Annotated in this window: 59 protein-coding genes and 1 riboswitch (2 of these 60 cut by a window edge); of the genes, 36 read left to right on the top strand and 23 right to left on the bottom strand. The window is 62.9% G+C overall.

The features are described from left to right. Together FHW75_RS25795 and FHW75_RS25800 are read left to right on the top strand one after the other, a co-directional pair. Nucleotides 1-265, top strand: the 3' end of a protein-coding gene (locus FHW75_RS25795) for a C13 family peptidase (RefSeq protein ID WP_016715386.1). It extends 1,469 nt beyond the left edge of the window; the window shows 265 of its 1,734 coding nt (coding positions 1,470-1,734); its start codon lies beyond the left edge, outside the window; it ends in the stop codon at nt 263-265. A gap of 27 nt (nt 266-292) precedes the next feature. Continuing rightward, the gene (locus FHW75_RS25800) at nt 293-937 is read left to right on the top strand and encodes an oxidoreductase (RefSeq protein WP_016715385.1); all 645 of its coding nucleotides are present in this window, start codon (nt 293-295) and stop codon (nt 935-937) included. A 46-nt stretch (nt 938-983) separates the two neighbouring features. On the opposite strand, the gene FHW75_RS25805 is transcribed toward FHW75_RS25800, so the two are convergent. The 4 genes from FHW75_RS25805 to FHW75_RS25820 all read right to left on the bottom strand — a co-directional run bounded on the left by FHW75_RS25805 (nt 984) and on the right by FHW75_RS25820 (nt 5,283). Then, the gene (locus FHW75_RS25805; RefSeq protein WP_084297499.1) at nt 984-1,271 is read right to left on the bottom strand and encodes a YceK/YidQ family lipoprotein; all 288 of its coding nucleotides are present in this window, start codon (nt 1,269-1,271) and stop codon (nt 984-986) included. Beyond that, the gene (gene ubiX, locus FHW75_RS25810; RefSeq protein ID WP_016715383.1) at nt 1,268-1,897 is read right to left on the bottom strand and encodes a flavin prenyltransferase UbiX; all 630 of its coding nucleotides are present in this window, start codon (nt 1,895-1,897) and stop codon (nt 1,268-1,270) included. The genes FHW75_RS25805 and ubiX overlap by 4 nt, the downstream gene beginning before the upstream one ends. After that, complete coding sequence (gene mpl, locus FHW75_RS25815) at nt 1,894-3,243, bottom strand: UDP-N-acetylmuramate:L-alanyl-gamma-D-glutamyl-meso-diaminopimelate ligase (RefSeq protein ID WP_019097905.1); 1,350 nt, start codon at nt 3,241-3,243, stop codon at nt 1,894-1,896. Before mpl ends, ubiX begins: the two co-directional genes overlap by 4 nt. Before the next feature lie 66 nt (nt 3,244-3,309). Next, complete coding sequence (locus tag FHW75_RS25820) at nt 3,310-5,283, bottom strand: sigma-54-dependent Fis family transcriptional regulator (RefSeq protein WP_084297500.1); 1,974 nt, start codon at nt 5,281-5,283, stop codon at nt 3,310-3,312. Nucleotides 5,284-5,539: 256 nt separating this feature from the next. Between FHW75_RS25820 and FHW75_RS25825 the strand changes: the two genes are divergently transcribed. The 13 genes from FHW75_RS25825 (at nt 5,540) to FHW75_RS25885 (ending at nt 18,699) form a co-directional block, all read left to right on the top strand. After that, on the top strand, nt 5,540-7,060 hold the full coding sequence (locus FHW75_RS25825) for an aldehyde dehydrogenase family protein (RefSeq protein ID WP_016715380.1): 1,521 nt from the start codon (nt 5,540-5,542) through the stop codon (nt 7,058-7,060). A 114-nt stretch (nt 7,061-7,174) separates the two neighbouring features. Continuing rightward, nucleotides 7,175-8,623 carry an ethanolamine permease gene (eat, locus tag FHW75_RS25830; protein WP_016715379.1) on the top strand — a complete coding sequence of 483 codons (1,449 nt, stop codon included), beginning with the start codon at nt 7,175-7,177 and terminating at the stop codon, nt 8,621-8,623. A gap of 46 nt (nt 8,624-8,669) precedes the next feature. Then, complete coding sequence (locus FHW75_RS25835; protein ID WP_016715378.1) at nt 8,670-10,064, top strand: ethanolamine ammonia-lyase subunit EutB; 1,395 nt, start codon at nt 8,670-8,672, stop codon at nt 10,062-10,064. Between the two features lie 8 nt (nt 10,065-10,072). Continuing rightward, a complete protein-coding gene (gene eutC / locus FHW75_RS25840) occupies nt 10,073-10,891 on the top strand; it encodes an ethanolamine ammonia-lyase subunit EutC (protein ID WP_025754627.1) in 819 nt (272 codons plus the stop codon). 108 nt (nt 10,892-10,999) lie between these two features. Next, nucleotides 11,000-11,458, top strand: a complete 459-nt coding sequence (locus FHW75_RS25845; protein ID WP_016715376.1) for a GNAT family N-acetyltransferase — start codon at nt 11,000-11,002, stop codon at nt 11,456-11,458. A gap of 185 nt (nt 11,459-11,643) precedes the next feature. Next, nucleotides 11,644-12,291: a DedA family protein gene (locus FHW75_RS25850; RefSeq protein ID WP_016715375.1), complete on the top strand. Its 648-nt coding sequence runs from the start codon at nt 11,644-11,646 to the stop codon at nt 12,289-12,291. A gap of 9 nt (nt 12,292-12,300) precedes the next feature. After that, nucleotides 12,301-13,116 (top strand): zinc-dependent peptidase, encoded by an 816-nt coding sequence (locus FHW75_RS25855; RefSeq protein ID WP_016715374.1) that lies wholly within the window; start codon nt 12,301-12,303, stop codon nt 13,114-13,116. 93 nt (nt 13,117-13,209) lie between these two features. Next, entirely contained in the window at nt 13,210-13,737 is a 528-nt protein-coding gene (gene ppa, locus FHW75_RS25860) for an inorganic diphosphatase (RefSeq protein ID WP_003255365.1), read from the top strand. 187 nt (nt 13,738-13,924) lie between these two features. Next, the gene (locus tag FHW75_RS25865) at nt 13,925-14,626 is read left to right on the top strand and encodes an XRE family transcriptional regulator (protein ID WP_016715373.1); all 702 of its coding nucleotides are present in this window, start codon (nt 13,925-13,927) and stop codon (nt 14,624-14,626) included. Nucleotides 14,627-15,030: 404 nt separating this feature from the next. Beyond that, a complete protein-coding gene (locus tag FHW75_RS25870) occupies nt 15,031-16,800 on the top strand; it encodes a copper resistance system multicopper oxidase (RefSeq protein ID WP_183675155.1) in 1,770 nt (589 codons plus the stop codon). Continuing rightward, nucleotides 16,797-17,108, top strand: coding sequence for a hypothetical protein (locus FHW75_RS25875; protein WP_033693656.1), 312 nt, complete (start codon nt 16,797-16,799; stop codon nt 17,106-17,108). Before FHW75_RS25870 ends, FHW75_RS25875 begins: the two co-directional genes overlap by 4 nt. Continuing rightward, the gene (locus FHW75_RS25880) at nt 17,098-18,039 is read left to right on the top strand and encodes a copper resistance protein B (RefSeq protein ID WP_025754625.1); all 942 of its coding nucleotides are present in this window, start codon (nt 17,098-17,100) and stop codon (nt 18,037-18,039) included. The genes FHW75_RS25875 and FHW75_RS25880 overlap by 11 nt, the downstream gene beginning before the upstream one ends. Before the next feature lie 9 nt (nt 18,040-18,048). Continuing rightward, a complete protein-coding gene (locus FHW75_RS25885) occupies nt 18,049-18,699 on the top strand; it encodes a cytochrome c (RefSeq protein ID WP_016715369.1) in 651 nt (216 codons plus the stop codon). Between the two features lie 145 nt (nt 18,700-18,844). Here FHW75_RS25885 and FHW75_RS25890 read toward each other — a convergent pair whose 3' ends face one another. Further along, nucleotides 18,845-21,022 (bottom strand): TonB-dependent siderophore receptor, encoded by a 2,178-nt coding sequence (locus FHW75_RS25890; protein ID WP_183675158.1) that lies wholly within the window; start codon nt 21,020-21,022, stop codon nt 18,845-18,847. A gap of 182 nt (nt 21,023-21,204) precedes the next feature. Here FHW75_RS25890 and FHW75_RS25895 point away from each other — a divergent pair, with 182 nt between their 5' ends. From FHW75_RS25895 to FHW75_RS25905, 3 genes are all read left to right on the top strand, one after another. Continuing rightward, complete coding sequence (locus FHW75_RS25895) at nt 21,205-21,897, top strand: response regulator transcription factor (protein ID WP_025754623.1); 693 nt, start codon at nt 21,205-21,207, stop codon at nt 21,895-21,897. Beyond that, nucleotides 21,897-23,243, top strand: a complete 1,347-nt coding sequence (locus tag FHW75_RS25900) for a sensor histidine kinase (protein ID WP_019097898.1) — start codon at nt 21,897-21,899, stop codon at nt 23,241-23,243. Before FHW75_RS25895 ends, FHW75_RS25900 begins: the two co-directional genes overlap by 1 nt. An 82-nt stretch (nt 23,244-23,325) precedes the next feature. Continuing rightward, the gene (locus FHW75_RS25905) at nt 23,326-24,216 is read left to right on the top strand and encodes an alpha/beta hydrolase (RefSeq protein ID WP_025754621.1); all 891 of its coding nucleotides are present in this window, start codon (nt 23,326-23,328) and stop codon (nt 24,214-24,216) included. A gap of 38 nt (nt 24,217-24,254) precedes the next feature. Here the strand turns inward: FHW75_RS25905 and FHW75_RS25910 are convergent, their stop codons facing one another. Continuing rightward, nucleotides 24,255-25,241, bottom strand: a complete 987-nt coding sequence (locus tag FHW75_RS25910) for a zeta toxin family protein (RefSeq protein ID WP_025754620.1) — start codon at nt 25,239-25,241, stop codon at nt 24,255-24,257. Between the two features lie 158 nt (nt 25,242-25,399). After that, a riboswitch (FMN riboswitch) is annotated at nt 25,400-25,541 on the top strand. An 80-nt stretch (nt 25,542-25,621) separates the two neighbouring features. Here FHW75_RS25910 and ribB point away from each other — a divergent pair. From ribB to FHW75_RS25935, 5 genes are all read left to right on the top strand, one after another. After that, complete coding sequence (ribB, locus tag FHW75_RS25915) at nt 25,622-26,272, top strand: 3,4-dihydroxy-2-butanone-4-phosphate synthase (RefSeq protein ID WP_019097895.1); 651 nt, start codon at nt 25,622-25,624, stop codon at nt 26,270-26,272. Nucleotides 26,273-26,407: 135 nt separating this feature from the next. Beyond that, nucleotides 26,408-26,650, top strand: a complete 243-nt coding sequence (locus FHW75_RS25920) for an exodeoxyribonuclease VII small subunit (RefSeq protein ID WP_003255380.1) — start codon at nt 26,408-26,410, stop codon at nt 26,648-26,650. Continuing rightward, nucleotides 26,647-27,534 carry a (2E,6E)-farnesyl diphosphate synthase gene (ispA, locus tag FHW75_RS25925; protein WP_019097894.1) on the top strand — a complete coding sequence of 296 codons (888 nt, stop codon included), beginning with the start codon at nt 26,647-26,649 and terminating at the stop codon, nt 27,532-27,534. Before FHW75_RS25920 ends, ispA begins: the two co-directional genes overlap by 4 nt. A 105-nt stretch (nt 27,535-27,639) precedes the next feature. Next, nucleotides 27,640-29,535, top strand: a complete 1,896-nt coding sequence (gene dxs / locus FHW75_RS25930; RefSeq protein WP_019097893.1) for a 1-deoxy-D-xylulose-5-phosphate synthase — start codon at nt 27,640-27,642, stop codon at nt 29,533-29,535. 104 nt (nt 29,536-29,639) lie between these two features. Next, nucleotides 29,640-31,511 carry a TonB-dependent receptor domain-containing protein gene (locus FHW75_RS25935; RefSeq protein WP_025754618.1) on the top strand — a complete coding sequence of 624 codons (1,872 nt, stop codon included), beginning with the start codon at nt 29,640-29,642 and terminating at the stop codon, nt 31,509-31,511. On the opposite strand, the gene FHW75_RS25940 is transcribed toward FHW75_RS25935, so the two are convergent. From FHW75_RS25940 to nrdR, 12 genes are all read right to left on the bottom strand, one after another. Then, on the bottom strand, nt 31,489-32,301 hold the full coding sequence (locus FHW75_RS25940) for a cobalamin-binding protein (RefSeq protein ID WP_016715359.1): 813 nt from the start codon (nt 32,299-32,301) through the stop codon (nt 31,489-31,491). The genes FHW75_RS25935 and FHW75_RS25940 overlap by 23 nt on opposite strands. Next, nucleotides 32,301-32,720 (bottom strand): hypothetical protein, encoded by a 420-nt coding sequence (locus tag FHW75_RS25945; RefSeq protein ID WP_016715358.1) that lies wholly within the window; start codon nt 32,718-32,720, stop codon nt 32,301-32,303. The genes FHW75_RS25940 and FHW75_RS25945 overlap by 1 nt, the downstream gene beginning before the upstream one ends. Continuing rightward, the gene (ribA, locus tag FHW75_RS25950; protein ID WP_012270291.1) at nt 32,717-33,334 is read right to left on the bottom strand and encodes a GTP cyclohydrolase II; all 618 of its coding nucleotides are present in this window, start codon (nt 33,332-33,334) and stop codon (nt 32,717-32,719) included. The genes FHW75_RS25945 and ribA overlap by 4 nt, the downstream gene beginning before the upstream one ends. Nucleotides 33,335-33,477: 143 nt before the next feature. Then, complete coding sequence (locus FHW75_RS25955; RefSeq protein ID WP_019097890.1) at nt 33,478-34,221, bottom strand: ABC transporter substrate-binding protein; 744 nt, start codon at nt 34,219-34,221, stop codon at nt 33,478-33,480. A 16-nt stretch (nt 34,222-34,237) separates the two neighbouring features. Next, nucleotides 34,238-34,741, bottom strand: coding sequence for a phosphatidylglycerophosphatase A (locus tag FHW75_RS25960; protein ID WP_003255391.1), 504 nt, complete (start codon nt 34,739-34,741; stop codon nt 34,238-34,240). Further along, a complete protein-coding gene (thiL, locus tag FHW75_RS25965) occupies nt 34,738-35,706 on the bottom strand; it encodes a thiamine-phosphate kinase (RefSeq protein WP_016715356.1) in 969 nt (322 codons plus the stop codon). Before thiL ends, FHW75_RS25960 begins: the two co-directional genes overlap by 4 nt. Before the next feature lie 18 nt (nt 35,707-35,724). After that, nucleotides 35,725-36,225 (bottom strand): transcription antitermination factor NusB, encoded by a 501-nt coding sequence (gene nusB, locus FHW75_RS25970; protein WP_003255393.1) that lies wholly within the window; start codon nt 36,223-36,225, stop codon nt 35,725-35,727. Continuing rightward, nucleotides 36,222-36,698: a 6,7-dimethyl-8-ribityllumazine synthase gene (gene ribE, locus FHW75_RS25975; RefSeq protein ID WP_003255395.1), complete on the bottom strand. Its 477-nt coding sequence runs from the start codon at nt 36,696-36,698 to the stop codon at nt 36,222-36,224. The genes nusB and ribE overlap by 4 nt, the downstream gene beginning before the upstream one ends. A gap of 92 nt (nt 36,699-36,790) precedes the next feature. After that, nucleotides 36,791-37,882 carry a bifunctional 3,4-dihydroxy-2-butanone-4-phosphate synthase/GTP cyclohydrolase II gene (gene ribBA / locus FHW75_RS25980; protein WP_016484697.1) on the bottom strand — a complete coding sequence of 364 codons (1,092 nt, stop codon included), beginning with the start codon at nt 37,880-37,882 and terminating at the stop codon, nt 36,791-36,793. 18 nt (nt 37,883-37,900) lie between these two features. After that, complete coding sequence (locus FHW75_RS25985) at nt 37,901-38,566, bottom strand: riboflavin synthase (protein ID WP_003255399.1); 666 nt, start codon at nt 38,564-38,566, stop codon at nt 37,901-37,903. Between the two features lie 42 nt (nt 38,567-38,608). Then, nucleotides 38,609-39,739 carry a bifunctional diaminohydroxyphosphoribosylaminopyrimidine deaminase/5-amino-6-(5-phosphoribosylamino)uracil reductase RibD gene (gene ribD, locus FHW75_RS25990; RefSeq protein WP_025754616.1) on the bottom strand — a complete coding sequence of 377 codons (1,131 nt, stop codon included), beginning with the start codon at nt 39,737-39,739 and terminating at the stop codon, nt 38,609-38,611. Between the two features lie 2 nt (nt 39,740-39,741). Beyond that, nucleotides 39,742-40,206 carry a transcriptional regulator NrdR gene (nrdR, locus tag FHW75_RS25995; protein WP_009685710.1) on the bottom strand — a complete coding sequence of 155 codons (465 nt, stop codon included), beginning with the start codon at nt 40,204-40,206 and terminating at the stop codon, nt 39,742-39,744. Between the two features lie 106 nt (nt 40,207-40,312). Between nrdR and FHW75_RS26000 the strand changes: the two genes are divergently transcribed. Genes FHW75_RS26000 through trxA form a run of 3 tightly spaced genes read left to right on the top strand, consistent with a single transcriptional unit; the run spans nt 40,313 to nt 42,329 of the window. Further along, nucleotides 40,313-40,765, top strand: coding sequence for a YbaY family lipoprotein (locus tag FHW75_RS26000; RefSeq protein WP_019096521.1), 453 nt, complete (start codon nt 40,313-40,315; stop codon nt 40,763-40,765). Then, nucleotides 40,766-41,425: a methyltransferase gene (locus tag FHW75_RS26005; RefSeq protein WP_027609839.1), complete on the top strand. Its 660-nt coding sequence runs from the start codon at nt 40,766-40,768 to the stop codon at nt 41,423-41,425. It begins immediately after the preceding gene. A 31-nt stretch (nt 41,426-41,456) separates the two neighbouring features. Next, nucleotides 41,457-42,329, top strand: a complete 873-nt coding sequence (gene trxA / locus FHW75_RS26010; RefSeq protein WP_183675161.1) for a thioredoxin — start codon at nt 41,457-41,459, stop codon at nt 42,327-42,329. A 42-nt stretch (nt 42,330-42,371) separates the two neighbouring features. On the opposite strand, the gene FHW75_RS26015 is transcribed toward trxA, so the two are convergent. Then, nucleotides 42,372-42,716, bottom strand: a complete 345-nt coding sequence (locus FHW75_RS26015) for a hypothetical protein (RefSeq protein WP_016715350.1) — start codon at nt 42,714-42,716, stop codon at nt 42,372-42,374. Between the two features lie 130 nt (nt 42,717-42,846). Here FHW75_RS26015 and FHW75_RS26020 point away from each other — a divergent pair, with 130 nt between their 5' ends. The 5 genes from FHW75_RS26020 (at nt 42,847) to FHW75_RS26040 (ending at nt 46,767) form a co-directional block, all read left to right on the top strand. Then, a complete protein-coding gene (locus tag FHW75_RS26020; protein WP_019096674.1) occupies nt 42,847-43,422 on the top strand; it encodes a DUF2796 domain-containing protein in 576 nt (191 codons plus the stop codon). After that, the gene (locus FHW75_RS26025; RefSeq protein ID WP_016715348.1) at nt 43,423-44,133 is read left to right on the top strand and encodes an ABC transporter ATP-binding protein; all 711 of its coding nucleotides are present in this window, start codon (nt 43,423-43,425) and stop codon (nt 44,131-44,133) included. Next, nucleotides 44,133-45,398 (top strand): ABC transporter permease, encoded by a 1,266-nt coding sequence (locus tag FHW75_RS26030; RefSeq protein WP_027609836.1) that lies wholly within the window; start codon nt 44,133-44,135, stop codon nt 45,396-45,398. The genes FHW75_RS26025 and FHW75_RS26030 overlap by 1 nt, the downstream gene beginning before the upstream one ends. A gap of 63 nt (nt 45,399-45,461) precedes the next feature. Further along, nucleotides 45,462-45,974, top strand: a complete 513-nt coding sequence (locus FHW75_RS26035) for a DUF3299 domain-containing protein (RefSeq protein WP_026020315.1) — start codon at nt 45,462-45,464, stop codon at nt 45,972-45,974. Nucleotides 45,975-46,083: 109 nt separating this feature from the next. After that, a complete protein-coding gene (locus FHW75_RS26040; protein WP_014589498.1) occupies nt 46,084-46,767 on the top strand; it encodes an OmpW family protein in 684 nt (227 codons plus the stop codon). On the opposite strand, the gene FHW75_RS26045 is transcribed toward FHW75_RS26040, so the two are convergent. Beyond that, nucleotides 46,755-47,948, bottom strand: a complete 1,194-nt coding sequence (locus FHW75_RS26045) for an MFS transporter (RefSeq protein WP_027615787.1) — start codon at nt 47,946-47,948, stop codon at nt 46,755-46,757. The two genes, FHW75_RS26040 and FHW75_RS26045, sit on opposite strands and share 13 nt — an antisense overlap. A 101-nt stretch (nt 47,949-48,049) precedes the next feature. Between FHW75_RS26045 and FHW75_RS26050 the strand changes: the two genes are divergently transcribed. Beyond that, nucleotides 48,050-48,493: a helix-turn-helix domain-containing protein gene (locus FHW75_RS26050; RefSeq protein ID WP_019096680.1), complete on the top strand. Its 444-nt coding sequence runs from the start codon at nt 48,050-48,052 to the stop codon at nt 48,491-48,493. Nucleotides 48,494-48,523: 30 nt separating this feature from the next. Here the strand turns inward: FHW75_RS26050 and FHW75_RS26055 are convergent, their stop codons facing one another. Then, on the bottom strand, nt 48,524-49,456 hold the full coding sequence (locus tag FHW75_RS26055) for an NAD-dependent epimerase/dehydratase family protein (protein ID WP_016715344.1): 933 nt from the start codon (nt 49,454-49,456) through the stop codon (nt 48,524-48,526). Then, the gene (locus FHW75_RS26060) at nt 49,449-50,333 is read right to left on the bottom strand and encodes a sugar nucleotide-binding protein (protein WP_019096681.1); all 885 of its coding nucleotides are present in this window, start codon (nt 50,331-50,333) and stop codon (nt 49,449-49,451) included. Before FHW75_RS26060 ends, FHW75_RS26055 begins: the two co-directional genes overlap by 8 nt. Nucleotides 50,334-50,666: 333 nt before the next feature. On the opposite strand from FHW75_RS26060, the gene FHW75_RS26065 reads away from it, so the two are divergent. Next, nucleotides 50,667-51,068: a hypothetical protein gene (locus FHW75_RS26065; protein ID WP_183675164.1), complete on the top strand. Its 402-nt coding sequence runs from the start codon at nt 50,667-50,669 to the stop codon at nt 51,066-51,068. Between the two features lie 61 nt (nt 51,069-51,129). Beyond that, entirely contained in the window at nt 51,130-51,915 is a 786-nt protein-coding gene (locus FHW75_RS26070) for a TSUP family transporter (RefSeq protein ID WP_016715340.1), read from the top strand. A gap of 97 nt (nt 51,916-52,012) precedes the next feature. On the opposite strand, the gene FHW75_RS26075 is transcribed toward FHW75_RS26070, so the two are convergent. After that, nucleotides 52,013-52,822: a helix-turn-helix transcriptional regulator gene (locus tag FHW75_RS26075; protein WP_016715339.1), complete on the bottom strand. Its 810-nt coding sequence runs from the start codon at nt 52,820-52,822 to the stop codon at nt 52,013-52,015. Nucleotides 52,823-53,000: 178 nt separating this feature from the next. Between FHW75_RS26075 and FHW75_RS26080 the strand changes: the two genes are divergently transcribed. Further along, a complete protein-coding gene (locus tag FHW75_RS26080; protein WP_060499558.1) occupies nt 53,001-54,443 on the top strand; it encodes a sodium:alanine symporter family protein in 1,443 nt (480 codons plus the stop codon). A gap of 63 nt (nt 54,444-54,506) precedes the next feature. Continuing rightward, nucleotides 54,507-54,997 carry the 5' portion of an asparaginase gene (locus FHW75_RS26085; protein ID WP_177325295.1) on the top strand. It continues 508 nt past the right edge of the window, so only the first 491 of its 999 coding nucleotides appear in the window; it begins with the start codon at nt 54,507-54,509; its stop codon lies off the right edge, out of view.

The following is a 54,997-nucleotide window of genomic DNA, read 5'->3' on the forward strand; positions in this document are numbered from 1 at the left end:
CGACTTCACCTACTTTGGCGATGCCCTGTTCGCCGAAGCGCTGAACCAGACCGACGACCTCAAACAGGCATTTGAACTGGCACGTACCAGCGTTGCCGAAAGAGAACAAAGGGAAGGCTTCGAGGCCTCCGAGCCGCAGCTGTGGGCGCCGCCCGCCGTGCTTGAGCACTGGCAGCAGCTGCGCCGGCAACAGGCCGAAGAAGCGTTGCGTAACGCCACACAAGCCAGCGCGGAGCGACGAGCGGAAACGCCCGGCAACCACTAGAATTGTGTGTAACAAGGGAGAGACATCATGTATTTGACGCCTCAGCATGTCCTGCTTGCCGGTGCCACAGGTCTGACGGGTGAACACCTGCTCGACCGCCTGCTCAACGAGCCCACCATCACCCGCGTACTGGCGCCCACTCGCCGGCCGCTGGCCGAGCATCCGCACCTGGAAAACCCGGTGGGCGACCCAGCGGTATTCCTTCCTCAGTTGGCCGGGCGGGTCGATATCGCCTATTGCTGCCTGGGCACCACGCTGAAGCAGGCCGGCTCCGAATCGGCGTTCCGTGCGGTGGACCTGGACATGGTGGTGGCGTTCAGCAAACGTGCCCGGGAAATGGGCGCGCGGCATCTGTTAGTGGTCAGCGCGCTGGGGGCCGACCCGAAATCGTCGATTTTCTACAACCGGGTCAAAGGTGAGATGGAAGAGGCGCTGAAGGCTCAGGACTGGCCGCAGTTGACCATCGTGCGGCCGTCGTTGCTGCTGGGCGAACGCATTCAGCCACGCCTCAGTGAGCAGTTGGTTTCGCCGTTTTCCAAGCTGATACCGGGTAAATACCGAGGGATCGAGGCTTGCACCCTGGCACGAGCGCTGTGGCGCCTGGCGCTGGAGGAAGAGGACGGGATACGGGTTGTGGAGTCGGATGAGTTGCGCAGGTTGGGCAAGAAATAGGCGTTACCTATGACGGCCTCTTCGCGGGTAGCCCGCGAAAGGGCCGTTACAGGCCACCGGTGGCCTGGAAGCCTACACCGGCTGCTGTCAGCAACGACAACGGCAACAACAGGGTATCGAGCAACATGCTCCCCGGCAGGTCCAGCCCAGGATAGGCTGGTGCATCAGCCCCGTAGTGGTCTCGCGGGCAGCACCCACCATTGATCACGTACAAATCCAGCCGGGTGCCGGCATACACCACCGGCGCCCCGGGCTTGGCGGCATCCAGCGTGCGTACCGTGGCGCAGCCCCCCAGCATCACCAGCGCCAGCCCCCCCACCAACGCTCGCTTCAATCATCCACCCCAAAGTGGTGTTCACCCCAGCGCGGCAACATGTCCTGGGGAATGTTCAGCAGGTTGAGAATACGCGCCACGACAAAGTCGACCAGGTCGTCGATGGTCTGCGGCTGATGGTAGAAGCCCGGTGCCGCCGGCAGGATCACCGCGCCCATCTGCGACAGCTTGAGCATGTTTTCCAGGTGGATGGTGGAAAACGGCGCTTCGCGTGGCACCAGGATCAGTTGCCGACGCTCCTTGAGGGTAACGTCGGCAGCGCGTTCGATCAGGTTGTTGCAGGCACCGGTGGCAATGGCCGACAAGGTGCCGGTGGAACAAGGCACTACCACCATCGCCGCCGGGGCACCGGAGCCGGAGGCCACCGGCGACATCCAGTCTTCCTTGCCATACACGCGGATCTGCCCGTCGGCGGCGCCGGTGTATTCGGTAAGGAAGGCCTGCATCGCCTGGGGCTTGGCCGGCAACAGCACGTCGGTCTCGGTGGCCATTACCAGTTGCGCGGCCTTGGAGATCAGGAAGTGCACTTCGCGGTCTTCGCGCACCAGGCAATCGAGCAGGCGCAGGCCATACTGGGCGCCCGAGGCGCCCGTCATGGCCAGGGTGATGCGTTCCGGCCCGCTCACTTCAGCGCCTCGGCCAGTTTGCCGTGCAGGCCGCCAAAGCCGCCGTTGCTCATGATCACCACATGAGTGCCCGGGCGGGCCTGGCCCTTGACCCGCTCGATGATCGCGTCAAGGCTGTCGGCTACCACACTCGGGACCTTGCACTGCGCGGCGGTGGCCGCCAGGTCCCAGCCGAGGTTGGCCGGGGCGTACCAGATGACCTGGTCGGCGTCGTTGACGCTCTCTGGCAAACCGTCACGGTGGGCGCCCAGCTTCATCGAATTGGAGCGTGGTTCGATCACGGCAATCACCGGGGCCTCGCCAACACGCTTGCGCAGGCCATCGAGGGTGGTGGCGATGGCAGTCGGGTGGTGGGCGAAATCATCGTAGATGGTCACGCCCTGCACTTCGGCCACCTTTTCCATGCGCCGTTTTACGCTCTTGAACGCGCTGAGGCCTTCGATGCCCATGGCCGGGGCCACGCCGACATGGCGGGCGGCGGCCAGGGTGGCCAGCGCGTTGGCAACGTTGTGCTGGCCCGTCAGTGCCCAGTCCACCACGCCTTGCGCTTCGCCTTCGAACAAGACTTCGAAACGCGAGCCGTCGGGGCTGAGCAGGCGCGCCTGCCACTGGCCACCCACGCCTGTGGTCTGCACCGGGGTCCAGCAGCCCATGCCGATCACCCGCTCCAGCGCTTGCTCGGTGGTAGGGTGAATCACCAGGCCTTCGCTCGGGATGGTGCGTACCAGGTGGTGGAACTGCCGCTCGATCGAGGCCAGGTCCGGGAAGATGTCCGCGTGGTCGAACTCAAGGTTGTTGAGGATCGCGGTACGCGGGTGGTAATGCACGAACTTCGAGCGCTTGTCGAAGAAGGCGCTGTCGTACTCGTCGGCTTCGACGACGAAGAACGGCGTGTCGCCCAGGCGGGCCGATACCGAGAAATTCTGCGGCACACCGCCAATCAGGAAGCCCGGGCTCATGCCGGCGTGCTCCAGCACCCAGGCCAGCATGCTGCTGGTGGTGGTCTTGCCGTGGGTACCGGCAACGGCCAGCACCCAGCGGCCTTGCAGCACATGGTCGGCCAGCCACTGCGGGCCGGAAACATAGGGCAGGCCCTTGTTCAGCACGTATTCCACTGCCGGGTTGCCGCGTGACATGGCGTTGCCGATGACCACCAGGTCGGGTGCCGGGTCCAGCTGGGCCGGGTCATAGCCTTGGGTCAGTTCGATGCCCTGGGCTTCGAGCTGAGTGCTCATCGGGGGATAGACGTTGGCGTCCGAGCCGGTGACGCGATGGCCAAGTTCCTTGGCCAGCACCGCCAGCGAGCCCATGAAAGTGCCGCAAATACCGAGAATGTGAATATGCATGGTCGACCTCGCAAAACATCGAGGCAGGGTAGCCCAGGGCGCGACAAATCGCACCCGCTGTTTCGCTCAGTCGGCCCTCGCAATGCCGTGTTTGCGCAGTTTTCGATACAAGGTATTACGGCTGATGCCCAAATGCTCGGCGACACGGGTCAAGTGCCAGTGTTTTGCCTCCAGGGTCGCCATCAGCGCTTGGCGCTCGGCATCCTCCAACACAACTGGCCCTATCGCCGGCAAGCCAGATCCCACAGGGTTTGCACGCGCCTCAGGCTTGGTGCAGTACCTGTGGGAGCTGGCTTGCCGGCGATCGAGGGCGAAGCCCTCGCGAACAATAGCGGGGAGATCCGAGAACTCGATTCGGGCTTTCTCGCAAAGCGCCACCAAGGTACGCAGCACGTTGCGCATCTGCCGCACATTACCCGGCCAGGCAAAGTCCAGCAGCGCCTGACGCGCCCTGGGCTCCAGTTCGACACGTTGCCCCTGCGCCTCCTGATGCAGCAAAAAGTCCAGCAGCTGTGTTTTGTCACTGCGCTCACGCACCGCCGGCAACGCCACCTCCAGGCCATTCAGGCGGTAATACAGGTCCTCGCGGAAACTGCCCTGCTCCACCCGCTCCAGCAAGTCGCGGTGGGTGGCGCTGACAATACGGACATCCACCGCTTGCGGCTCGCCACCGATGGGCACCACCTGGCGCTCTTCCAGTACCCGCAGCAGGCGGGTTTGCAAGGCCAGCGGCATGTCGCCGATCTCGTCCAGCAGCAAGGTGCCGCCATCGGCCTGCAGCAGCTTGCCGCGCATGCCTTCTTTGCGTGCTCCGGTAAAACTGCCGCCTCGGTAACCGAACAACTCGCTCTCGATCAGGCTTTCCGGGATCGAGGCACAGTTGATGGCGATGAACGGCTTGCCGCGTCGCCCGCTGGCCTGGTGCACGGCCTGGGCAAACGCTTCTTTGCCACAACCGGTTTCACCACGTAGCAACAGCGGCACGTCACGCTCGAACACCCGTACGCTGCGGCGGAATTCGTTCTGCAGAGCCGGGTCGAGCAGGCAGATGGCCGGTTCCATCGGGTGCATGGGCAAGGGTTGCGCAACAGGCACCGACCACACGGGCGCACGGGCCTTGCCGCGCAGGCTGGCAAACACTTGGCGACCGTCCAGCGTATGCAGCGGCCAGACCGTGCTGCCAGCGGGGGTGGCGCGGCTGAACAGTTCGTCGTGGCTACAGGCAAAAAAACGCTCCACGGGTTTGCCCAGCACGCCACCGCGCACGCTGCCCAGCAGGTTCAACGCGCTCTGGTTGGCAGCACAAATCCGCCCATCGCCGTCGAACGCCAGCAGGCCTTCGCTGAACAGGCCGACCGACTCGGCCTGCAGGTGAAAACGCAACAGCCACTGCTGCTCGAAGTGGCGCAGGAAATAGCAGCTTTCAATCATCTTCGCCGACAGGTTCACCAGCGCCATGGTGTGGAACTGGCTCTGGCGCGAAACGTCAGGCCGCGCGGATGACACATCCAGCACCGCCAGCAACTCGCCATGCGGGTCGAACACCGGGCTGGCCGAGCAGGTCAGGCCAGTGTGGCGGCCGCGAAAGTGCTCGTTCTGGTGAATGGTCAATGCCTGGCGCTCGACCAGGCAGGTGCCGATGCCGTTGGTGCCCTCGCGCGCCTCGCTCCAGTCGGCGCCCAACCACAGCCCGGCACGCTCGAAGCTGCGCCGCTCGGTGGCCGCGCTGACGCAGTTGAGGATCACCCCGCGGGCGTCGGTCAGCAGTACCGCATGGCCGGCGCCGGAAAGCTGCTGGTGCAGGCTGTTCATTTCATGATCGGCAATTTGCAGCACCTGGCGCAGGCGCTCGCGGCTTTCCAGCAAACGCCCATGCTCTAGCACCACGGGCGCCTCGATTACCGAAGGGTCGAGGTGGTAGTCCTCCAGGCAGCGCAGCCAGGAACGGGCGATGGACGGGTCACTGCCCCCCTCCCCGGCCCCACCATGGGCAACGGTATGCACTTGCTGGGCATGGCGAATGAAAGGATTGCTCTGCATTTGTTGTAGTTCTCCGCAGATAGAGAGTCCTGCCAGCATCCTCCACCCGGGAAGCCTTTGCAATGCACCCGCCTGGGACGTGTCGTAAATGGCACAAAGTGTCACCCCTGCGCGTATCGGCGCTGGTACAAGGGCTTATCAGCAGGCCTTGGTAGCTGACCCAAGTCATTGATTTGACTGGCGTGCGAAACGCTGGCCCAACCTTTGCTCTACGCTTTCCAACTCCTCAACAAACATAACAGCCAGGAGACACACCATGCGTTACGCACATCCCGGTACCGAGGGCGCGAAGGTTTCCTTCAAGAGCCGCTACGGCAACTACATCGGTGGCGAGTTCGTAGCTCCGGTCAAGGGGCAGTACTTTGAAAACACGTCCCCGGTGAATGGCAAACTGATCGCCGAATTCCCCCGTTCCACTGCCGAAGACATCGATAAAGCGCTCGACGCCGCCCACGCCGCTGCCGACGCCTGGGGCCGCACGTCAGTGCAGGACCGCTCAAACGTGCTGTTGAAGATCGCCGACCGCATCGAGCAAAACCTCGAACTGCTGGCGATTACCGAAACCTGGGACAACGGCAAGCCAGTCCGCGAAACCCTCAACGCCGACATCCCGCTGGCGGTCGACCACTTCCGCTACTTCGCCGGCTGCATCCGCGCCCAAGAGGGCGGTGCTGCAGAAATCAACGAAGGCACCGTGGCCTACCACATTCACGAACCGCTGGGCGTGGTCGGGCAGATCATCCCGTGGAACTTCCCGATCCTGATGGCCGCCTGGAAACTTGCCCCGGCCCTGGCCGCCGGCAACTGCGTGGTGCTCAAACCTGCCGAGCAGACCCCGCTGGGCATCACCGTGCTGGTCGAACTAATTGGCGACCTGCTGCCAAAAGGCGTGCTCAACGTGGTGCAAGGCTTTGGCCGCGAAGCCGGTGAAGCCCTGGCCACCAGCAAGCGCATCGCCAAGATCGCCTTCACCGGGTCCACCCCGGTGGGCTCGCACATCATGAAGTGCGCAGCCGAAAACATCATTCCATCCACCGTGGAACTGGGCGGCAAGTCGCCGAACGTGTACTTCGAAGACATCATGCAAGCCGAGCCGAGCTTCATCGAGAAGGCGGCCGAAGGCATGGTGCTGGCGTTCTTCAACCAGGGCGAAGTGTGCACCTGCCCATCCCGGGCACTGGTACAGGAGTCGATCTACCCGCAGTTCATGGAAGTGGTGATGAAGAAGGTGCTGCAGATCAAACGCGGCGACCCGCTGGACACCGACACCATGGTCGGCGCCCAGGCTTCGCAACAGCAGTTCGAGAAGATCCTCTCGTACCTGCAGATCGCCCAGGACGAAGGTGCCGAGCTGCTGACCGGCGGCAAGGTGGAAAAACTGGAAGGCTCGCTGGCCACCGGTTACTACATCCAGCCGACCCTGCTCAAGGGCAACAACAAGATGCGCGTGTTCCAGGAGGAAATCTTCGGTCCGGTGGTCAGCGTCACCACCTTCAAGGACGAAGCCGAAGCCCTGGCGATTGCCAACGACACCGAGTTCGGCCTGGGTGCCGGCGTGTGGACCCGCGATATCAACCGTGCCTACCGCATGGGCCGCGGGATCAAGGCTGGCCGCGTATGGACCAACTGCTACCACCTGTACCCGGCGCATGCGGCGTTCGGCGGCTACAAGAAGTCCGGTGTTGGCCGTGAGACCCACAAGATGATGCTGGACCACTATCAGCAAACCAAGAACTTGCTGGTGAGCTACGACATTAACCCGCTGGGCTTCTTCTAAGCCCGTCAGCCAGAGCGGTTCGCGTTCACGAACCGCTCTGGCTCGCTTCCTGCAGTACCCATCACCATCGGCCCGGAACCCTTCCGGCCACCAAGAAAAAGAACAGGTGAAACTATGCCAAGCGATCATTCCGCCGGCTCGCCGGCAGGCTCTTCTGTCGACTTCGAAAAAGTCGGCTCGGACTATTTCCAGCAACGTGAACTGAAAAAAGGCGCCGCCGGCTGGGTACTGCTGGTCGGCCTGGGCGTGGCCTACGTCATTTCCGGCGACTATGCCGGCTGGAACTTCGGCCTGGCCCAGGGCGGCTGGGGCGGCATGTTCCTCGCCACCTTGCTGATGGCCACCATGTACCTGTGCATGTGCTTTTCGCTGGCCGAACTGTCGTCGATGATCCCCACCGCAGGCGGCGGCTACGGCTTTGCCCGCAGTGCGTTCGGCCCGTGGGGCGGCTTTCTGACCGGTACGGCGATCCTGATCGAATACGCCATCGCCCCTGCCGCCATTGCCGTGTTCATCGGCGCTTATTGCCAGTCACTGTTCGGCATCGGCGGCTGGATGATCTACCTGGCGTTCTACATCGTGTTCATCGGCATCCACATCTTCGGTGTGGGGGAAGCGCTGAAGCTGATGTTCATCATCACCGCCATCGCCGCCATCGCCCTGGCGGTGTTCCTGGTGAGCATGGTGCCCCATTTTGATGCAGCCAACCTGTTCGACATCGCCAAAACGGACGCGGTGGGCGCCAGCAGCTTCCTGCCGTTCGGTTATGTGGGCGTGTGGGCGGCCATTCCTTATGCCATCTGGTTCTTCCTGGCTGTCGAAGGTGTGCCGCTGGCCGCCGAAGAAACCAAGAACCCCAAGCGTGACCTGCCACGCGGCCTGATCGGTGCCATGCTGGTACTGTTGGCCTTCGCCCTGCTGATTCTGGTAGTCGGCCCCGGCGGTGCAGGCTCCGAAGCACTGAAAGCGTCCGGTAACCCGCTGGTCGAGGCACTGTCCAAAGCCTATGGCGGCAGTACCTGGATGGGCGGTTTCGTCAACCTGGTCGGCCTGGCCGGGCTGATCGCCAGCTTCTTCTCGATCATCTACGCCTATTCCCGGCAGATCTTCGCCCTGTCCCGCGCCGGCTACCTGCCGCGCAAGCTGTCGGAAACCAACAAAAGCAAGGCGCCGGTGCTGGCCTTGATCATCCCCGGCATCATCGGCTTTGCCCTGTCGCTGACCGGCCAGGGTGACCTGCTGATTCTGGTAGCCGTATTCGGCGCTACCCTTTCTTACGTGCTGATGATGGCCGCACACATCACCCTGCGCATCCGCCGGCCGAAGATGGAGCGCCCATACCGCACCCCCGGTGGCATCTTTACCTCGGGCGTCGCGCTGGTGCTGGCCTGCATCGCTGTGGTTGCCGGCTTCCTGGTCGACCCACGGGTGGTGATTGGCGCCGCAGTGATCTATGCGGTATTAATTGCCTACTTTGCTTTCTACAGCCGCCACCACCTGGTTGCGGGCACACCGGAAGAGGAATTCGCCGCGATCCAGAAGGCCGAAGAGGCCCTGCACTGATTGCCGCCACCCGCCGCAGGGCAACCTGCGGCTCTGGAGATTCTGTATGGCAAGTTTCGTACACACGGTCGGCCACCTGGTCTACCGCTTCGACAGCCTCAAGGAAGTGATGGCCAAGGCCAGCCCGGCACGCTCCGGGGACTACCTGGCAGGCGTTGCAGCCAGCAACGACGGCGAACGCGTTGCCGCGCAGATGGCGCTGGCCAATATCCCGCTGACGCACTTTCTCAATGAAGCGCTGATCCCTTACGAAGATGACGAGGTTACCCGCCTTATCGTCGATACCCACGATGCCCAGGCGTTCGCACCGGTCAGCCACCTGACCGTGGGCGGCCTGCGTGACTGGCTGCTGAGCGAAGAGGCCGATGAAGACAGCCTGCGCGCCCTGGCGCCCGGGCTGACACCGGAAATGGCAGCAGCGGTCTCGAAGATCATGCGTGTCCAGGACCTGGTGCTGGTGGCGCAGAAGATCCGCGTTGTTACCCGTTTTCGCGGCACCATGGGCCTGCGCGGGCGCCTGTCGACCCGGCTGCAGCCCAACCACCCGACCGACGAGCCGGCCGGTATCGCCGCCAGCATCCTCGATGGCCTGCTGTACGGCAACGGCGATGCCATGATCGGCATCAACCCGGCCACCGACAGCATCGCCTCGATCTGCGCCCTGCTGGAAATGCTCGACGCCATCATCCAGCGCTACGACATCCCTACCCAGGCCTGTGTGCTGACCCACGTCACCACCTCGATCGAGGCGATCAACCGTGGCGTGCCGCTGGACCTGGTGTTCCAGTCCATCGCCGGTACCGAGGCGGCCAACGCCGGGTTTGGCATCAACCTGAACGTACTGCAGGAAGGCTACGAAGCGGGCCTGTCGCTGAAGCGCGGCACCCTTGGGCAAAACCTGATGTACTTCGAAACCGGCCAGGGCAGCGCGCTGTCGGCCAACGCCCACCACGGCGTCGACCAGCAAACCTGCGAAACCCGCGCCTATGCCGTGGCCCGCCACTTCAAGCCGTTTCTGGTCAACACCGTGGTCGGTTTCATCGGCCCGGAGTACCTGTACAACGGCAAGCAGATCATCCGCGCCGGCCTGGAAGACCACTTCTGCGGCAAGCTGCTGGGCGTGCCGATGGGCTGCGATATCTGCTACACCAACCACGCCGAAGCCGACCAGGACGACATGGACACCCTGCTGACCCTGCTGGGGGTGGCCGGGATCAACTTCATCATGGGTATCCCCGGTTCCGACGACATCATGCTCAACTACCAGACCACCTCGTTCCACGACGCGCTGTACGCGCGCCAGACCCTGGGCCTGAAGCCCGGGCCGGAGTTCGAAGCGTGGCTGGCCCGCACCGGCATCTTCACCCAGGCCGATGGCCGGGTGCGCTTTGGTGACAACCTGCCGCCGGCCTTCCGCCAGGCCTTGGCACAGCTTGCATAGGGATGACCATGGACCCTCGCACACCTACCCCCGACAACCCTTGGCTGGCCCTGCGCAACCTGACCCCGGCACGCATCGCCCTGGGCCGCACCGGCACCAGCCTGCCGACCGGGGCGCAGCTGGACTTCCAGTTCGCCCATGCCCAGGCCCGCGATGCCGTGCACCTGGCCTTCGACCACGCCGGCCTGGCGACCCAACTGAGTGACCGTGGCCGTGACAGCCTGGTGCTGCACAGTGCCGCCAGCGACCGCCACCAGTACCTGCAGCGCCCGGACCTGGGCCGGCGGCTCAACGAAGACTCGATTGCCACCCTGCGCCAGCACGCACAGGCGAACCCCGGCGGCGTCGACCTGGCCATCGTGGTTGCCGATGGCCTGTCGGCGCTGGCTGTTCATCGCCACACCCTACCGTTCCTGAGCCGTTTCGAGGAGCAAGCGGCCGCTGATGGCTGGACCAGCGCCCCTGTGGTGCTGGTACAGCAGGGCCGCGTGGCAGTGGCAGACGAGGTCGGCGAATTGCTGGGCGCACGGATGACCGTGATGCTGATCGGCGAACGCCCAGGGCTCAGCTCGCCCGACAGCCTGGGCCTGTATTTCACCTACGCGCCGAAGGTCGGCCTGACCGATGCCTACCGCAACTGCATTTCCAACATCCGCCTGGAGGGCCTGAGCTATGGCATGGCGGCGCACCGCTTGCTGTACTTGATGCGCGAAGCCTGCAAACGCCAGCTTTCCGGGGTGAATCTGAAGGACGAAGCCGAGGTCCATAGCCTGGAAAGTGAAGACAGCGCCAACCAGAAAGGCAACTTCCTGCTCGGCAAAGGGTAAAAAACATGTCACGGAAGGCGGATTGCACTTGTGACGCGCATTGGGCAGCATGCCCTTGAACGCTGCAGGCATTCCGCTGTTTCCCTAAATGGACTCTGAGGGCCGCACATGCGCATCATCAAGGCAACCCTGGAACACCTCGACCTGCTCACGCCACTGTTCGTCAGATACCGTGAGTTCTATGGGCAGCTGCCCTATCCCGACAGCTCGCGCAGCTTTCTGGAAAAGCGCCTGAAACGGGATGAATCGGTGATCTACCTGGCGCTACCGGATGATGACGACAGCAAGCTGATGGGCTTCTGCCAGTTGTACCCCAGCTATTCGTCGCTATCGCTGAAGCGGGTATGGATACTCAACGACATCTACGTGGCCGAAGACTCGCGGCGCATGCTGGTGGCTGACCACCTGATGCGTGAGGCGAAGAAAATGGCGAAAGAGACCAACGCCGTGCGCATGCGGGTTTCGACCAGCGCGGACAACGAAGTTGCGCACAAGACCTACGAATCCATCGGTTTTCGTGAAGACACCGAGTTCAAGAGCTACATCCTGCCAATCAGCCAGGATTGACAGTCCCGGCCCTTTCGCGGGCGTGCCCGCGAAAAGGCCAGCACAGGAAGCACCTGCCGTAACCCCCCGCTACAAACTCCCCGGGCATGATCCTGACTTAGCCGTATAATGCCCCACCTGTCATGTGTGAAAATTTACCCATCCCCAGGTAACCGAGCCTACGCCCCAGAACACAGGTGCTGTACATGGATTTCAACCCGCTGGACCTTATCCTGCATCTCGATGCCTACCTCGATCTGCTGGTCACCAATTACGGTCCCTGGATCTACGCCATCCTGTTTACCGTCATTTTCTGTGAAACAGGGCTGGTGGTAATGCCTTTCCTGCCAGGCGATTCGCTGCTGTTCATCGCTGGCGCCGTGGCCGCTGGTGGTGGCATGGACCCGGTGCTGCTGGCCGGCCTGCTGATGGCTGCCGCCATCCTGGGGGACAGTACCAACTACGTGATAGGGCGAACGGCCGGCGAGCGGTTGTTCAACAACCCCAACTCGAAGATCTTCCGCCGCGATTACCTGCAGCGTACCCACGACTTCTACGAACGCCACGGCGGCAAGACCGTGACCATGGCGCGCTTCCTGCCCATCCTGCGTACCTTTGCACCGTTCGTCGCCGGCATCGCGCACATGCATTACCCACGCTTCCTCGGTTTCAGCATCGCCGGTTCGCTGCTGTGGGTGGGAGGCCTGGTTACCCTGGGTTACTTCTTCGGTAACGTGCCGTTCATCAAGCAACACCTGTCGCTGATGGTGGTGGGCATCATCATCCTCTCGCTGGTGCCGATGATCCTCGGCCTGCTGCGCGGCCGCCTGGGCCGGGCCGCCAAGGCTCACTGACCGCCGCTCATGTGGTCGTTCAGCGCCTGGCGGCGCAAGCGCACCCTGGCGCGCTACCCTATCTCCCCCCAGCAATGGCAGGCCGTACGCGAGCGCCTGCCGATGCTGGACGGCATCAGTGACGCCGAAGACCACTGGCTGCGCGAAGCCTGCATCCTGTTCCTGCTCGACAAGCACCTCACCTGCCTGCCCGGCGTCGAACTGGACGACGAGCAGCGCCTGCTGCTGGCCGCCCAGGCGCAACTGCCACTGCTGCACCTGGGCGAGCTGAACTGGTACCAGGGTTTCCACGAAATCATCCTGTACCCCGACGACTTCAAAAGCCCCCAGCGCCACCGCGATGCCAGTGGCGTGGAGCACGTCTGGGACGGCGAGCACAGCGGCGAAGCCTGGCAGCAGGGGCCGATCATCCTGGCCTGGAACGGCGTGCTGGCCAGTGGCGGCTGGGAGGCCTACAACCTCGTCATCCATGAGCTGGCGCACAAGCTCGACATGCTCAATGGCGATGCCAACGGCCTGCCCCCGCTGCACAGCGGCATGCCGGTGGATGAGTGGGCAACGGCCATGCAACAAGCCTACGACGACCTCAACCGCCAGCTGGACGCCAACCCCGACGCCGAAACCGCCATCGACCCCTATGCCGCGGAAAACCCGGCGGAGTTCTTTGCGGTCACCAGCGAATACTTCTTTAGTGCCCCCGACCTGCTGCAGCAGGCTTATCCATTGGTCTACCGCCAGTTGTCGCTGTTCTACCGGCAAGACCCGCTGGCGCGCCTGCGCCAGCTACAGGCCGAACACCCCGAATACCGCGAAAGCCACGCCTGACGGGGCCGCACATCAGGCCAGGCGTGGCATGCCCCGGCAGAATGTGCCTATAATCGCCGCCACTTTTTTGGTCAAACACGGGGGCACTGCCCAATGAGCTACAGCAAGATTCCGGCGGGCAAAGACCTGCCGAACGACATCTACGTCGCCATCGAGATCCCGGCCAACCACGCGCCGATCAAATACGAAATCGACAAGGACAGCGACACCCTGTTCGTCGACCGTTTCATGGCTACCCCAATGTTCTACCCAGCCAACTACGGCTTCATTCCGAACACCCTGGCTGACGACGGTGATCCGCTGGACGTGCTGGTTGTTACCCCTTACCCGGTAGCGCCAGGCTCGGTTATCCGCGCCCGTCCGGTTGGCGTGCTGAACATGACCGACGACGGCGGCGGCGACGCCAAGGTCATCGCTGTTCCTCACGACAAGCTGTCGCAGCTGTACGTTGACGTGAAGGAATACACCGACCTGCCAGCCCTGCTGATCCAGCAGATCGAGCACTTCTTTGCAAACTACAAAGATCTCGAGAAGGGCAAGTGGGTCAAGATCGAAGGTTGGGAAGGCGCCGACGCCGCCCGTGCCGCGATCACCAAATCGGTTGCTGCCTACAAGGGCTGATACCGGTTGCAGGAAGAACCCCGCCATGGCGGGGTTTTTTTATGCCTGAATGGGCGATGCTCAGGGTGCTGGTAATAAATCCTACGCAGTCCTACATCAACTCCCTACAAACCACCTCTTTTCGTACAACCCCTGTCAACACCCGGTTCATATCCTTGCTGACACCCCCGCCGCTACACTCGCTACCATGAACACTTCCGGCGACCGCCTCAAAGCCCTGCTCCACGAATGTGGCCTGACCCCTTCCGATTTTGCCGCCCAACGCAGCGTCACACCGCAGCACGTCAACAACTGGTTCAAACGTGGTGTGCCTTTGGCCCGGCTGGACGAACTGGCCGACTTGTTCTGTGTGCACCGCCGTTGGCTACGCACCGGAGAAGGGCCCAAACATCCCAACCCGATCCTGCGCAGCGGCGCGCCCCGGCCGACGCCCGTCAACCCGCCCTCTCCGCTGTCGGTGGAACATGGCCGGGCAGTGAAGGTGCCTTACTACCAGTTGCAACAAGGCCAGCTGTCGCCGGTGGCCAGCAAACACCTGCGCTTGCCGGCAAAAGCCTTGAGGGGGCTGGGTGTGCATGCTGCCAATGCGATCTGCCTGGCAATGCCGGCCAGCAACATGCTGCCCCTGATTCCGCTGAATGCCAGCCTGGCCATCGACCTGGGCATGACCCGAGTGGTCGAGGGTGAAACCTATGCCCTGCTGCACAACGGCATGCTCAGGGTGAACAACCTCAGCCTTGGCCAGCACGGTACGCTGTACCTGCACAGCCATGACCGGCGCAACTACGCAGTCGAACGCTACACCCCCGCACAGTGCCAGGCGCAGGGCCTGGAAATTCTTGGCTGGGTGTTTCACTGGTCGCATTTCCGCCAACAGCGGCCTGGCTGAAACACCCTGTGCCATTTTTTGCTGGGCATCCTGCGCGTGCCCTTGTATGCTACGCGGCACATTCAGCCCCGACCGGCGCAAGCCGCGGTCCAGAGGGCTCTGGCGATATCCCACACGGGCATCTGCCATTTCTTTCAGGCCCTTGATGGCCACTCAGTTAAGGCGATTGCGGCTTACCATAAATTAGTCGGAAGCGTCCCCGAGAAGCCGGCCACAAGCCGGCTTTTTAATGCCTCGCCGAAAGCCATCCCAAGCCCTCTGCGGCCTACCTCCCTCCTTCAAGAAGCTGACGAAAAAGTAATGTCGGACTCAGTTTTCTGACAGCGGCAACTCGCTAGTTTGGTCGTGGGCTGCGACACCCAGCAGCCGGGATATCCGCACCCCACACGACTGGACGCAACGGCATGCAAAGCAAAACCACAAGACGCACCTTCGTCAAAGGCCTGGCCGCTACCGGACTGCTCGGCGGGCTGGGCATGTGGCGCACGCCGGTGTGGGCCTTGACCAGCCCTGGCCAGCCAAACGTGCTGACAGGCAGCGACTTCGACCTGTACATCGGTGAACTGCCGGTCAATATCACCGGCACAAGGCGCACAGCGATGGCCATCAACGGATCCATACCTGGCCCAACGCTTCGCTGGCGCGAAGGCGATACCGTTACGCTTCGCGTGCGCAACCGTTTGAAGCAGGACACCTCCATCCACTGGCACGGCATCATCCTGCCGGCCAACATGGATGGTGTGCCTGGCCTGAGCTTCCATGGCATCGCCCCGGATGGCCTGTATGAGTACAGGTTCAGAGTCCATCAGAACGGCACCTACTGGTACCACAGCCACTCAGGCTTCCAGGAACAGGTTGGGGTGTACGGCGCGCTGGTCATCGATGCGAAAGAACCCGAGCCGTTCACCTATGACCGGGATTACGTGGTGATGCTCAGCGACTGGACGGATGAAGACCCTGCCCGGGTGCTGTCCAAGCTCAAGAAACAGTCTGACTACTACAACTTCCACAAACGGACGGTGGGTGATTTCGTCAACGACGTGAGCGAAATGGGCTGGTCCGCTGCGGTGGCGGATCGCACGATGTGGGCCGAAATGAACATGAGCCCCACCGATCTCGCGGACGTGAGCGGATACACCTACACCTACCTCATGAATGGCCAGGCACCGGGCGCCAACTGGACGGGGGTATTCAAGCCTGGCGAAAAAATCCGCCTGCGCTTCATCAACGGCTCCGCCATGACGTATTTCGACGTGCGTATTCCCGGCCTGAAGATGACCGTGGTTGCGGCGGATGGGCAGTATGTGAAGCCGGTAGCGGTCGACGAGTTCCGTATCGCGGTTGCGGAAACCTACGATGTGATTGTCGAGCCCGAGGATGAGCAGGCATACACCCTCTTTGCTCAATCCATGGACCGCACCGGTTATGCCAGGGGCACCTTGGCCATCCGCGAAGGCCTGCAAGCGGCTGTTCCAGCTGTTGATCCACGCCCGCTGATTTCCATGAGTGACATGGGTATGGATCACAGCGGCATGTCGGGGATGGACCATGGCAGCATGGCTGGCATGGACCACAGCCAGATGGCTGGCATGGACCACAGCCAGATGGCCGGCATGGATCACGGCAGCATGGCTGGCATGAGTGGAGCCATGCAGGTCCATCCTGACTCAGAGACCAACAACCCCTTGGTCGACATGCAGACGATGAGCCCCACGCCAAAACTGAGCGACCCGGGCATCGGGCTGCGTAACAACGGCCGACGTGTGCTGACGTATGCGGACCTGCGCAGCACCTTCATTGATCCCGACGGCCGAGAACCTGGCCGCACCATCGAGTTGCACCTCACAGGCCACATGGAAAAGTTCGCCTGGTCGTTCGACGGGGTCAAGTTTTCCGATGCCGAGCCGCTGCGCCTCAAATACGGGGAGCGCCTTCGTATCACCTTGGTCAACGACACCATGATGACTCACCCCATCCACCTGCATGGCATGTGGAGCGACCTGGAGGATGAGAACGGCAACTTCATGGTGCGCAAGCACACCATCGACATGCCGCCTGGCTCGAAACGAAGTTACCGCGTGACTGCGGATGCTTTGGGGCGCTGGGCCTATCACTGCCACCTGCTGTTCCACATGGAAATGGGCATGTTCCGAGAAGTCCGCGTGGACGAATGAACTGGAGATCCGAGATGAACAAACCTATGAAACGAAGCGCGTTTTTCCTCTCTGCTGCGATGGCTGGCCTGCTGGCTGTTTATGCCCCGTCGTCGTGGGCCGGTGACAACCATGAGCAACACACCCAGAAAGCCGCAGATGCAGCAAAAGCCAAGGGCGCTCAAGGCATGGACCACGGTTCCATGAAGGGCATGGATCACAGCGCCATGAAGGGCATGGACCATGGCTCGATGGAAGGTATGGATCACAGCAAGATGATGGAATCGCAGGGCAGCGACAACGCCAAGGCAGGGAAAGATGGCCAATAGCCCGGCGCGACCCTCGCTGCTGGCCCTGGCCGTTTCACTCGGTATGCTGGGTGCTGCACCCAGCTTCGCCGCTGGCGAAATGGACCATTCGGCGATGGGGCACGGCTCCATGTCGGGCATGGACCCTAGCCAGATGAATCATGGCAGCATGCAGGGCATGGATCATGGGGGCATGGATCACTCGAAGATGAACCATGGTACTGCCAGCCCTGCGACGACCAGCCGAACGCCGATTCCCGAATTGACGGATGCAGACCGGCAGGCGGCATTCCCCCCATTGGGCGGGCATCAGGTACACGACAGCGCGCTCAATAGCTTCTTCTTGCTGGACCAGCTTGAGTATCAGGATGCAGACGAAGGCAGCACCCTGGCCTGGGATGCTACCGGGTGGGTCGGCGGCGATATCAACCGGTTGTGGATTCGCTCCGAAGGCGAACGCACCAACGGCGTCACCGAAGATGCCGAGTTGCAGCTGCTCTATGGCCGCGCTATCAGCCCCTGGTGGGATGTGGTTGCCGGAGTGCGCCAGGATTTCAAACCGCAATCACCGCAAACCTGGGCGGCGTTCGGCATCCAGGGCATGGCGCTTTACGGCTTCGAGGCCGAAGCCACCGCGTTCCTGGGTGAGAACGGTCAAACCGCCGCGCGCCTGGAAGGCGACTACGACATTCTGCTGACCAATCGCCTGATCCTTCAGCCCACCGCCGAAGCCAATTTCTATGGCAAGAACGACCCTGAGCGAGGCGTGGGTTCTGGCCTGGCGAATACCGAGGTCGGGCTGCGGCTACGGTATGAAATCGTTCGCCAGTTCGCACCTTACATAGGCATCACCTGGAGCCGCTCCTACGGCAAAACGGCTGATTTCGTCCGCGACGAGGGTGGTGATGTGGATGAAGCGCGTTTCGTTGCCGGCATTCGCATGTGGTTTTGAGAGCCCGACATGAAAAAAACAATTACAACGCTTGTTGCAGCAGGCGCCGTCGCCGGTGCGGGCGTATTGGGCGCAGCTTACTTTGGCCTGGTGAACGTCGGGGCTGATGATCCCCATTTCCCGGCCGTGCATGCCTTTCTGGCCATGGCCCGGGATCGGTCCATCGAGGTACGGGCCAGGGATATCGAGGTACCGGACCTCAAGAATGAAAACCTGATTCGCATCGGCGCCGGTAACTACAACGCCATGTGCATTGGTTGCCATCTGGCCCCTGGCGTCGAAAAGACCGAGCTGAGCCAAGCGCTGTACCCGTCGCCTCCTGATCTGAGCAAGCTCGGCGCCAGCGGTGATCCCGCTGTTGCGTTCTGGACCATCAAGCACGGCATCAAGGCTACGGGAATGCCAGCTTGGGGCAAGAGCATGGATGATTCGTATATCTGGGGCATAGTGGCTTTTCTCGACCAACTACCGCAGATGAATGCTCAGCAGTACCAGGCGATGGTCGCAAGCAGTGGCGGCCACCAGCATGGGGGCGGTGAGAGTGACATGCACAACCATGAAGGCCAGCATGGGCAAGACCAAGCCGGCAGTGATCACCACTCGAAGCCGGCGTCGAAGACGCATGCTCATCGTGATGGGTCAGGAAAAATCGGCCCTTGAAATGTTCACCTTGAATGCTGCACTGGGCAGACAGGTGCATGCCGACAGGGTTGCAGCGCCTGGTAGATCGAGGGCCGCGCGGGCGGCGCTCGATTTCATAAACGATGCAAAATCGTCGACGTAGACCTACACGCCACAACACCAATCAGAAGTCATACCGCGCCCCAACCATCATGCTGCGCGACGGCCCGTAGAAGTTGAACGTGGAGGTCGACCCCACCCGCGACAGGTAATCCCGGTCGAACAGGTTGTTGACGTTGAAGGTGGCGGTCAGCTTCGAGGTCACCGGGTACGACAGCATCGCATCCACCGTGGCATAGCCCGGTGCATCGATGCGCACGCCGCCATTCTCGGAATAGAAGTTGCTCATCGCCGAAATGCCGCCACCAATGGCCAGGCCGTTCAGCGGGCCTTGGCTGATGGTGTACTTGCTCCACAGCGAAGCCTGGTTGCGCGGCATGATGAAGAAGGTCGTTTCTGCATCACCCTTGAGGGTTTCGGTTTCCATCCAGGTGTAGCCGGCCAGCAGCTCCCAGTTTGGCGTCAGCTTGCCGCTTACTTCCACTTCGGCACCTTTGACGCGGGTTTTGCCGGAGGCAACCGAGAAGTTGGTGTCTACGCCATCTTCGTCGTATTCGGTAGTGGCGCGGTTCTTGTCGGTCAGGCGGAACACCGAGAAGCGGGTGTTCAGGTCGCCGCCGAAGTAGCTGCTCTTGAGGCCGAATTCGTATTGCTCGCCTTCACGCGGTTTCAGCACCCGACCGTTGCTGTCGGTGTCGGACTGCGGCTTGAACACCTGCGAGTAGCTGGCGTACAGGGCGTGGTTTTCGGTCAGGTCATAGACCAGGCCGCCATACGGGGTGAAGTGGCCATCCACGCGCTTGCTGTCGTTGGTGGTGGCACCGGTGCTCAGGGTGGTGGTGTAGAAATCACCGCGATACCAGCTGAAGCGGCCACCGGCGATCAACGCCAGGCGCTCGATCGGGCGGAAGGTGACCTTGGAGTACAGGCCGTATTCCTCTTCCTGCATGCCGGTCTCGGTGCTGTAGTTGGGCGACGGTTTGGCGAACTGCTTCGGCGAGTAGGTGTTGACGTTGATGACGCCCAGGTTGGTGGTGCCGTTGAGGTATTCGGTGTCGTAGTTCTTGTAGTCGGTACCGACCACGAATTCGCTGACCTGGCCGAGGGTTTCGAACGGCTGGCTGTAGCTGGCGTCCAGCGAGTAGGTGTCCTGAGTGAAGTCACGGGCGCTGGCGCGCTCGGAGTTGGCACCGGTGGTGGCGTTGGTCGCGGTGAAGGCGTACAGGTAATTGGTGTCGCGGTGCGAGCCACGGGCGGCGACACGGCCATAGCCGCCGTTGTCGAAGCGGTGGGTCAGCTCGGCGACCAGGTCGGTGGTCTTGCCGTCGAAGTAGTTCCAGTCGGCACCCAGGAAACGGGAGTGGCTGAAGTCCGGCACGTCGCCAGACAAGGTTGCCGGATAGCCGTTGTGCGGGGTGATGTTCTTCACTTCGTGCATCAGGCCGAACGACAGCGTGGTGGCATCGTCCAGGTCGACATCCAGCGCGCCGTAGTAACTGTTGCTGGTGTTGGCGTTGTAATCGACTTCGCCATTGGTATCGTCACGGGATGCAATGAAACGCCCGCGCACGCGGCCGGCATCATCCAGCGGCCCGCTCAGGTCGATTTCTTCGTGGTTGGTGTCCCAGGTGCCGTAGCTGCCTTCAATATGGCCCTGGAATTCGGCGGTCGGGCGCTTGCGCACCATGTTGACGATGCCGCCCAGCTCGCTGGTGCTGCTGAACAGCCCGGCCGGGCCACGCATGATTTCGACACGGTCGAACGCCGCCAGCGACGGCACGGTGCCGAAGATGCTGGCCATGGGGGCCGGCAGGCCGTCGATGTTGAACTCGCTGTATTCGTAACCACGGGCGTAGATCGAAGACCGGCCGCTGTCGTTGGTCAGGGTGCGCAGGCCGGCGGTGTACTTGGCCAGGTCATCCAGGTGTACGAATTGGCGGTCCTTGACGTAATCCTGGGTGTAGACGGTGATCGATTGCGGAATGTCCTTGAGCGCCGCAGGGGTCTTGGTGCCCACAGTCGCGGCATCGACGCTGTAGCCGCCGGTTGCTTCCGAGGGCAGCATGTCGTACAGGCGGTTGCCTTCGATGGTCAGTGCCGGCAGGTCAAGCGCGTTGTCCTCTACCGCCGCCTGGGTCGCGACCGTGTCAGCCAGTGCGGACACCGAAAATGGCGCCAGCAAGCCCAGCACCAACAAGCCCCGCACCTGTCGCGAGTTCCCCACACGTTTGAAACTGTTCATGACACACCTTTCGCCCAAATGACAGTAATTCGCAAACGAAACAAGTTGCTTTTTGCGAACGATACCGGAGCGAAAACAGGGGTGCAGCAGGATTAACCTTCTTAACACAACCGGGCGTTGCCCTCCCCCTGCCAGCAATGGGATGATTCGTAACTGATAGAAGTTCTCATTCAAGGCTCAACGTGCCCACCTCACTTCTCCTCGTCGAAGACGATCCACGCCTGCGTCAGGACCTGGAACGCCATTTCCTCAACCGTGGTTTCCAGGTGCATGCCTGCGCCAGCGGCACTCAGGCCCTGAATGCCATAGCACGCGCGCAGTTCGAACTGGTGTTGCTGGACATCATGCTGCCGGGCATCGACGGCCTCAGCCTGCTCGACGCATTGCGCCGCCAGCAGGCGGTGCCGGTCATGCTGATGTCGGCGCTGGGGGCGGAACAGGACCGCATCAGTGGCTTCACCCGAGGTGCGGACGACTACCTGCCCAAGCCCTTCAGCCTGGCGGAGCTGGACGCACGGGTCGATGCCCTGTTGCGGCGCGTGGCGTTCGATCGCGGCACGGCGCTGCGGGCCGACGTGGGCGAGGTAATGCTGGACCACCACCGCCAGGACGTTATCCACAACGGTAACGCCGCAGGCCTCACGGCTTCCGAATTCCGCTTGCTGGTGACGCTGCGTGCCCACCCCGGCGAAGCCTTGAGCAAGCCGTTCCTGTACCAGACCGTGCTTCACCGGGCCTATACCCGCCTGGACCGGGGCCTGGATGTGCATGTGTGTAACCTGCGCCGCAAACTGGCCGACATCAATGCCCAGCACCTGCAGATCCAGGCCGTGCGCGGCCAGGGTTACATCCTGGTCGACACGGAACAGCCCTGATGCGCCGCCACCCGTTGCTGTGGAAACTGGCCGTGCTGCAAGTCGGCTTCTGCCTGTTGCTGGTCTGGCTGATCTGGACCTGGGGCCTGTCGGTGGAGCGCAGCACCTATTTCCTGTCCCCGGCCGACCAGGACTACCTGGCGCGCTATGCGCAACAAGCCGAAGACGCCTGGGACCAAGGCGGTGCGGTGGGCGTCGAGAGCTGGCGCAAGCAACTGGAACACGCCGAGAACACCTGGGTGGCAGTGATCGGCCCGCACCTGCAAAGCCTCGGTACCACCCCGCTAAGTGCCGAGCAGGCCAGCCACCTGACCTTCATGCGCAAACTCGATTGGCCGATGAGCCGTCGCCTGCAAGATGAACTGCCCTACGTCAGCATCGAATTTCCACGACACCCCGAGCACGGCCGCTTGGTGCTACAACTGCCTGAGCGACTGCTACCCACCGGCCTTACGCCGTGGACCCACGTGGTCACCCACGGCGTAGCCCCCGCACTGCTCGCCCTGCTGCTGGGCCTGGCGTTGTACCGGCATTTGGTAGTGCCGCTGAACCGCCTGCGCGACCGCGCCGACGCCCTGCGTGCCGATGACCTGGACAGCCCCGCCCTCCCCCTGCAAGAGCGTCGGGATGAGTTGGGTGAACTGGCACAGGCCTTCGAGCACATGGCCGGGCGCTTGCGCCAGAGTCTGGAGCAACAGCGCCTGCTGTTGCGCACGTTGTCGCACGAACTGCGCACGCCGCTGGCACGACTGCGTATCGCCCATGACAGCGACTTGCCGTCGCATCAGTTGCGCGAGCGTCTGGACCGCGAAGTCGCCGACATGCAGAAGTTGCTGGAAGACACCCTGGACCTGGCCTGGATGGACACCGAGCAACCCAGCTTGCCGACCGAACCGGTATTGATGGTTTCAGTGTGGGAAGCCCTGTGCCAGGACGTCTGCTTCGAAAGCGGCTGGGCCCCTGCGCGCCTGCCCTGTTCGCTTGGTATCGACTGCCAGGTACAAGCCCACCTGGACAGCCTTGCACAAGCCTTGGAAAACCTGCTGCGCAATGCCATTCGCCATTCGCCACCCGAAGGCCGGGTCAGCCTGGATGGCTGGCGCGAAGGCGAGGTTTGGCACCTGCGCCTGAGCGATCAGGGCCCCGGCGTGCCGCACGCGGAGCTCGAACGCATCTTCAAACCTTACCAACGCCTTGCCGACAGCGGTGCCGGGTTCGGCCTGGGCCTGGCCATTGCCCGACGCGCCATCGAGCTGCAAGGCGGCCGATTGTGGGCCAGCAATGGCCACCCGGGCCTGTGCCTGCATTTGACCTTGCCGGCCGCCAGCGACTGTTTAGAAAGTTAATGCGCTTTACGCTCAATCAGGACTGATTATCATCTGGGCGCTCCAGCCTCGCGTTCCTCGCCAGGCCCTGACGAGACGCCTGATGAGCAAGATGACCCTGACACTGGCTTTGGCACTGGCCCTTGCGGCGCCTGTTGCCCTGGCACAGCCCGAGCGTAACCAGAAGATGGACACCTCGCTGCTGCAGCGCCAGGACCTGGCCTATCGCTTCACCCAGCTCGACCTGGACTCGGCCGATGGCCAACGCCATTACCGCTTGTGGGTCGGCAAACCAAACCGACCGGCGCCCGCCTCAGGGTACCCGGTACTGTGGATGCTCGATGGCAATGCCGCGATCGGGGCGCTGCAAAGCCAGCAACTGGACAAGCTCGCCGCCGGCCAGGCGCCTTTACTGGTGGCCGTGGGTTACCAGACCGAACAACGTATCGAGCGGACCGGGCGTACATATGACTACACCCCGGCGCTGCCTGGCCAGGCTGAGCAGCGTGACCCGCTGACCGGCGAGCCCAGTGGCGGTGTGGATGCGTTTCTTGATCTGCTGACCGAACGCATGCGGCCGATGGTGGCCGGGCTGGCCCCGATCGACGCGCAACAGCAGACGTTATGGGGCCATTCCTATGGCGGCCTGGCCGTGCTGCATACGCTGTTCACCCGGCCCGGGGCGTTCAGTGACTATGCGGCGGCCAGCCCTTCGTTGTGGTGGCATGACGGGGCGATCGTGCAGGAGGCGCAGGGGCTTGAGCAGCGCTTGGGCAACAACTCTGCGCGGCTGCTACTGATGCGGGGCAGCGCAGAACCCTCGAACCCCCGGGCACAGCTTAAAGGCGATGCCGAGAAGCCCGCGCGCGAGCTGGCGGCGGACCTGGCCAAGGTAAAAGGCCTTCAGGTGCGCTTTGAACGGTTCGATGGGCTGGATCATGGGCAAATGCTGGAGGCTTCCTTGAACGCGGTGATCGAGCAGCTGGCCAGATAACAGGTAATCCCGTTCCGGCCTGCTGCTCCGTCGCATCGTCAAGGATAGGTGTACTTGAGCACGTACTGGCTCAGTTCACGGAAGGCATCCCCGGAAATCCGGGCTACAAGGTCTGGTGTCCGGCCAAGCGTCTTGCAGCATGCCGCGACCATCTGCTGGCGCACCGGCTCATCGAGCATGCTGGCATGCACAACCTGGAAGAACTGAAGGTAAACGCCAGAACCACTGCCTTCAGGGCTGCGCCGGATTTCAACAGGTGTGTCGTGGTAAGGCGCCCGGAAGAACGGCTGACCCTCGTAGTCCGGCTGTGGGGTCAGCACACCCGGGGCATCACACCGGCTGTGACACAGCACTTTGCTCTGCTGATCCGTCTCGAAGCCTCGTTCATAAAGCGTGACTTGCGACCCGGGGGCCTGTAGGCAGGCACTTTCGAATGCGTTCAGGATCTTCCGGGCATTCGCCTGGGAAGCCTGGATCTGCGACAACGCCACGAACCGCTCGATTTCACCCTTGGCGACGCTTTTTACGCCCCGGTCAAGGGTTGCCCAGTGGCTGAATTCTTCTTTGCAGGCAATCATGTGAATCTCGAAGCGGTAACCTGCCTCGACGGCAGCAGGCGGGAAACCGGCGAACGCTTCGTCGTCCAGTGCCGATTCCATGATGATGTTGTAGCGGTTGGCGAAGGCATACTCGAAAACCTTGCCGCTCAGCTCTCTGACGAAGGCTTCGGTGTGTTCGTAAACATGCAACACACCGTGGTCGCTCATCTGTGCGTAGTGCGGGTGCAGTTTGCGGAACTCAGGCAAATAAAGCCGCACATGGTTCTCGTAGCGCTCGCTGGGCAGCAACTGCTTCTCCAGCAAGTAAGTCTTGCCCGACCCTTGCGCCCCCGCAACGATTAGCATGTTCGGGGCGGGGTCACTTTCAGGCCCATCCGCCTCGCGTGCCTTGTCGAACAGCGTGTTGTCGAGCAGGGCAAAGGCATCAGTCACGTCGTTGGCAGTGAACGGGTAAAGCGTGGCCATATCTGCAATCCTCAAGTATCTGCCCCAAGCGGGCTGCCCGGCACTCTAGAAGTTGCGATGGCGTACCGTGTGGTAGATGGCTATGGCATCTCTGGCCAGCCCGCCGAAGGTCGTAGACGCGTGGGTTGCCAGTGGGGTGGCCATGTGCGTTATGCTTGGCCGGTCTTCAGGGCGGGGTGAAAGTCCCCACCGGCGGTAAATCGAAAGATGAGCCCGCGAGCGCCCCGGCCATGCCGGGGGTCAGCAGATCTGGTGCGACTCCAGAGCCGACGGTCATAGTCCGGATGAAAGAAGGCGTCAGGCAGGGGCCATCCGGGCGCCCTTGCGCGCGCATTTTGTTCGCCCCGAGACGTTCATCGATCATTCACGAGGAGCGTTTCATGTCCACCCTTCAACACCCGCAATTCCCCAACGTTTGCGCCGCCATCGCCGCCTTCCAGGCCGGGCGCCCTGTATTGCTGCTCGATGACGACGACCGCGAAGACGAAGCGGACATTATTGCGGCTGCCGAAAACATCACGCTGCAAACCATGGCCATGATGATCCGCGACTGCAGCGGCATCGTCTGCCTGTGCCTGGACGAAGCCACCGTTGACGAACTGCAACTGGCGCCGATGGTGCAGAACAACCAGGCCCGCCACGGCACCGGTTTCACCGTCACCATCGAAGCGGCAGAAGGCATCACCACCGGGGTTTCTGCCCAGGACCGCATCACCACCATTGGCGCGGCGTTGCGTTCCAGCGCCGAACAACGCCATATCGTCAGCCCAGGGCATGTGTTCCCGCTGCGCGCCCGCAATGGCGGGGTGTTGACCCGCCGTGGGCACACCGAAGGCTCGGTGGACCTGGCACGCCTGGCCGGCCTGCGCCCGGCAGCCGTGCTGTGCGAGCTGATGAACCCCGATGGCAGCATGGCCCGTGGCGAGCAGGTGGCGGTGTACGCGCGGCAGTACAACTTGCCGGTGCTGACCATCGAGGAGCTGGCGCGGTACCGGGAGGCGATGCTGGAGCGCGAAGCCGAGCCTGCCTGATAGGCCACCTTGGGGCGATTCGCGGGCACGCCCGCGAAAGGGCCCTTGAACTTGCCTCATTGCCCCGGAAGTTTGCTCCCCCCGCCCCGCTCTGCTAGTGTCGCGCCGTTCTGATATGCCACCGAGACAGTCGCCATGGCCCGCAAAAAAGCCTCCCTCGATTTCGAGCAATCCCTCGCAGACCTGCAAGCACTGGTCGAGCGCCTGGAGAACGGCGAGTTGTCGCTGGAAGAGTCGCTGGCCGCCTTCGAGCAAGGCATCGCCCTGACCCGTGACTGCCAGGGTGCCCTGGCCCAGGCCGAACAGAAGGTGCAAATTCTGCTGGAGCGCGATGGCGAGCTGGCTGCACAGCCCTTCGACGCGGAGCCAGAAGCATGATCGGCACCTACCAGGCCAGTTGCCAGGCACGCGTCGACGCAGCCCTCGAACCCCTGTTCGTCGCCCCGACCAAAGAGCTGGAACGCCTTTATGCCGCCATGCGCTACAGCGTGATGAACGGCGGCAAGCGTGTACGGCCATTGCTGGCCTATGCAGCCTGCGAAGCCCTGGGTGCCCCGGCCGAGCAAGCCAACGGCGCAGCCTGCGCGGTCGAACTGATTCACGCTTATTCGCTGGTGCATGACGACCTGCCGGCCATGGACGACGACGACCTGCGTCGCGGCCAGCCAACCACTCACAAAGCCTTCGATGAAGCCTGCGCCATCCTGGCTGGCGACGGCTTGCAGAGCCTGGCGTTCAGCGCCCTGCTCGACCCAGGCCTGAGCCCGCAGGCCGACAGCATTCGCCTGGCCATGGTGCAGGCCCTGGCCAAGGCCGCCGGGCCAGCCGGCATGGTCGGCGGCCAGGCCATCGACCTCGGTTCGGTGGGCCTGAAGCTGGACCAGCAAGCGCTGGAGTTCATGCACCGGCACAAGACCGGCGCACTGATCGAAGCCAGCGTGCGCCTTGGCGCATTGGCCAGTGCCCGTGCCGAACAGGCGCAGCTAGAGGCCCTGCAGACTTATGCACAGGCCATCGGCCTGGCGTTCCAGGTACAGGATGACATCCTCGACGTGGAAAGCGACACCGCCACCCTGGGCAAACGCCAGGGCGCTGACATAGCCCGTGACAAACCGACCTACCCGGCCCTGCTGGGGCTGGAAGCGGCCAAGGCCTATGCGATCGAACTGCGCGACCAAGCGCTGGTCGCACTGGATGGGTTCGGCGACAAGGCCGAGCCACTGCGGGCGTTGGCGCGTTACATCGTCGAACGCCGCAACTGATTTTCGGGGCCGCTGTGCGGCCCATGCAACACCCGTCTGAATGGGCAGCTTTTCCTACAATGGGGTAAACTGCCGCGTCTTCACACACCTATAACGACTCGCCTGATGCCCACGACGTTTCAAGAGATCCCCCGCGAACGCCCGGTCACGCCGTTGCTCGACCGCGCTGACACGCCTGCCGGCCTGCGCCGGCTGGCCGAAGCCGACCTGGAGACCCTGGCCGACGAACTGCGCCAGGAACTGCTCTACACCGTGGGTCAGACCGGTGGGCATTTTGGTGCCGGTCTGGGCGTGATCGAGCTGACCATCGCCCTGCACTACGTATTCGACACCCCGGACGACCGACTGGTGTGGGACGTGGGCCACCAGGCCTACCCGCACAAGATCCTCACCGGGCGCCGTAACCGCATGCTCAGCCTGCGCCAGAAGGACGGTATTGCCGCCTTCCCGCGCCGCAGCGAAAGCGAGTACGACACCTTTGGCGTCGGCCACTCCAGCACCTCGATCAGCGCCGCACTGGGCATGGCCATTGCCGCCCGCCTGCAAAACAGTGCACGCAAGTCGATTGCGGTGATCGGTGATGGCGCGCTGACAGCCGGTATGGCCTTCGAGGCGTTGAACCACGCCCAGGAAGTCAACGCCGACATGCTGGTGATCCTCAACGACAACGACATGTCGATTTCGCGCAATGTCGGTGGCCTGTCCAACTACCTGGCCAAGATTCTCTCCAGCCGCACCTACTCGAGCATGCGTGAAGGCAGCAAGAAAGTGCTGTCGCGCCTGCCCGGCGCCTGGGAAATCGCCCGGCGCACCGAGGAATATGCCAAGGGCATGCTGGCCCCCGGCACCCTGTTCGAAGAGCTGGGCTGGAACTACATCGGCCCGATCGACGGCCACGACCTGCCGACAATGATCGCCACCCTGCGCAACATGCGAGACCTGAAAGGCCCGCAGTTCCTGCATGTGGTGACCAAGAAGGGTAAAGGCTTCGCCCCGGCCGAGGTCGACCCGATCGGCTACCACGCAATCACCAAACTGGAGCCGGCCGACAAGCCTGCCGCGCCGAAAAAAGCCAGCGGGCCGAAATATTCCGCCGTGTTCGGCCAGTGGCTGTGCGACATGGCCGCCGCCGACAACCGCCTGGTGGGTATTACCCCGGCGATGAAGGAAGGCTCGGATCTTGTAGCCTTCAGCGAGCGCTACCCGGAACGTTACTTCGACGTAGCGATTGCCGAGCAGCACGCCGTCACCCTGGCAGCCGGCATGGCCTGCGAGGGCGGCAAGCCGGTGGTGGCGATCTACTCCACCTTCCTGCAGCGCGCCTACGACCAGCTGATCCACGACGTGGCGGTGCAAAACCTCGACGTACTGTTCGCCATCGATCGCGCCGGCCTGGTTGGCGAAGACGGCCCGACTCACGCGGGCAGCTACGACTTGTCGTACCTGCGCTGCATCCCGGGCATGCTGGTGATGACCCCGAGCGACGAGAACGAGCTGCGCAAGATGCTCAGCACCGGCCACCTGTACAACGGCCCGGCGGCTGTTCGCTACCCGCGTGGTACCGGCCCGAATGCGCCGATCAGCGGCGACCTCGAACCGCTGGAAATCGGCAAGGGCGTGGTTCGTCGCCAAGGTGAGAACGTCGCCCTGCTGGTGTTCGGCGTTCAGCTGGCCGAGGCCATGCAAGTGGCCGGGCAGATCAACGCGACTGTGGTCGACATGCGTTTCGTCAAGCCGCTGGACGAAGCCTTGGTGCTGGAACTGGCTGGCAGCCATGAATTGCTGGTGACCATCGAAGAAAACGCCATCATGGGCGGCGCTGGGGCTGCGGTGGGTGAGTTCCTTGCCAACGAAGGCGTGGTCAAGCCATTACTGCACCTTGGGCTGCCGGACATCTATGTCGAGCATGCCAAGCCTGCGCAAATGCTGGCTGAATGTGGGCTGGATGCAACCGGGATCGAGGCTTCAGTGAAAGCCCGCATGGCCAAGCTCGGCCTCTAGGGCCTATTCGCGGGCACGCCCGCTCCCACAGGTATATCACCGCCCTTAAGAGCAGTGGATTACCTGTGGGAGCGGGCGTGCCCGCGAATGCTATGGTGCAGAAAATGAGAAACCCAACCTTTGCCCCCCTGCTTTGCCTCCCTCTCACGCTGCTGGCCGCCGAACGCGACGACGCCCTCAAGCTCCCCGACGTACTCATTAGCGCCAGCCGCCAAGTCGAATCACGCACAGCCACCAGCGCCGCCAACACCGTCTTCACCCGCACCGACATCGACCGCCTGCAACCCACCAGCGTCACCGACCTGCTCGCCCGCGCGCCCGGCGTACAAGTGGCCCCGACCGGTGGACGCGGCAGCCTGCCGGGCATCTTCATCCGCGGCACCAAGGCCGCCCAAAGCCTGGTGCTGGTCGATGGTATGCGCATCGCCAACGCCACCTCCGGCGACAGCGGCCTGCAGTTTCTAGACGTCGACCAGATCGAGCGTGTCGAAGTGCTGCGCGGCTCGCGCTCGGCGGTGTATGGCAGCGATGCCATTGGCGGGGTGATCCAGATCTTTACCCGCCGTAGCAATGGCCCCGGCCTACAGCCGCGCCTGCGCATGGCCGCTGGCAGCAACCAGACATTCCAACGCAGCGTGGGCCTTGCTGGTGGTAACGGGGCGACCCGGTTCAACCTTGGCGCTAGCCTGGATGAAACCGCCGGTATCGACTCGACCGGACCGTCTTTCACCAGCGATGGTGACCACGATGCCTACCGCAACAAGTCGCTGAACCTGAGCCTGAGCCACACTTTTGACGAGCGTTTCGAGGCCGGCCTGAACCTGCTCGATAGCCGCGGCCGTAGCGAGTACGACAACCCGTTCGGCGGTTTCGACCCGGTCACCTTTGAAAGCTTCGGGCAAAAGCCCTACACCGATTTCAGCGTCAGCAGCCTGGGCAGTTACTTCGATGCCCAGCTTACCGACACCTGGCATTCACGGCTGGAACTGGCCCACAGCGAAAACCGTGACGACAAACGCGACAAGCTCAGCGCCGAACGCTTTGTGTTCAACACCTACCGGGACCAGGTCACCTGGCAGAACGACCTTGCGCTGGGCGAGCAACACAGCCTGCTGCTCGGCGGCGACTGGTACGAAGACCGCGTGCACGCCAGCACCGATTTCACCGAGGACAGCCGCTGGAACCGTGCCGCCTTCCTCCAACACCGCTACCGGGGCGAGCAGTTTTCCACCGAAGTGGGCGTGCGCCATGACCGTAACCAGCAGTTCGGCGGCCAGACCACCTGGAGCGGCAGCCTGACCGTACCGTTGAATGCGCAGAACGACGTGCTGCTGTCCTACAGCGAAGGCTTTCGGGCGCCAACCTTCAATGACCTGTATTACCCCCAGTTCAGCAACCCGGACCTGGATCCCGAACATTCCAGAAGCTACGAGCTGCAATGGCGCAGCCAGCTGACAACAGACAGCCGCCTGGAAGCCTCGCTGTACCGCACAGATTTGCGCGATGCGATCGTGTTCGGCCAGGACTCGATACCGCGCAATGTCGCCTCGGCGCGCATCAACGGCTTCGAAATGGCCTTGGCGCAACAATGGGGGGCGTGGCGCAGCCAGTTGGGCCTGGCACTGATCGACCCACGTGACCGCGACAGCGGCCACACCCTCGCCCGCCGTGCCCGCCGCACACTGAGCCTGGACCTGGACCGTGAACTGGGCCGTTTCAGCGTGGGGGCAAGCTGGCAAGCGGTCAGCAGCAGCTATGACGATGAAGCCAACCGCAACCGCATCGGCGGCTATGGCCTGCTCGGTTTGCGCGGTAGCTGGGCAGCCACGGATGAAGTGAAACTGGAAGCAAAGCTGGATAACCTGCTGGACCGCGCCTACAACCGTGCCCTTTATAGCTATGAAGGCGCCTACCACCCGTACCGCGAAGAGGGCCGCACACTGCTGTTCAGCGTTACCTGGACGCCGGCGCTTTAGCCGCGAGCAACGCGCACAAGCGGGCGGTGGCTTCGATCATCTGCCCGCTGGGCCGCTCTAGCCCCTTGTCGGGCACCACCAGCAGGCGGCCATCGGCAACCGCACGCAGTTGCGGCCAGGCCTTCCAGCTCGCCAGCTGTACTTGATCGCCCGCCAGGATGACCTGCGGATTACGCAGCAGTACAGACTCCACGTTCACCTGCGGCGCTGGCTGACTGAGGTCGGCGAACACATTGCGCGCCCCGCACACGGCCAAGGCGTCGCTGACCACCTGCCGGCCACCCAAGGTGTACAACGGCCGATCCCACACTTGATAGAACACCTGCAAGGGCTCGTCTCGCCGGTATTGCTGGCGCAACTGCTGCAGCCGATTGCGCAGGGTTTGAGCGTACGCATGGCCTTGCTCGGCACGCCCGATGCGCCCGGCAATGGCCTCGATCTGTTCAATCAGTTGCTCGATGTCATGGGGTTCGGCACTGAAAGTGGCAATGCCCAGGCGCTTGAGCTGGTCGCGCTGGGCGGGCGGCACGCTGCCAGGCCACAGCAGCAACAGGTCGGGGCGCAGGCTGAGCAGGCGCTCCATGTCCAGTTGCCCTTGGCGCCCGACCGAGGGCAGGTCGCGCAGCGCCGCCGGCCGTTCGCCACCGTCGAGCACACCCACCAGCAGGTCGTCGGCCTGCAGCTCGAGCATGATTTCGGTCATCGACGGTGCCAGACTGACGACCCGCATGGGTTCAGCGGCCAGTGCGGTGCAGGCTACCAGCACCAGAAGGCCAGCCAGCAGACGCATTAACCGAGCTGACGCGGAATGCGATAGAGGTACAGCACCACCACGGTGGACAGCGCCAGCAGGATCTGCGGCACCGCTTCGAGGCCGACCAGCACCGACAGCGCGGCAACCCAGGCCGGAAAGCAGGCGTACAGCATGGCCATGCGCCGAACCCGCGCCAGTTCGATCCAGGCGGCGGGCTCTTCGCCCGTGCCAAGTACCTTGGAAGTGGCGATCAGCGCACGCTTGTAAGCCCCGAAACGCGGCAGGCTGAGGAACATGGTCGCCGCGCCGGCAATGAACAGTGGCATGGCCAGCACCGGGATCAGTGCGTCACCGCCACCAAAGGCCCAGGCCATCACCGGCAGCGGCACCAGGCCCACTGCCAGGTACTGCCACCAGGCCAGCGCCAGGCGCTGCTTGACCTCGGCGCGGGTCACGCCTGGGGCGCCTCGCCCTGGTGTTCGTTGCCCAGCATGTGGCCCAGTTTGCCGGCCTTGGTCGCCAGGTAGTAGCGGTTGTGTGGGTTGTGGCCGGTGTGCAGCGGCACACGCTCGGCAACCACGATGTTCATGTCGGTCAGGGCTTTGACCTTGCGCGGGTTATTGGTCATCAGGCGCAGCGACTTCACGCCCAGGTGTTCCAGCATCGGCAGGCACATGGCGTAGTCACGCTGGTCGGCGGCAAAGCCCAGGCGCTCGTTGGCTTCGACGGTGTCGGCGCCGCCATCTTGCAGCTCGTAGGCGCGGATCTTGTTCAGCAAGCCAATGCCACGGCCTTCCTGGCGCAGGTACAGCAGCACGCCACGGCCTTCACGGGCGATGGCCTGCAGTGCGGCTTCCAGCTGCGAACCACAGTCGCAACGCTGGCTGAACAGGGCATCGCCGGTCAGGCACTCGGAGTGCAGGCGCCCCAGCACCGGCTGGCCGTCCGCGATGTCACCCAGGCTGAGCACCACGTGCTCACGGCCAGTGGCTTCGTCGAGAAAGCCATGCATGGTGAAGGTCGCGAAGGGAGTCGGGAGTTTAGAGGCGGCAACAAAGACGACGGGCACGTTGTGCTCCTGGAATAAGTTGAAAATTTCTCGTGGGCCGATTGTATCAGCCAGTTGCAGGCTGTGGGCGGGCTGAATACGGTGGGTTAAGATCGAAAAGTTCGATGCTTAGCAGCGATGATGGGGCCAAAAGCGCCCCTCTCTCAATGGGGGCGACTGTCCGCAGTGAACGGATAGGGCTGCTTCCAATGTTCGAAAATCGGCTTCAGCTCGCCACTGCGCACCAATTCGGCCATGCGCTTGTCGAACAGGTTGCGCAGGGCCTTGGCCTGGTCGCTTCGGGCAAAAGCCAGGTACAGCGGAAGTTCGGCCACATGGGTACGACGGAAGCGCTCGGGCTGCGAAGACTGGCTCAGCACATAATCGACTTCGGTCTGTGCATCGATGTAGAAGTCCACACGGTCATGCTCGAGCATCGGCAAGATGCCTTCGCGGCGCTGAATCTCACGAAACTCATGCACATCCGGCAGGTAGCTGCCGTAGTCATAGCCTCGTACCCAGGCCAGGCGGTATTTGCCAACGTTCTCTGGAGTCGGCACAGGCTTGCTGGCTAGCCCCAGGGCGTAGATATGGTCCATGTCGAAGTGCCAGCGCGGGTACAGATTGTCGTCGTTCTCGTCCTTGTACGAGCCGACCCAGGCATCGGCTTCGCCGCGTTTGACCAGCCCGATTGCCCGGCTGTAGGGCGCGGTCTGGGTCACCACCTTGACCCCGGCCGGCTCGAACACCTTGCGTAGCACGTCCCAGGCGACCCCGCTACCGTCGGCGTTGGTGTAATCAAGCCACTCCTCGCTGACCAGGTGGATCTGCTTCGGCACACCGTCAGCAGCGTTCACCCACGGGGCAACACTCAGCAGCATTGCCAGCAGCACAGTCCTTATGGCCATTCATGCGCTCCCTGTTTCAGGCAACCGCCCACACCAGAACCTGCATGCCCAGCCACGCGAACACGCCGGCCAGGATATCGTCGAGCATGATGCCGACGCCCCCGTGCACATGACGGTCGATCCAGCGGATCGGCCACGGCTTGAGGATGTCGAAGAAGCGGAACATCAGGAACCCTGCCAGCAGCCACTGCCAACCTTCCGGCACCAGCCAGAGGGTGATCCACATGCCGACAATCTCATCCCAGACAATGCCTTCATGGTCGTGTACGCGCAAGTCATTGGCGACTTTGCCGCACAACCAGAAGCCAAACAGCATGCTCACGCCGAGCAGCAGCCAGTACCCCCAGTCGGGTAGCATCTGCCACAACGGGATGAACGGTATGGCCACCAGCGAACCCCAGGTGCCCGGGGCCTTGGGCAAGGTGCCGGACCCGAAGCCGAAAGCGATGAAGTGCCACGGGTTGCGCCAGACCGAAGGCGGAACGAACTCCGCAGGCACCTGGTTGGGGTGATCGGTCACGGTGTCTCCCTAAAGTGTTGATAGCCCCGCTGAACGGGGGTAATGTCCCGGCCCTGCGCGTCGCGCAAGGTTACGCCCTGCCCTTCGAGCACGCGGCCAATGGTGTGCACCTCGACGAAACCGAGGTTGGCCAAGGGCGGCAGCGCCTCAGGTGGCAGCGTGAAGGCCAGCACGTAATCGTCGCCACCCGCAAGCGCAGCCTGCACTGCCGCCTCGCGGCCGAGGAACGCCTCTACAGCAGGAGACACTGGCACCTGGGCCAGGTTCACCTCCAGCGCCACGCCGGACGCCTTGGCGATATGCCCACAATCTGCGAGCAGGCCATCGGAGATGTCCAGGGCAGCGGTAGCCTGGCCGCGCAGGAGCGTGCCCAGGGTGAGCTGCGGCATCGGCGACCAGTAATGGGCAAGCAGCGGCTCAGCCAGCTCGGCGGGTGCCTCGCGCTCACCCAGCACCAGCGGCAATGCACCGGCGGCCTTGCCCAGCACACCGCCGACGCACAGCAAGTCGCCTGGCCGTGCACCGCTGCGGCGCAACGCCTGGCCAGCCGGCACGCGGCCGAACACGGTAACGGTGATGCTCAGCGGCCCCCGGGTGGTATCCCCTCCGATCAGGCTCATGCGGCAGCGATGGGCCATGCGGCTTAGGCCGTCCGCATAGGCGGCCAGCCAGTCTGGGCCAACATCCGGCAGGGTCAGGGCGAGGGTGAAGCCGATTGCGGTCGCGCCCATGGCCGCCAGGTCACTGGCCGCCACGGCCAACGAGCGCTGGCCCAGCAGAAGCGGATCGCAGACCGCAGGAAAGTGCACCCCGGCGACCAGGGTATCGGTCGACACCGCCAGTTGCTCGCCTGGGGGAAGCTGCAGCAGGGCGCAGTCGTCACCGATCCCCAGTGCCACGCCCTCGCCGCCCTGCGCACAGGGCGCGGCGGCGAAGTAATGGTTGATCAGCTCGAACTCACCCATGGGCAGGCAGCGCCGGAATCAGCGCTTGTTCGCCTTGACTTCTGCTTCACGCAGGGCCGGAGCGAGCTTGTCCAGCACGCCGTTGACGAACTTGTGGCCATCGGTGGCACCGAAAACCTTGGCCAGCTCGACACCTTCGTTGATCACAACGCGATAAGGCACATCGACGCGCTTGATCAGTTCCCAGGTGGACAGACGCAGCACGGCCAGTTCGACCGGGTCGAGCTCTTCCAGTGCGATGGTCATGCAAGGCACCAGCGCCTTGTCGATTTCGCCCTTGATTGCCGGGACCCCATGCAGGATCTCGCGGAAATAGGCACCGTCGACATCGGTGAAATCGTTATCCACCCGGAACTGCGCTTCGATCTCGTTCAGCGAATGCTGGGCCATGTGCCACTGGTAGAGGGCCTGGGTCGCGAGCTTGCGGGCTTCGCGGCGCTTGGCGCTCTTCGAGGGCTTGCCGGCATCCGCAGGTTTTGGATCGCGCGGGTTGAAACGATCGCTTTCGTCGCTAATCACTTGGCCTCCAACTGCGCCAGCAGGCTGACCATTTCCAGAGCGGACAGGGCAGCTTCAGCACCTTTGTTGCCGGCCTTGGTGCCGGAACGCTCGATGGCTTGCTCGATGGAGTCGACGGTCAGTACGCCGAAGGCCACCGGAACACCGAACTCCATGGACACCTGGGCCAGGCCCTTGGTGCATTCGCCCGCCACGTATTCGAAGTGCGGGGTACCACCACGGATCACGGCGCCCAGGGCAATGATCGCGTCGTAGGCGCCTTGCTGGGCGACCTTCTGTGCCACTAGCGGGATTTCGAATGCACCCGGGGCACGGATGATGGTGATGTCGCTTTCGCTGACACCGTGGCGTACCAGGGCATCAACGGCACCGCTTACCAGGCTTTCGACGACGAAGCTGTTGAAGCGGCCAACCACCAAAGCATAGCGACCTTTGGGGGCGATGAAGGTACCTTCGATGGTCTTCAGGGTCATTCCGATATTCTCATCTTCAAGAGCGAGGCCGCATGCTGGCGGCCTCGACAGGGGTATGGACTCGAGCTGGAGGGCGTCACTGCCGCCTCAAGTCACTCGGAGGGCACGTATTCTACAACTTCCAGATCGAATCCGGATATCGCATTGAACTTCATCGGCGAACTCATCAGGCGCATCTTGCGCACACCGAGGTCCCGCAGGATCTGCGAACCGGCACCCACGGTGCTGTAGGTGGTCGGTGCCTTGGCCGGCGCATCGCCCGCGCTTTCGCGGATGTGCGCCAGCAGCACGTCGCCGTCCAGCGGGTGGCCCAGCAGCAGCACCACGCCGCTGCCGGCCTCGGCCACGGCAGCCATGGCCGCACGCAGGCTCCAGCGGCCCGGTTGCTTGACCAGCAGCAGGTCGCGCAGCGGGTCCATGTTGTGCACGCGCACCAGGGTCGGCTCTTCAGCGCAGATCTTGCCCAGGGTCAGGGCCATGTGCACGTCGCCTTCCACCGCGTCGCGGTAGGTGACCAGGTTGAACTCACCCAGCTCGCTTTCCACCGGCTGCTCGGAGACGCGCTGCACAGTGCGTTCGTGGATCATGCGGTAGTGAATGAGGTCGGCGATGGTGCCGATCTTCAGGCCGTGCTCGGCGGCGAAAACTTCCAGTTCCGCGCGGCGCGACATGGTGCCGTCGTCGTTCATCACTTCGCAGATGACGCCGCTTGGCTCGAAACCGGCCATGCGCGCCAGGTCGCAGGCGGCTTCGGTGTGGCCGGCGCGGGCCAGGGTACCGCCAGGCTGGGCCATCAACGGGAAGATGTGGCCTGGGCTGACAATGTCTTCGGCCTTGGCATCCTTGGCGGCGGCAGCCTGCACGGTGCGGGCGCGGTCAGCGGCGGAAATGCCGGTGGTGACGCCTTCGGCGGCTTCGATCGACACGGTGAACTTGGTGCCGAAGCCCGAGCCGTTGCGCGGCGCCATCAGCGGCAGCTTCAGCGTTTCGCAACGCTCGCGGGTCATCGGCATGCAGATCAGGCCACGGGCGTGCTTGGCCATGAAGTTGATGTGCTCGGGCAGGCAGCACTCGGCTGCCATGATGATGTCGCCTTCGTTTTCGCGGTCTTCGTCATCCATGAGGATGACCATTTTGCCCTGGCGGATGTCTTCGACCAGTTCTTCGATGCTGTTGAGCGCCACGCGGCACCCCCTTCTCAATCAGGATTTCAAGAAGCCGTTGGCGGCCAGGAAGCTTTCGGTAATGCCACTGCCCTTGCTCGGTTCAGCGGCCTTGTCACCCAGCAGCAAGCGCTCCAGGTAACGGGCCAGCAGGTCGACCTCAAGGTTTACCCGACGCCCTGCGCGGTAGTCGGCCATGATGGTTTCGGACAGGGTGTGCGGGACAATGGTCAGCTCGAACTCGGCGCCATTGACCTCATTGACCGTCAGGCTGGTGCCGTCGACGGTGATCGAACCCTTGTGGGCGATGTACTTGGCCAGTTCCTTGGGTGCACGCACGCGGAACTGGATGGCGCGGGCGTTATCGCTGCGCGAGATGATTTCACCAACCCCGTCGACGTGGCCGCTGACCAGGTGCCCGCCCAGGCGGGTGGTGGGGGTCAGGGCCTTTTCCAGGTTGACCTTGCTGCCACTCTTGAGGTCGATGAACGCGGTGCGCTTGAGGGTTTCGACGCTGACGTCGGCCCAGAAGCCGTCACCCGGCAGTTCGACAGCGGTCAGGCACACACCGTTGACGGCGATGCTGTCGCCGAGCTTGACGTCACCCAGGTCGAGCTTGCCGGTTTCGACGTAGACGCGCACGTCGCCACCCTTGGGGGTGAGGCTGCGAATGGTGCCGATGGATTCGATGATGCCGGTGAACATGGGGTCTTCCTCAAAAACGGTTTGCACGGGGCAAGCCCGGCATTATACGCCGGGCGCCGGCAGGGGGATGGCCGTGACCCGCCAGTCATCGCCCACTGCGCGCATTTCGGTAATTTTCAGCCGCGGTGCTTCGCTCATCTTGTCCAGCGGCCAGTCCAGCAACGGGCGGGCGTTGGAGCCGAGGAAAGTGCCGGCGACGAACAGCTGGAACTCGTCGACCAGGCCTTGCCGGGCAAAAGCACCCACCAGGCCCGCACCGGCTTCCAGCAGGATTTCGTTGACGCCACGGGCCGCCAGGGCTTGCAGCAGCGCAGGCAGATCGACCTGGCCATTGTCACCCGGCAGGCTGAGCAACTCGTGGCCGGCAGCGGCATAGCGCGGGTCATCTGCGACAGCCGTCACCACCAGCACCGGGCCGGCCTGGAAGAACGGTGCATCCAGTGGCAAGCGCAGGCGGCCATCGACCAGCACGCGCAGCGGTGGGCGGCTGAGCGCCAGGGCGGTGGTTTCGGGGTCGAGGCCCAGCTCGTCACCGCGCACGGTCATGCGGGCGTTGTCGGCCAGCACACTGGCAGCGCTGGTCAGCACCACGCTGGAACGGGCGCGCAGGCGCTGCACCGCAGAGCGGGCAGCCGAGCCGGTGATCCACTGGCTTTCGCCACTGGCCATGGCGGTGCGGCCATCCAGGCTCATGGCCAGTTTGGCGCGCACGAACGGCAGGCCATGTTCCATGCGTTTGAGAAAGCCCGGGTTGAGTGCGCGGGCATCGGCTTCGAGCACGCCGCTGGCCACTTCGATTCCCGCCTCCGCCAAACGCCGCAGGCCTTGCCCCGCCACTTGCGGGTTAGGGTCCTGCATGGCGGCCACCACCCGCGCCACACCGGCCTTGACCAGCGCTTCGGCACAGGGCGGCGTGCGGCCATGGTGGCTGCACGGCTCCAGGGTGACGTAGGCGCAGGCACCGCGGGCACGCTCACCCGCCTGGCGCAGGGCATGCACTTCGGCATGCGGCTCGCCGGCGCGCACGTGCCAGCCTTCGCCGACCACTTCGCCGTCGCGCACGATCACGCAGCCTACACGCGGGTTCGGGTGGGTGGTGTACAGGCCTTTGCGCGCCAGCTCCAGCGCGCGGGCCATATAGTGGGCGTCAAGGATGGCGGCTTGGCTGGGCATGTTCACTCTTTAGCTGGCTCACGGGCCAGGCGGTCGATTTCTTCGCGGAACTCGTCCAGGTCCTGGAAGCGCCGGTACACCGAGGCAAAGCGGATATAGGCCACTTCGTCGAGCTTGCGCAGCTCGGCCATGACCATTTCACCCACCACCAGCGATTTAACTTCGCGCTCGCCAGTGGCGCGCAGCCGGCTCTTGATGTGCGCCAGGGCTGCTTCCAGGCGCTCGACGCTGACCGGGCGCTTCTCCAGGGCCCGTTGCATGCCGGCACGCAGCTTGTCTTCGTCGAAGGGCTGGCGTGTGCCGTCCTGCTTGATCAGCCGGGGCAGCACCAGCTCGGCGGTTTCGAAGGTGGTGAAACGCTCGCCACAGGCCACGCATTCGCGGCGGCGGCGCACCTGCTCGCCCTCGGCGACGAGGCGAGAGTCGATGACCTTGGTGTCGTTGGCACCGCAAAAGGGACAGTGCATGGTGGCAGGCAACAAAAAAAGGGAGGGCCATGGTAGCGCATTGCACTGGCAAGACAAGCCAAAGGGGTTAACATCCATGGGAATTCTGCCCGCGAAGGACTACCCCATGCACTACCGAGCGCTCGTCGTGCTGTGCTGCGCCGCCCTGCTCGCCGCTTGCGGCAGCGACAGGCCCAAAACCGATACACCTGCGGCGCCCACGCCAGCCCGCGCGGCCAAACAGGCCGAAGTACTCGGCCCGTTGCCGGCCTACCAGCGCGAACTGAGTGGCACCTTGCTGGAAATCCCGGCCGGTGCCGACGTGGAGCTTGCCTTGCTGGTCATCGACGAACGCGACCGCCCGCAACGCCTGCTGGCCAGCAGCAACCTGACCGGTACCGGCCAGGCCCTGCCCTACCACCTGCGCTTCAACCCCGAGGCCTTCCCGGCCGGTGCGCGGGTCGAGCTGCGTGGCCGGGCCAGCAGCTCCGGCCAGCTGATCATGCACCTGCCACCGGTGCGCATTACCCAAGCCCAGACCCAGGCCACCGGCCCGCTACGTTTCGAGAAGGCGCCGTAAGTGGCTCCGCTGGCCCTGCAACAGGCCCTCAGTGGCCTGATCGGCGAAGCGCGCCTGGTGGTCAGCGAGCTGCCCGGCTGCGACCTGAATCTGTGGCTGATCGACCACCAGAACATGGACCGCGCCTTCAGCAGCGAAGAAACCCGGCGCATTCTTGAAGAGCCGCCCTACTGGAGCTTTTGCTGGGCCAGCGGCCTGGCCATGGCCCGCTACCTGGCCGAACGCCCTGAATGGGTGGCAGGCAAGCGCGTGCTGGACTTTGGCGCCGGCTCCGGAATCGCCGGCATTGCCGCCGCACGCGCGGGTGCGCGGGAAGTGGTGGCCTGCGACCTCGACCCGCTGGCCCTCGATGCCTGCCGCGCCAATGCCGCGCTGAACGGGGTTGAGCTGAACTACAGCAGCGACTTCTTTGCCGAAGACGACCGTTTCGACCTGATTCTGGTTGCCGATGTGTTGTACGACCGCGCCAACCTGCCGCTGCTGGATGCCTTCCTCTGTCGCGGCCGCCAGGCGTTGGTGGCCGACTCGCGGGTACGCGACTTCAGCCACCCGCTGTACCAGCAGTTGGGCGTGCTCGAAGCGCTGACCCTGCCAGACCTGGCCGAGCCACACGAATTCCGCAGGGTCAGCCTGTACCACGCCAGCCGCGACACCTTATAGTGGTGCCATACACGAGTTTGCGAGAGTCGCGATGACCCAAGACACGCCTTACATTTTCGACGCTACAGATGCCACCTTCCAGCAACTGGTGATCGAGAACTCCTTCCACAAGCCGGTGCTGGTGGACTTCTGGGCCGAGTGGTGTGCGCCGTGCAAGGCGCTGATGCCATTGCTGGCCAAGATCGCCGAGGGTTACCAGGGCGAGTTGCTGCTGGCCAAGATCAACTGCGACGTGGAGCAACAGGTGGTTGCCCAGTTCGGCATCCGCAGCCTGCCGACCGTGGTGCTGTTCAAGGACGGCCAGCCGGTTGACGGCTTTGCCGGTGCCCAGCCGGAATCGGCGATTCGCGCCATGCTCGAACCGCATGTGCAGATGCCTGCCGCACCTGCAGCTTCGCCACTGGAACAGGCCAAGGCGCTGTTCGCCGAAAGCCGCTTTACCGAAGCCGAAGCGCTGTTGCAGGCGCTGCTGGGTGAGGACAACAGCAATGCCGAGGCGCTGATCCTGTACGCCCGCTGCCTGGCCGAGCGTGGTGAACTGGGCGAGGCCCAAGTGGTGCTGGATGCGGTCAAGACTGATGAGCACAAGGCTGCACTGGCCGGTGCCAAGGCCCAGCTGACCTTCCTGCGCCAGGCAGCCAGCCTGCCAGAAGTGGCGGACCTGAAAAGCCGCCTGGCACAGAACCCACAGGATGACGAAGCGGCTTACCAGCTGAGCATTCAGCAGCTGGCGCGTCAGCAGTATGAGGCGGCACTGGAGGGGTTGCTGAAGCTGTTCCAGCGTAACCGTGGCTATGAGAACGGGCTGCCGCAGAAGGCGTTGCTGCAGGTGTTCGAGTTGCTCGGCGGCGATCACCCGCTGGTTGGCGTGTATCGCCGCAAGCTGTCGGCGGCGATGTTCTGAGAATGCCGGGGGCCGCTTTGCGGCCCCAAAATTCTGACCCTTTTACCCCACCCAGTGATAAACCGGCGCATCCACGCCACTTTCCACTTTCACTTCACTGCTGTGCCGCAAGCGCACCAGCAGCCGCTTGCCCGCCGCCGCACTCCCCGCCAGTCCCTCCAGCCTGTCCAACAATTCCGGCCCGCTCATCTGCCCCGCCAGGCGCAACACCTCACGTGCGGCAGTCCATTGCCCATCATCCTGTCTCGATGCCGCCACGGTTTGCGTTGCTGCGGCCTGCGCCACCACTGGCACCTCAACCTGCCGCCCCAACTGCGCCCACTCCTCAGGCGCCAACTCGATGGTCAGGTCCACCGGCCAGTTACCAATCTGTCCACGAATTCTCATGATGCATTCCTTGAACCCAGGTCAATGCACCCATGCTACCGCAACATGAAACCTGTGCCACGCAGGCTGGCGGCGCGCAGAAAAGTTGTTATAACATAACTCATTCCTTCAGCCCGCCCCGGAGCCGTCCATGCGTCGCCTGCTGCTTGCCCTGCCCTTCGCCTTGCTGCCACTGGCCGTGGCCCATGCCCACGATGACCATGATCACGACCACGCCCATGGCACCCTCGGCGCCCACGAGCATGGCGTCGCCAAGCTCAACGCCGTGCTCGATGGCAATACCCTGGAGCTGGAACTGGACAGCCCGGCAATGAACCTGGTCGGCTTCGAACATGCCGCCAACAGCGACGCCGACAAGGCCAAGGTCGCCGCCGTGCGCCAGCAGCTCGAACAACCCCTGAAGCTGTTCGGCCTTTCTGCTGCCGCTGGCTGCAAAGAGGATCAGCGAGAACTGGAAAGCCCGCTGTTCGGTGACGCCCCGAAAGCCGACGAAGATGGCGACGAACATGAGCACGGCCACCAGCACAGCGACATCGGCGCCCACTACCAGCTGACCTGCGCCAACCCCGACAAACTGGCGCAAGTGGACCTCGCGCCGCTGTTCAAGGCCTTCCCGGCCACCCAGAAGATCAACGTGCAACTGATCGGCCCGAATGGCCAGAAAGGTGTGGAAGCCACGCCGGCCAAGGCAGCGGTCGCTTTCTGAATGAGCCAGTCGCTGATCGAACTGCACGACCTGGTATACGCCTGGCCAGGTCAGCCGCCGCTGCTGGATATTCCGGCCTTCCACCTGGACACGGGTGAAGCCCTGTTCCTCAAGGGCCCCAGCGGCAGTGGCAAGACCACCTTGCTGGGCCTGCTGGGCGGCGTGAACGTACCGGCTCAGGGCCGCATCCAGTTGCTTGGCCAGGACCTTGGCAGCCTGGGCCAAGGGGCGCGTGACCGCTTCCGCGTCGACCACACGGGTTATATCTTCCAGCAGTTCAACCTGCTGCCGTTCCTGTCGGTACGCGAAAACGTCGAACTGCCCTGCCGCTTCTCAAGCAGCCGCAAGGCCCGCGCCGAGCAGCGCCATGGCAGTGTCGACCAGGCAGCCAGCACGCTGCTGGCCCACCTGGGGCTGGATGACTCCGGCCTGCTCGCCCGCCGCGCCGACAGCCTGTCGATCGGCCAGCAGCAACGGGTGGCCGCCGCCCGCGCACTGATCGGCCAGCCCGAGTTGGTGATCGCCGACGAACCGACCTCGGCGCTGGACGCCGATACCCGTGAAGCGTTCATCCGCCTGCTGTTCGAAGAATGCCGCGCCGCCGGTGCCAGCCTGCTGTTCGTCAGCCACGACCAGAGCCTGGCGCCACTGTTCGACCGCCACCTTTCCCTGGCCGACCTCAACCGCGCCGCCAAGCCCCGGGAGGCCTGATGTACCTGCTCCGCCTTGCCTTGGCCAGCCTGGCCAACCGCCGTTTCACCGCCTTCCTCACCGCGTTTGCCATCGCCCTGTCGGTGTGCCTGCTGCTGGCCGTGGAGCGCGTTCGCACCGAGGCCCGCGCCAGCTTCGCCAGCACCATCAGCGGTACCGACCTGATTGTCGGCGCCCGCTCCGGCTCGGTGAACCTGCTGCTGTATTCGGTATTCCGCATTGGCAACGCGACCAACAACATCCGCTGGGACAGCTTCCAGCACTATGCGCAGGACCCGCGGGTGAAGTGGGCGATCCCTATCTCGCTGGGCGACTCGCATCGCGGCTACAGGGTGATGGGCACCACGACGGATTACTTCGAGCATTACCAATACGGCCGCCGTCAGCACCTGGAATTGAGCCAGGGGCGTGAGTTCGCCAGCGACCCGTTCGAGGTGGTACTTGGTGCCGAAGTCGCCGAGGCATTGCACTACAAGCTGGGCGACAAGCTGGTGCTGGCCCATGGCGTGGCAGCGATCAGCCTGGTCAAGCATGACGACAAGCCGTTCACCGTGGTTGGCGTGCTCAAGCGCACCGGCACACCGGTCGACCGCACACTGCATATCAGCCTGGGCGGCATGGAAGCCATCCATATCGACTGGCACAACGGCGTACCGGCCCGTGGCGCCGGGCGCATCAGTGCAGAGCAGGCACGCACGATGGACCTGCAACCTGCCGCCATAACCGCGTTCATGCTGGGCCTGAACAACAAGATCGCGACGTTCAGCCTACAGCGGGAAATCAACGAATATCGCAGCGAGCCGCTGCTGGCGATCCTGCCTGGGGTGGCCCTGCAAGAGTTGTGGAGCCTGATGGGCACGGCGGAACAGGCGTTGTTCGTGGTGTCGCTGTTCGTGGTGCTGACCGGCCTGATCGGCATGCTCACGGCCATTCTCACCAGCCTCAACGAGCGCCGGCGAGAAATGGCAATCTTGCGTTCGGTCGGGGCCAGGCCGTGGCATATCGCGGGGCTGCTGGTGCTGGAGGCACTGTCACTGGCGGCGGTCGGGATCGTGGCCGGACTGGGCTTGCTGTATGCGGGTATCGCCGTGGCACAGGGGTATGTGCAGGCCAACTATGGGTTGTATTTGCCGCTGGCCCTACCGAGTGCCCATGAGTGGACGCTGCTGGCTATCATCCTGGGGGCGGCGTTGCTGATGGGGAGCGTGCCAGCTTGGCGGGCCTACAGGCAGTCGCTGGCCGACGGCCTGTCCATTCATCTTTAAGAGCCTGTAATGATCAGAAACCTCACTGCCGTCTTCGCGGGCAAGCCCGCGAAAAGGCCGGCAATGCACATGCTGCTGACCCTGTTGTTGCTGGTAGCGATGCCTCTATGGGCCGCCGAGCCCAAAGAGCTGGACTGGCCCGCCCTGATCCCCGAAGGCGCCCCGGTCATCCCGCCGCAATTGGCGCCGTTGCATGACATGTCACAGCTCAGCAACGCCCTGTCTGCCGAATCCGCCCCACCCGCGCGCCAGCAGGCCCCCGACGCGCCGGTGGTAAAAAGCCTTGATGGCCAGCAGATCAAGTTGCCCGGCTACATCGTGCCCCTGGAGGTCAGCGAGGAAGGCCGCACCACCGAATTCCTGCTGGTGCCTTACTACGGCGCGTGCATCCATGTGCCCCCACCACCGTCTAACCAGATCGTGCATATTTTCAGCGAAATGGGCGTGCGCATCGAAGACCTCTACCAGCCCTACTGGATCGAGGGAAAGATGCAGGTTAGAGCCTCCAGCAGCGAACTGGCCGATGCCGGTTACCAGATGGAGGCCGAGAAAATCTACGCATATGAGCTGAGATGAGAACTGTTTCGAATTCATGAAGACGCTTCTTTGAGCTGGGTCAAACTTTCTGTTTAACCAGCTCCGTACCATTGGACTACTCGATTAATAACGTCCTTTGGGAGCTTCCATGAACAAGTCCTTGCTCGGCGCCTCGCTTGTGGCCCTTGCGCTCGCCGCCCCTGCCGCCCACGCCTACCAGGCAGGGGACATGATTTTGCGCGCAGGCGCCATTACCACTGCCCCGAACGAGAGCAGCGGCGACCTGAAGTTCGACGGCAACAAGGTGTCGGGCACCAAGGCGACCCTGGACAGCGATACCCAGCTGGGCCTGACCTTTGCCTACATGCTCACCGACCACATCGGCCTGGAGCTGCTGGCAGCCACCCCGTTCAAGCACACCGTGGGCGTAAAAGGCCTGGGCGGCGGGCTGGACGGCAAGCTGGCAGACATCAAGCAACTGCCACCGACCCTGTCGCTGCAGTACTACCCAATGGAGCCGAACTCGCGCTTCCAGCCGTACGCCGGCGTGGGCATCAACTACACCCTGTTCTTTGACGAAGACTTGAGCAGCGCACGCAAGCAACAAGGCTTCAGCAACCTCAAGCTGCAAGACTCGGTCGGTATTGCCGGCCAGCTGGGCATGGACTACATGCTCACCGACAACCTGCTGGTCAACGCCTCGGTCTGGTATGTCGACATCGACACCAAGGCCAGCGTCAACGGCCCGACCGCACTGGGCTACAGCAAGACCAAGGTCGACGTAGACGTCGACCCGTGGGTGTACATGGTCGGCCTTGGCTACAAGTTCTGACCGGAACACGGCAGGGCGGCTTCGGCCGCCCTTTCTCGTTGCAGCCACAGCCAGTACCCCAGCGCGACCGCACTGATGGCCATGCCAAGCCCACACACCGCAGGCCACCCCCATCGGGCATACACGCCGCTCGCCAGCACCGCACCCAAGCCGCTACCGACCGAGTAGCAGCACATATAAGCACCAATCAATCGGCTAGCCATCGCACCACGCCCTGCCAGCAACACGCTCTGGTTGGTGACATGCACTGCCTGCACGGCGAAGTCCAGCATCAACACACCTAGCACGAAGACCATCAGCGACTGCCCGACAAAGGCGGTGGGCAACCACGACAGCGTCAGCAACGCCAGCGCCAGCCCGGTGGTGCGCGCTCCCAGCCCCAGGTCGGCCAAGCGTCCAGCGCGCGCTGCCGCCAACGTACCCGCCACGCCTGCCAGACCGAACAGGCCAATCTCGGTATGGCTCAACGCCAATGGCGCAGCGCTGAGAGGCATGACCATGGCGCTCCACAGCACGCTGAACGCGGCGAAGATCAATACGCCGAACACACCGCGCTGGCGCAACAGCCTGTCGTGCCGAAACAAGCGGAATTGGGACACGATCAGCGCCCGGTAACCGGGACGCTGCACCAACGGCTGCCCGCTTGGCAAACAGCACCACAGCACCAACGCCAGTATCAGCAACAGCACTGCGGCCACTAGATAAACACTGCGCCAGCCGGCCAGGTCAGCCACCCCACCCGCCACCAGGCGCGCCAACAGAATGCCCAGCACCACGCCGCTCGTGACGGTGCCTACCGCTTGCCCTTGCTCACCAGGCGAGGCCAGGCTGGCGGCATGCGCCACCATCACCTGCACCATCACGGCCATCAGCCCGGTGATGGCCAGTGCCAGCAGCAGCATAGCCCAGTTTGCCGCCATGCCGACGCCGACCAGCGCCAAGGCCGAGAATAGCAACTGGCCGAGCAACAGGCGTTTGCGGTCGATCAGGTCCCCAAGCGGCACAATCAGCAACAGCCCCAGGGCATAGCCCGCCTGGGTTGCACCCACTACCCAGCCAATCTGCTGCTGTGCCACACCCAGTTCGGCGGCCATCGATTCGAGCAAAGGTTGGGCGAAGTACACCGTCGCCACCGCCATGGCGCTGGTGATGGCAAGCAGCAGGGTTATCCAGCGTGTCATCGGGATGGCCTCAACAATGTAGTTTCGAATTGAAACCACTTATGGCTATTTAGCAAAAGTGGTTTTAATCTGCAACCAGACATTCAGGACAGGCCTGCAACATGCTCGATGAAAACAATGCGCAATGCCCGGTAGCCCGTGCCCTGGAGGTACTGGGTGACCGCTGGGCACTGATGATCCTGCGCGATGCCTTCGATGGCCTGCGGCGTTTCAGCGAATTTCAGAAGAACCTGGGGCTGGCGAAGAACATCCTCGCCTCACGGCTCAAGCTGCTGGTGGAAAGTGGGTTGCTGATGACGCAGCCCGCTTCGGATGGCAGTGCCTACAAGGAATATGTGCTGACCGAGAAAGGGCGCTCGGTGTTTCCTGTGGTGGTGGGCCTGAGGCAGTGGGGGGAGCGGTTTTTGTTTGAAGCGGGTGAGGTGCGTTCGGAGCTGGTCGATGCTGTCAAAGGGCAAGCTATCGAGAACTTGCAGGTACGAGCTTTGGACGGGCGGGTACTGAAGGCCGAAGATTGCCTGCGCCGAGTGGTGCGGCATGGATGATTCTGGGGCCGCTTAGCGGCCCCAGCGTTTTCAGCTTTTACCCAGAAGCCGCGCCAGCCCTTCAACCATTGGCGTCGCCTGCGGGAAATCGAACCGCGCCAGCAAGCGCTGGTTATCCGCCCGCGAATGGCGAATGTCACCCGAACGCGCCGCCACATAGCTAATCGCCGGCAAGCTCCCCACCACCTTCTCCAGCGCCGCCAGCAACTGGTTCAGCGAAGTGGCCTGGTTGAGGCCGATGTTCACCGCGCCCTCCTCCACCTGCGGCTGTTCCAGCGCCTGCACCATCACCTGCACCAGGTCACCCACGTAAAGAAAGTCGCGGGTCTGTTCGCCATCACCGAAGACGGTGATCGGCAAGCCCTGCACCGCGCGCTCGCAGAAGATGCTGATTACCCCGGAATACGGCGAAGACGGGTCCTGGCGTGGCCCGAAGATATTGAAGAAGCGGAACACCACCGGCTCCAGGCCATGCTGACGACGGTAGAAGTCCAGGTATTGCTCACTGGCCAGTTTGTCCACGGCGTAGGGGGTCAGCGGCGCCTTGGGCGTGTCTTCGGCAATCGACTCGCCCTCGCCATTGTTGCCGTACACCGCTGCACTTGAAGCAAACAGCACCCGGCGCAGGCCATGCACGCGCATCGCTTCGCACACGTTAAGGGTGCCGATGAAATTGCTCTGGTGTGTGCGCACCGGGTCTTCGACCGAGGCCTGCACCGAGGCCACTGCCGCCAGGTGCACCACGGCACTGCAGCCGGCTGCGGCCTGGGTGACCAACCCGGCATCGGCAACATCGCCTTCGATCAGCTCCAGCCGTGGGTGGTCGACCTGCAGGTTACTGCGCCGGCCAGTGGAAAAGTCATCGAGAATGCGTACGGCGTAGCCTTTGTCCAACAACGCATCGCACAGGTGGGAGCCAATGAAGCCGGCACCGCCGGTGATCAGGATGGGGGCGTCAGCCATGGCGGTAGAACCGGTCCAGTAGAGGCGGCAGGCCGGCGCGCCAGGCACGCGGCTTGATGCCGAAGGTATGAAGGATTTTCTTGCAGGCCAGTACCGCGTGCTGCGGCTCTTCGCTGGCATCCGGCCGTGCGGCATGAGCCTGCGGCGTTGGCGCCTGAACCGCGAGCTGGCGGTACTGGCCCGCTTCGGCAAGGATCGCCTGGCCTAGCGCCAGCGGCGTGGTCGCCTCGTTGCCGGCGTAATGGTAGGTGCCCCACAGCGGCGCACTGCAATCGAGCTGCTTGAGCACCGACAGGATCACCCGCGCAGCATCGTCGACAGGTGTCGGGTTACCACGCCGGTCATCGGCCAGCAGCAGCTCTTGCGGTTGCTCGGCACGGGTCAGGAAGCGGCCCAGCGACCCGTCGATGCTTTCGTCGAGCAACCAGCCAAAGCGCAGTAGCACATGCTGCGGGCAGGCCGCACGCACGCTCTGTTCGATGCGCCACAACGCCTGGCCACGCAGGCCCAGCGGCACTGGCTCGTCCTTTTCGCTGTAGGCCGTGGCCCGCGAACCGTCGAACACGCGGTAGCTGGAAGGCTGTACCAGGGTGATCTGGTGGTGCTGGCACAGCTCTGCGAGCCGCTCTACTGCCCGCTCCTGTTGAGCCAGGCGCTGTTCGCTGACCGACTCGGCCTGGAACCAGTCGAAGTAATAGGCCAGGTTGACCACGGCGTCGGGGCGGTGATCGTCGAGCAACTGGGTGAGGCTGGCCGGCGTCCAGCCGTTTTCGGGCGGGCGCGGCGCCAGGAATGCGATGTCCTCCTCGGCCCCAAGACGAATCAGCGCTTGCCCGAGGGCATTGCCACCACCCAACAGCATTAGGCGCATACGCATAGAGTCAGCAGATCCGGAGAGGTTGATAAAGGAAAGGGGTCATTTTGCGGTTTCCGGGCGGGGAAGTCCAACCCTGAGGCTGACAGCAGCATCACGGACGATTCCTACCACGACCATAGAGTTTCCCTACAAGCCAGAGAGGGGCAGCCCTACATCATCAGTAAAAAATATGTGGCTAAATGCTCAGCGTTCTAACAAAAAGTTTCACCTTTCCCTACAGACAAGGAAAATAACAATGACAGGGGTAAACACCAAGGCAACACCTGAGGTTCTTCGCCTAACATTCAGCAAACTGCCGCTATTGGAGGCCCGGATGCCGCTGGGGCTGCTGCAATGTCAAGCTACCAAGCACAAGTTATAAAACGGTCACTAAATGTTGAGCAACTCCACCTATTAAAAATGTTTGCCTCCGGAAAAGCAGCAGCACTGGAGTTCGCTGCAATGCTGCCTCCGCTCTTCGATCCTGTGCCAGAGAGCCTGGCAAACATTGACACCATGAACGACGACCCCGTTATCATCAACATGGCCTCACGAAACCAAATTCTTTTAAGCCTTGTAGACTACCGCTCATTCGCATTCGATATTGACAATTGCGGAATGCAAGTACGCCTAGTCGGTAATTTCAAAGGGGGCGGTAAATGGCTGCTACGCAATGAATCCAAACATCATCAAGCCGAAATGAGTTCCCACGGACAACCGGAGGTTGCTGGTTCGGCTATTCGGCTACTCGCCTGATGCCCAACCTGTGATGCTGCAACAAGACCCCCTGATCGTACGCGGGTAAGGTGGGAGCAAAATGGAAATTGAAGTCTCAATACTCTTGGTGCTGGCGTCAGTCGCATTGCTCGCTGGCTTTTTCGATGCAATTGCAGGAGGCGGGGGTTTACTGACGTTACCGGCCTTTTTCATTGCAGGTATTGATCCATTGTCTGCTATGGCTACCAACAAATTTCAGGCTTCATCCGCCAGTGTTTCAGCGGTGTGGGCGTTCGCCCGTAAGCGAATGATCCAGTGGAAGGTAGGCCGGCCAATGGCCATTCTGTCATTCACAGGTGGTGTTGCAGGTGCCTTGTCGATCAGTATGCTCGACAAAGCCATCCTGGAATTAACCGTTCCAATCTTGCTAATTGCAGTTGCAAGCTATTTTGCATTCAGTCCCAAGCTTGATGCACGGGATCGTAAGCAGCGCATGTCGTCCTTAAGCTTTACGCTGGTGATTATCCCAATCATTGGTTTTTACGACGGCATTTTTGGTCCAGGCACCGGTTCATTCTTCATGGTGGCCTTTTCCTTGCTGCTGGGTCAGCAACTGATGCAGGCAATATGCAATAGCAAACTGCTTAACGCATCTTGCAACCTTGGTGCCCTGTCAGTCTTTGCCTTCAGTGGCGCAATTATATGGCCCTTAGCCTTAGTAATGGCATTTTGCGCCATTCTTGGCGCCCAACTCGGCGCACGGTGTGCGCTTTACTTTGGGCCACGGCTGATCAGACCATTGCTCATCACTGTCTGCTGCCTGATGTCCTTGAGGTTGTTGTTCAATGATGGGCACGCAGTTGGAGAATGGTTACGGCAATTTTGAGTGATGGTTGAATGTATTTTGAGCGGGGCCCGCGCTTTTACGACTGTGTGGCCCCGGCATAGCCGGACCAGCAATTGGTTCAATGCAAGCGCTACATCTATTCAATCTCAAACAAACTGTTGCGCAATGGCCCCACACTCAACCGTTCACGTACATCGTCATCTATACGTGGATCATCCGGCCGGTACAGTTTTACCTGCCGATAGGCATTGATGCGATTGATCTCTTCCCCCAGATACTCCCACACCACCCGGGTACAGGCCGGGTTGCGTCGGTCGCCGCTGGACACTCCAGCCTTCAGGCCATTCAGGCGGGTGATGCGGCTTTTGAAGCTGGGGATGAGGATGGTCTGGCTCATTTCGTTGTACGTGAGCGACTCGTAGTCGATCAGGAACAGCCGGTCCTGCAACTGGAACGCAGCACCCAGGTAGCGGCAGCGTACCTCGGCGTGCTGGTCGGTGGTGCTGGAGCGTTCCTGGCGTTCCTGGCGCTCGAACAGGAAGCGGCCGCGCTCCTCCCACAGGTGCACCAGCGACACCAGGATGGTGCCCGGCACCGACATGCAGTTGGAATACTCGAAGTAGTAACCGCAATAACGCGACAGGTTGCCGGCGTGGTCGTGCAGCGGACGGAACAGTTCGCTGATCGGGTCGCTGGGCTGGTCGGCCAGCGTCGACACCCGTGCGCCGATGAGCCTGGCGAACTGCTCGGCCGGCAAATTCAGTTCGTAATCCTCGACGCCGAAGAAGTCACCGATGCGCTTGAGGTTGTAAGCCGTCGGACGGCTCTGCCCGCTCAGGTACTTGTTGAACTGTGCCCGGTTGATCGACAGCTGTCGGCAAACTTCGGAAATAGAGCGGTAGTGGCTGCAAGCCAGCTTGAGGTTGGTAGCGAAATGATCGCTCATGTGCGGGACCCAGGTGACGCGAATGACGCCATTGTAGCATCAAGTCGCGCCAACTGAGACCAACCCGCGAAATTGTAACCACTCTTGTCATGGCCAACCATGCGCCCCAACGAATAGCGGTGCGCCTGCCGTCCGCTGGTCTTTCCACACGAAGAATAAGAATCGAGGTCATTCTCCAATGCTCGAAGTACTCAACGATTTCCTCTCGGGGAAACTCCTCATCGTGCTGATCGTAGGGCTGGGTAGCTACTTCACCATCCGCTCCCGATTCGTTCAGTTCCGCCATTTCGGCCACATGTTCGCCGTGTTCAAGGAATCGCTGCGTGGCCAGGCAGGCCAGCTGAGCTCCTTCCAGGCCCTGATGCTGAGCCTCGCCGGCCGCGTCGGCGCCGGTAACATTGCCGGTGTCGGTATTGCCGTGACCCTGGGTGGCCCAGGTGCCGTGTTCTGGATGTGGGTCACCGCATTGGTGGGCATGTCCAGCAGCTTCTTCGAATGTACCCTGGCCCAGGTGTACAAGCGCGCCGATGGTGACGGCCTGTACCGTGGCGGCCCGGCCTACTACATCCAGCATGGCCTGAAGCGCAAAGGCATGGCCATCGTGTTCTCGATCCTGCTGCTGGTCACCTACGGCTTCGCCTTCATCGGCCTGCAGTCGTACACCGTGACCCACTCGCTGCAGAACGCCTTCAACTTTGCCCCGAGCCAAACCGGTATTGTCCTGGCCGTGCTGCTGGCAATCACCTTCATCGGCGGCATCAAGCGCATCGCTGCGGTGTCGGACCTGCTGGTACCGGTCAAGACCCTGGCCTACATCGGGGTGACCCTGTACGTGATCGGCACCCAGATCGAACACGTGCCAGCCATGCTGGAAACCATCTTCAAGAGCGCCTTCGGCCTCGACCCAGCCTTCGGCGGCCTGCTCGGCAGCGCCATCGTCATGGGCGTGAAGCGTGGCGTGTTCGCCAACGAAGCGGGCCTTGGCAGTGCGCCAAACGTCGCTGCCGTGGCTGCGGTGAAACACCCGGGCGCCCAGGGCGTGGTCCAGGCCTTCAGCGTGTTCCTCGACACCTTCGTGATCTGCACCTGCACCGCGCTGCTGATCCTGCTGTCGGGCTTCTATACCCCGGGCTTCGAGGGTGACGGCATTGTCCTGACCCAGAACTCGCTGGCCGCCGTGGTCGGTGACTGGGGCCGTGTGTTCGTCAGCGTGGCACTGTCGCTGTTCGTGTTCACCTGCATCCTCTACAACTACTACCTGGGCGAGAATAGCCTGCAGTTCCTCACCCGTAACCGCGTGGTACTGATGGTGTTCCGTGGCCTGGTGCTGGCACTGGTGGTCTGGGGCTCGATGCAAGACCTGTCGACCGTGTTCGCCTTCGCCGACATCACCATGACCTGCCTGGCCTTCGTCAACCTGGTGGCCCTGGCCCTGCTGTTCAAGGTCGGCCTGCGTGTGATGCGCGACTACGACGAGCAGCGCAAGGCGGGTATCCAGCAGCCGGTGTTCGATTCGACCAAGTTCGCCGACCTGGACCTGGACCGCAATGCCTGGCCTGCCAATCCGCAGGCGGAAACAGCCACTGACAAAACAGTCGGCCAAGCGCAGCCTCAGCGCTGATACGCTGCCCTGCCCAGCCGCCCCTTCTGCGGGCGGCTTTTCTTTCTCCGCTCACCGCTACGGATGTTCTCCATGCGTGCCGTAAAGAATCTTCTCGTTCTCTATACCGGTGGCACCATCGGTATGCTCGAAACCCCGGAAGGCCTGGCGCCAGCCGGTGGTTTTGAAGCACGGATGCGCGAGCACTTCGCGCACATGGCCGATGCGCCCCAGCTGCAATGGACCCTGCAGGAACTGAACCCGCTGCTCGACAGCGCCAACATGCAACAGAACAACTGGCTGGCGATGCGCGATGCCATTGTCGATGCGGTGGATGTGGCGGGCCATGACGGCGTGCTGGTGCTGCACGGCACCGACAGCATGGCGTACAGCGCTGCGGCATTGTCGTTCCTGCTGCTGGGGCTGCCGGTTCCGGTACTGCTGACCGGCTCGATGCTGCCGGCGGGTGCCGCTGACAGCGATGCGTGGGCCAACCTGTGTGGTGCGCTGCGCCAGTTCGAACATGGCCTGGAAGATGGCGTGCGGCTCTACTTCCATGGCCAATTGCTGCATGG

The organism is Pseudomonas sp. OG7 (assembly GCF_014192825.1).
Lineage (GTDB): Bacteria > Pseudomonadota > Gammaproteobacteria > Pseudomonadales > Pseudomonadaceae > Aquipseudomonas > Aquipseudomonas monteilii.

Excerpts from the sequence above, each read along its gene's own strand:
- FHW75_RS25800 (WP_016715385.1), top strand. The coding sequence starts at position 293 with ATGTATTTGACGCCTCAGCATGTCCTGCTTGCCGGTGCCACAGGTCTG.
- mpl (WP_019097905.1), bottom strand. The coding sequence starts at position 3,243 with ATGCATATTCACATTCTCGGTATTTGCGGCACTTTCATGGGCTCGCTG.
- FHW75_RS25820 (WP_084297500.1), bottom strand. The coding sequence starts at position 5,283 with ATGCAGAGCAATCCTTTCATTCGCCATGCCCAGCAAGTGCATACCGTT.
- FHW75_RS25825 (WP_016715380.1), top strand. The coding sequence starts at position 5,540 with ATGCGTTACGCACATCCCGGTACCGAGGGCGCGAAGGTTTCCTTCAAG.
- eat (WP_016715379.1), top strand. The coding sequence starts at position 7,175 with ATGCCAAGCGATCATTCCGCCGGCTCGCCGGCAGGCTCTTCTGTCGAC.
- FHW75_RS25835 (WP_016715378.1), top strand. The coding sequence starts at position 8,670 with ATGGCAAGTTTCGTACACACGGTCGGCCACCTGGTCTACCGCTTCGAC.
- eutC (WP_025754627.1), top strand. The coding sequence starts at position 10,073 with ATGGACCCTCGCACACCTACCCCCGACAACCCTTGGCTGGCCCTGCGC.
- FHW75_RS25845 (WP_016715376.1), top strand. The coding sequence starts at position 11,000 with ATGCGCATCATCAAGGCAACCCTGGAACACCTCGACCTGCTCACGCCA.
- FHW75_RS25850 (WP_016715375.1), top strand. The coding sequence starts at position 11,644 with ATGGATTTCAACCCGCTGGACCTTATCCTGCATCTCGATGCCTACCTC.
- FHW75_RS25855 (WP_016715374.1), top strand. The coding sequence starts at position 12,301 with ATGTGGTCGTTCAGCGCCTGGCGGCGCAAGCGCACCCTGGCGCGCTAC.
- ppa (WP_003255365.1), top strand. The coding sequence starts at position 13,210 with ATGAGCTACAGCAAGATTCCGGCGGGCAAAGACCTGCCGAACGACATC.
- FHW75_RS25865 (WP_016715373.1), top strand. The coding sequence starts at position 13,925 with ATGAACACTTCCGGCGACCGCCTCAAAGCCCTGCTCCACGAATGTGGC.
- FHW75_RS25870 (WP_183675155.1), top strand. The coding sequence starts at position 15,031 with ATGCAAAGCAAAACCACAAGACGCACCTTCGTCAAAGGCCTGGCCGCT.
- FHW75_RS25875 (WP_033693656.1), top strand. The coding sequence starts at position 16,797 with ATGAACTGGAGATCCGAGATGAACAAACCTATGAAACGAAGCGCGTTT.
- FHW75_RS25880 (WP_025754625.1), top strand. The coding sequence starts at position 17,098 with ATGGCCAATAGCCCGGCGCGACCCTCGCTGCTGGCCCTGGCCGTTTCA.
- FHW75_RS25885 (WP_016715369.1), top strand. The coding sequence starts at position 18,049 with ATGAAAAAAACAATTACAACGCTTGTTGCAGCAGGCGCCGTCGCCGGT.
- FHW75_RS25890 (WP_183675158.1), bottom strand. The coding sequence starts at position 21,022 with ATGAACAGTTTCAAACGTGTGGGGAACTCGCGACAGGTGCGGGGCTTG.
- FHW75_RS25900 (WP_019097898.1), top strand. The coding sequence starts at position 21,897 with ATGCGCCGCCACCCGTTGCTGTGGAAACTGGCCGTGCTGCAAGTCGGC.
- FHW75_RS25905 (WP_025754621.1), top strand. The coding sequence starts at position 23,326 with ATGAGCAAGATGACCCTGACACTGGCTTTGGCACTGGCCCTTGCGGCG.
- FHW75_RS25910 (WP_025754620.1), bottom strand. The coding sequence starts at position 25,241 with ATGGCCACGCTTTACCCGTTCACTGCCAACGACGTGACTGATGCCTTT.
- ribB (WP_019097895.1), top strand. The coding sequence starts at position 25,622 with ATGTCCACCCTTCAACACCCGCAATTCCCCAACGTTTGCGCCGCCATC.
- FHW75_RS25920 (WP_003255380.1), top strand. The coding sequence starts at position 26,408 with ATGGCCCGCAAAAAAGCCTCCCTCGATTTCGAGCAATCCCTCGCAGAC.
- ispA (WP_019097894.1), top strand. The coding sequence starts at position 26,647 with ATGATCGGCACCTACCAGGCCAGTTGCCAGGCACGCGTCGACGCAGCC.
- dxs (WP_019097893.1), top strand. The coding sequence starts at position 27,640 with ATGCCCACGACGTTTCAAGAGATCCCCCGCGAACGCCCGGTCACGCCG.
- FHW75_RS25935 (WP_025754618.1), top strand. The coding sequence starts at position 29,640 with ATGAGAAACCCAACCTTTGCCCCCCTGCTTTGCCTCCCTCTCACGCTG.
- FHW75_RS25940 (WP_016715359.1), bottom strand. The coding sequence starts at position 32,301 with ATGCGTCTGCTGGCTGGCCTTCTGGTGCTGGTAGCCTGCACCGCACTG.
- FHW75_RS25955 (WP_019097890.1), bottom strand. The coding sequence starts at position 34,221 with ATGGCCATAAGGACTGTGCTGCTGGCAATGCTGCTGAGTGTTGCCCCG.
- thiL (WP_016715356.1), bottom strand. The coding sequence starts at position 35,706 with ATGGGTGAGTTCGAGCTGATCAACCATTACTTCGCCGCCGCGCCCTGT.
- ribE (WP_003255395.1), bottom strand. The coding sequence starts at position 36,698 with ATGACCCTGAAGACCATCGAAGGTACCTTCATCGCCCCCAAAGGTCGC.
- FHW75_RS25985 (WP_003255399.1), bottom strand. The coding sequence starts at position 38,566 with ATGTTCACCGGCATCATCGAATCCATCGGCACCATTCGCAGCCTCACC.
- ribD (WP_025754616.1), bottom strand. The coding sequence starts at position 39,739 with ATGCCCAGCCAAGCCGCCATCCTTGACGCCCACTATATGGCCCGCGCG.
- nrdR (WP_009685710.1), bottom strand. The coding sequence starts at position 40,206 with ATGCACTGTCCCTTTTGCGGTGCCAACGACACCAAGGTCATCGACTCT.
- FHW75_RS26000 (WP_019096521.1), top strand. The coding sequence starts at position 40,313 with ATGCACTACCGAGCGCTCGTCGTGCTGTGCTGCGCCGCCCTGCTCGCC.
- trxA (WP_183675161.1), top strand. The coding sequence starts at position 41,457 with ATGACCCAAGACACGCCTTACATTTTCGACGCTACAGATGCCACCTTC.
- FHW75_RS26015 (WP_016715350.1), bottom strand. The coding sequence starts at position 42,716 with ATGAGAATTCGTGGACAGATTGGTAACTGGCCGGTGGACCTGACCATC.
- FHW75_RS26020 (WP_019096674.1), top strand. The coding sequence starts at position 42,847 with ATGCGTCGCCTGCTGCTTGCCCTGCCCTTCGCCTTGCTGCCACTGGCC.
- FHW75_RS26025 (WP_016715348.1), top strand. The coding sequence starts at position 43,423 with ATGAGCCAGTCGCTGATCGAACTGCACGACCTGGTATACGCCTGGCCA.
- FHW75_RS26030 (WP_027609836.1), top strand. The coding sequence starts at position 44,133 with ATGTACCTGCTCCGCCTTGCCTTGGCCAGCCTGGCCAACCGCCGTTTC.
- FHW75_RS26035 (WP_026020315.1), top strand. The coding sequence starts at position 45,462 with ATGCACATGCTGCTGACCCTGTTGTTGCTGGTAGCGATGCCTCTATGG.
- FHW75_RS26040 (WP_014589498.1), top strand. The coding sequence starts at position 46,084 with ATGAACAAGTCCTTGCTCGGCGCCTCGCTTGTGGCCCTTGCGCTCGCC.
- FHW75_RS26045 (WP_027615787.1), bottom strand. The coding sequence starts at position 47,948 with ATGACACGCTGGATAACCCTGCTGCTTGCCATCACCAGCGCCATGGCG.
- FHW75_RS26050 (WP_019096680.1), top strand. The coding sequence starts at position 48,050 with ATGCTCGATGAAAACAATGCGCAATGCCCGGTAGCCCGTGCCCTGGAG.
- FHW75_RS26055 (WP_016715344.1), bottom strand. The coding sequence starts at position 49,456 with ATGGCTGACGCCCCCATCCTGATCACCGGCGGTGCCGGCTTCATTGGC.
- FHW75_RS26060 (WP_019096681.1), bottom strand. The coding sequence starts at position 50,333 with ATGCGTATGCGCCTAATGCTGTTGGGTGGTGGCAATGCCCTCGGGCAA.
- FHW75_RS26065 (WP_183675164.1), top strand. The coding sequence starts at position 50,667 with ATGTCAAGCTACCAAGCACAAGTTATAAAACGGTCACTAAATGTTGAG.
- FHW75_RS26070 (WP_016715340.1), top strand. The coding sequence starts at position 51,130 with ATGGAAATTGAAGTCTCAATACTCTTGGTGCTGGCGTCAGTCGCATTG.
- FHW75_RS26075 (WP_016715339.1), bottom strand. The coding sequence starts at position 52,822 with ATGAGCGATCATTTCGCTACCAACCTCAAGCTGGCTTGCAGCCACTAC.
- FHW75_RS26080 (WP_060499558.1), top strand. The coding sequence starts at position 53,001 with ATGCTCGAAGTACTCAACGATTTCCTCTCGGGGAAACTCCTCATCGTG.